This is a genomic window from Campylobacter concisus, from assembly GCF_002914195.1.
In the GTDB taxonomy this organism is placed as follows: domain Bacteria; phylum Campylobacterota; class Campylobacteria; order Campylobacterales; family Campylobacteraceae; genus Campylobacter_A; species Campylobacter_A concisus_M.
The window spans coordinates 1-56,712 of the sequence record NZ_PPAU01000095.1 but is presented as its reverse complement, the minus strand read 5'-3'; the positions used below and the strand labels follow the sequence as shown (position 1 = coordinate 56,712).

The 56,712-nt window shown below is 38.8% G+C and carries 62 protein-coding genes (1 of these 62 only partly in view); 40 read left to right on the top strand and 22 right to left on the bottom strand.

Annotation, left to right across the window (positions count from 1 at the left end; translation table 11 throughout):
* The 3 genes from CYP28_RS05915 to CYP28_RS05905 form a co-directional block, all read left to right on the top strand.
* Positions 1–594, top strand: partial view of a pyridoxal-phosphate dependent enzyme gene (locus tag CYP28_RS05915; protein ID WP_103593478.1) — the 3' portion only. It extends 258 nt beyond the left edge of the window; 594 of the gene's 852 nt are visible here — the last part of the coding sequence; its start codon lies beyond the left edge, outside the window; it ends in the stop codon at positions 592–594.
* Positions 591–1,883, top strand: a complete 1,293-nt coding sequence (hisD, locus tag CYP28_RS05910) for a histidinol dehydrogenase (protein ID WP_103593477.1) — start codon at positions 591–593, stop codon at positions 1,881–1,883. The genes CYP28_RS05915 and hisD overlap by 4 nt, the downstream gene beginning before the upstream one ends.
* Positions 1,884–1,967: 84 nt before the next feature.
* Entirely contained in the window at positions 1,968–2,723 is a 756-nt protein-coding gene (locus tag CYP28_RS05905; protein ID WP_180997946.1) for a flagellin, read from the top strand.
* Between the two features lie 241 nt (positions 2,724–2,964).
* Here CYP28_RS05905 and rpoD read toward each other — a convergent pair whose 3' ends face one another.
* Positions 2,965–4,821 carry an RNA polymerase sigma factor RpoD gene (gene rpoD / locus CYP28_RS05900; RefSeq protein WP_103593476.1) on the bottom strand — a complete coding sequence of 619 codons (1,857 nt, stop codon included), beginning with the start codon at positions 4,819–4,821 and terminating at the stop codon, positions 2,965–2,967.
* Between the two features lie 148 nt (positions 4,822–4,969).
* Between rpoD and CYP28_RS05895 the strand changes: the two genes are divergently transcribed.
* Positions 4,970–5,779, top strand: a complete 810-nt coding sequence (locus CYP28_RS05895) for a flagellar hook-basal body protein (RefSeq protein ID WP_103593475.1) — start codon at positions 4,970–4,972, stop codon at positions 5,777–5,779.
* A 15-nt stretch (positions 5,780–5,794) separates the two neighbouring features.
* On the top strand, positions 5,795–6,583 hold the full coding sequence (gene flgG / locus CYP28_RS05890; protein WP_021091447.1) for a flagellar basal-body rod protein FlgG: 789 nt from the start codon (positions 5,795–5,797) through the stop codon (positions 6,581–6,583).
* A 185-nt stretch (positions 6,584–6,768) separates the two neighbouring features.
* Here the strand turns inward: flgG and CYP28_RS05880 are convergent, their stop codons facing one another.
* Complete coding sequence (locus CYP28_RS05880) at positions 6,769–7,062, bottom strand: tetratricopeptide repeat protein (RefSeq protein ID WP_103593474.1); 294 nt, start codon at positions 7,060–7,062, stop codon at positions 6,769–6,771.
* A 257-nt stretch (positions 7,063–7,319) separates the two neighbouring features.
* Here CYP28_RS05880 and CYP28_RS05875 point away from each other — a divergent pair, with 257 nt between their 5' ends.
* From CYP28_RS05875 to CYP28_RS05845, 7 genes are all read left to right on the top strand, one after another.
* Positions 7,320–7,982 carry an AzlC family ABC transporter permease gene (locus tag CYP28_RS05875; protein WP_103593473.1) on the top strand — a complete coding sequence of 221 codons (663 nt, stop codon included), beginning with the start codon at positions 7,320–7,322 and terminating at the stop codon, positions 7,980–7,982.
* Positions 7,979–8,314 carry a branched-chain amino acid transporter permease gene (locus CYP28_RS05870; RefSeq protein ID WP_103593472.1) on the top strand — a complete coding sequence of 112 codons (336 nt, stop codon included), beginning with the start codon at positions 7,979–7,981 and terminating at the stop codon, positions 8,312–8,314. Before CYP28_RS05875 ends, CYP28_RS05870 begins: the two co-directional genes overlap by 4 nt.
* A gap of 85 nt (positions 8,315–8,399) precedes the next feature.
* Positions 8,400–9,446 (top strand): type II asparaginase, encoded by a 1,047-nt coding sequence (locus CYP28_RS05865; RefSeq protein ID WP_103593471.1) that lies wholly within the window; start codon positions 8,400–8,402, stop codon positions 9,444–9,446.
* Positions 9,447–9,554: 108 nt separating this feature from the next.
* Positions 9,555–10,154, top strand: a complete 600-nt coding sequence (locus CYP28_RS05860; protein ID WP_103593470.1) for a LysE family translocator — start codon at positions 9,555–9,557, stop codon at positions 10,152–10,154.
* A gap of 74 nt (positions 10,155–10,228) precedes the next feature.
* Positions 10,229–10,588: a DsrE/DsrF/TusD sulfur relay family protein gene (locus CYP28_RS05855; RefSeq protein WP_072594648.1), complete on the top strand. Its 360-nt coding sequence runs from the start codon at positions 10,229–10,231 to the stop codon at positions 10,586–10,588.
* Between the two features lie 19 nt (positions 10,589–10,607).
* Positions 10,608–11,504: a DUF4299 family protein gene (locus CYP28_RS05850; RefSeq protein ID WP_103593469.1), complete on the top strand. Its 897-nt coding sequence runs from the start codon at positions 10,608–10,610 to the stop codon at positions 11,502–11,504.
* 154 nt (positions 11,505–11,658) lie between these two features.
* Positions 11,659–12,510, top strand: coding sequence for a hypothetical protein (locus tag CYP28_RS05845; RefSeq protein ID WP_103593468.1), 852 nt, complete (start codon positions 11,659–11,661; stop codon positions 12,508–12,510).
* Positions 12,511–12,530: 20 nt separating this feature from the next.
* Here the strand turns inward: CYP28_RS05845 and CYP28_RS05840 are convergent, their stop codons facing one another.
* Positions 12,531–13,490: an SLAC1 anion channel family protein gene (locus CYP28_RS05840; protein WP_103593467.1), complete on the bottom strand. Its 960-nt coding sequence runs from the start codon at positions 13,488–13,490 to the stop codon at positions 12,531–12,533.
* An 83-nt stretch (positions 13,491–13,573) separates the two neighbouring features.
* Here CYP28_RS05840 and CYP28_RS05835 point away from each other — a divergent pair, with 83 nt between their 5' ends.
* The 12 genes from CYP28_RS05835 to glyS all read left to right on the top strand — a co-directional run bounded on the left by CYP28_RS05835 (position 13,574) and on the right by glyS (position 23,599).
* Positions 13,574–14,218, top strand: a complete 645-nt coding sequence (locus CYP28_RS05835) for a Crp/Fnr family transcriptional regulator (RefSeq protein ID WP_103582985.1) — start codon at positions 13,574–13,576, stop codon at positions 14,216–14,218.
* 84 nt (positions 14,219–14,302) lie between these two features.
* Positions 14,303–15,640, top strand: coding sequence for an NAD(P)/FAD-dependent oxidoreductase (locus tag CYP28_RS05830; protein WP_103593466.1), 1,338 nt, complete (start codon positions 14,303–14,305; stop codon positions 15,638–15,640).
* A 10-nt stretch (positions 15,641–15,650) separates the two neighbouring features.
* Positions 15,651–15,812, top strand: coding sequence for a YgaP family membrane protein (locus tag CYP28_RS05825; RefSeq protein WP_021091464.1), 162 nt, complete (start codon positions 15,651–15,653; stop codon positions 15,810–15,812).
* A 4-nt stretch (positions 15,813–15,816) separates the two neighbouring features.
* A complete protein-coding gene (locus CYP28_RS05820; protein ID WP_103593465.1) occupies positions 15,817–15,999 on the top strand; it encodes a YgaP family membrane protein in 183 nt (60 codons plus the stop codon).
* Between the two features lie 123 nt (positions 16,000–16,122).
* A complete protein-coding gene (locus CYP28_RS05815) occupies positions 16,123–16,602 on the top strand; it encodes a 3-isopropylmalate dehydratase small subunit (RefSeq protein WP_103593490.1) in 480 nt (159 codons plus the stop codon).
* Between the two features lie 3 nt (positions 16,603–16,605).
* Complete coding sequence (gene leuB / locus CYP28_RS05810) at positions 16,606–17,673, top strand: 3-isopropylmalate dehydrogenase (protein ID WP_103593464.1); 1,068 nt, start codon at positions 16,606–16,608, stop codon at positions 17,671–17,673.
* Positions 17,670–17,915 (top strand): hypothetical protein, encoded by a 246-nt coding sequence (locus CYP28_RS05805; RefSeq protein WP_021091490.1) that lies wholly within the window; start codon positions 17,670–17,672, stop codon positions 17,913–17,915. Before leuB ends, CYP28_RS05805 begins: the two co-directional genes overlap by 4 nt.
* Positions 17,912–18,328, top strand: a complete 417-nt coding sequence (locus CYP28_RS05800; protein ID WP_103593463.1) for a CiaD-like domain-containing protein — start codon at positions 17,912–17,914, stop codon at positions 18,326–18,328. The genes CYP28_RS05805 and CYP28_RS05800 overlap by 4 nt, the downstream gene beginning before the upstream one ends.
* The gene (locus CYP28_RS05795) at positions 18,288–19,481 is read left to right on the top strand and encodes a CCA tRNA nucleotidyltransferase (protein ID WP_103593462.1); all 1,194 of its coding nucleotides are present in this window, start codon (positions 18,288–18,290) and stop codon (positions 19,479–19,481) included. Before CYP28_RS05800 ends, CYP28_RS05795 begins: the two co-directional genes overlap by 41 nt.
* A gap of 67 nt (positions 19,482–19,548) precedes the next feature.
* The gene (locus CYP28_RS05790) at positions 19,549–20,028 is read left to right on the top strand and encodes a tRNA (cytidine(34)-2'-O)-methyltransferase (RefSeq protein ID WP_072594657.1); all 480 of its coding nucleotides are present in this window, start codon (positions 19,549–19,551) and stop codon (positions 20,026–20,028) included.
* Positions 20,025–21,428 carry an endonuclease/exonuclease/phosphatase family protein gene (locus CYP28_RS05785; RefSeq protein WP_103593461.1) on the top strand — a complete coding sequence of 468 codons (1,404 nt, stop codon included), beginning with the start codon at positions 20,025–20,027 and terminating at the stop codon, positions 21,426–21,428. Before CYP28_RS05790 ends, CYP28_RS05785 begins: the two co-directional genes overlap by 4 nt.
* Before the next feature lie 152 nt (positions 21,429–21,580).
* On the top strand, positions 21,581–23,599 hold the full coding sequence (gene glyS / locus CYP28_RS05780; RefSeq protein ID WP_103593460.1) for a glycine--tRNA ligase subunit beta: 2,019 nt from the start codon (positions 21,581–21,583) through the stop codon (positions 23,597–23,599).
* Positions 23,600–23,644: 45 nt separating this feature from the next.
* On the opposite strand, the gene CYP28_RS10640 is transcribed toward glyS, so the two are convergent.
* The 7 genes from CYP28_RS10640 to alaS all read right to left on the bottom strand — a co-directional run bounded on the left by CYP28_RS10640 (position 23,645) and on the right by alaS (position 30,599).
* Entirely contained in the window at positions 23,645–24,115 is a 471-nt protein-coding gene (locus tag CYP28_RS10640; RefSeq protein WP_258032490.1) for a sulfatase-like hydrolase/transferase, read from the bottom strand.
* Positions 24,019–24,627, bottom strand: a complete 609-nt coding sequence (locus tag CYP28_RS10635) for a sulfatase-like hydrolase/transferase (protein ID WP_258032491.1) — start codon at positions 24,625–24,627, stop codon at positions 24,019–24,021. Before CYP28_RS10635 ends, CYP28_RS10640 begins: the two co-directional genes overlap by 97 nt.
* A 155-nt stretch (positions 24,628–24,782) precedes the next feature.
* Positions 24,783–25,070 carry a ComEA family DNA-binding protein gene (locus CYP28_RS05770; protein ID WP_103593459.1) on the bottom strand — a complete coding sequence of 96 codons (288 nt, stop codon included), beginning with the start codon at positions 25,068–25,070 and terminating at the stop codon, positions 24,783–24,785.
* Positions 25,071–25,079: 9 nt separating this feature from the next.
* The gene (locus CYP28_RS05765) at positions 25,080–27,008 is read right to left on the bottom strand and encodes a transglycosylase domain-containing protein (RefSeq protein WP_103593458.1); all 1,929 of its coding nucleotides are present in this window, start codon (positions 27,006–27,008) and stop codon (positions 25,080–25,082) included.
* Positions 27,005–27,547 carry a septum formation inhibitor Maf gene (maf, locus tag CYP28_RS05760; protein ID WP_103593457.1) on the bottom strand — a complete coding sequence of 181 codons (543 nt, stop codon included), beginning with the start codon at positions 27,545–27,547 and terminating at the stop codon, positions 27,005–27,007. Before maf ends, CYP28_RS05765 begins: the two co-directional genes overlap by 4 nt.
* On the bottom strand, positions 27,544–28,044 hold the full coding sequence (locus tag CYP28_RS05755; protein WP_103593456.1) for a 3-isopropylmalate dehydratase: 501 nt from the start codon (positions 28,042–28,044) through the stop codon (positions 27,544–27,546). The genes maf and CYP28_RS05755 overlap by 4 nt, the downstream gene beginning before the upstream one ends.
* A complete protein-coding gene (alaS, locus tag CYP28_RS05750; protein ID WP_103593455.1) occupies positions 28,041–30,599 on the bottom strand; it encodes an alanine--tRNA ligase in 2,559 nt (852 codons plus the stop codon). Before alaS ends, CYP28_RS05755 begins: the two co-directional genes overlap by 4 nt.
* Before the next feature lie 167 nt (positions 30,600–30,766).
* Here alaS and CYP28_RS05745 point away from each other — a divergent pair, with 167 nt between their 5' ends.
* The 3 genes from CYP28_RS05745 to CYP28_RS05735 are packed head-to-tail and all read left to right on the top strand — an operon-like array spanning position 30,767 to position 33,100.
* Complete coding sequence (locus tag CYP28_RS05745) at positions 30,767–31,636, top strand: Gfo/Idh/MocA family protein (RefSeq protein WP_103593454.1); 870 nt, start codon at positions 30,767–30,769, stop codon at positions 31,634–31,636.
* Positions 31,636–32,589 (top strand): ferrochelatase, encoded by a 954-nt coding sequence (hemH, locus tag CYP28_RS05740; protein ID WP_103593453.1) that lies wholly within the window; start codon positions 31,636–31,638, stop codon positions 32,587–32,589. Before CYP28_RS05745 ends, hemH begins: the two co-directional genes overlap by 1 nt.
* A 49-nt stretch (positions 32,590–32,638) precedes the next feature.
* Positions 32,639–33,100 carry a response regulator gene (locus CYP28_RS05735; protein WP_084109308.1) on the top strand — a complete coding sequence of 154 codons (462 nt, stop codon included), beginning with the start codon at positions 32,639–32,641 and terminating at the stop codon, positions 33,098–33,100.
* Positions 33,101–33,153: 53 nt separating this feature from the next.
* On the opposite strand, the gene CYP28_RS05730 is transcribed toward CYP28_RS05735, so the two are convergent.
* The 4 genes from CYP28_RS05730 to CYP28_RS05715 are packed head-to-tail and all read right to left on the bottom strand — an operon-like array spanning position 33,154 to position 36,794.
* Positions 33,154–33,621: a phosphatidylglycerophosphatase A family protein gene (locus tag CYP28_RS05730; RefSeq protein ID WP_084042046.1), complete on the bottom strand. Its 468-nt coding sequence runs from the start codon at positions 33,619–33,621 to the stop codon at positions 33,154–33,156.
* Positions 33,622–33,629: 8 nt separating this feature from the next.
* A complete protein-coding gene (locus CYP28_RS05725; protein WP_103593452.1) occupies positions 33,630–34,811 on the bottom strand; it encodes a sulfate adenylyltransferase in 1,182 nt (393 codons plus the stop codon).
* The gene (locus tag CYP28_RS05720; RefSeq protein WP_103593451.1) at positions 34,789–35,679 is read right to left on the bottom strand and encodes a response regulator; all 891 of its coding nucleotides are present in this window, start codon (positions 35,677–35,679) and stop codon (positions 34,789–34,791) included. The genes CYP28_RS05725 and CYP28_RS05720 overlap by 23 nt, the downstream gene beginning before the upstream one ends.
* On the bottom strand, positions 35,676–36,794 hold the full coding sequence (locus tag CYP28_RS05715) for a bifunctional 2-C-methyl-D-erythritol 4-phosphate cytidylyltransferase/2-C-methyl-D-erythritol 2,4-cyclodiphosphate synthase (protein WP_103593450.1): 1,119 nt from the start codon (positions 36,792–36,794) through the stop codon (positions 35,676–35,678). The genes CYP28_RS05720 and CYP28_RS05715 overlap by 4 nt, the downstream gene beginning before the upstream one ends.
* A gap of 149 nt (positions 36,795–36,943) precedes the next feature.
* Between CYP28_RS05715 and thiC the strand changes: the two genes are divergently transcribed.
* The 6 genes from thiC to CYP28_RS05685 all read left to right on the top strand — a co-directional run bounded on the left by thiC (position 36,944) and on the right by CYP28_RS05685 (position 42,490).
* Entirely contained in the window at positions 36,944–38,242 is a 1,299-nt protein-coding gene (thiC, locus tag CYP28_RS05710) for a phosphomethylpyrimidine synthase ThiC (protein WP_103593449.1), read from the top strand.
* Complete coding sequence (locus CYP28_RS05705; RefSeq protein WP_103593448.1) at positions 38,236–39,336, top strand: Mrp/NBP35 family ATP-binding protein; 1,101 nt, start codon at positions 38,236–38,238, stop codon at positions 39,334–39,336. Before thiC ends, CYP28_RS05705 begins: the two co-directional genes overlap by 7 nt.
* A 138-nt stretch (positions 39,337–39,474) precedes the next feature.
* The gene (locus CYP28_RS05700; RefSeq protein ID WP_103593447.1) at positions 39,475–39,741 is read left to right on the top strand and encodes an ACT domain-containing protein; all 267 of its coding nucleotides are present in this window, start codon (positions 39,475–39,477) and stop codon (positions 39,739–39,741) included.
* A 9-nt stretch (positions 39,742–39,750) separates the two neighbouring features.
* On the top strand, positions 39,751–41,088 hold the full coding sequence (locus CYP28_RS05695; protein ID WP_103593446.1) for a PFL family protein: 1,338 nt from the start codon (positions 39,751–39,753) through the stop codon (positions 41,086–41,088).
* 103 nt (positions 41,089–41,191) lie between these two features.
* On the top strand, positions 41,192–41,881 hold the full coding sequence (locus tag CYP28_RS05690) for a cytochrome-c oxidase (RefSeq protein WP_103593445.1): 690 nt from the start codon (positions 41,192–41,194) through the stop codon (positions 41,879–41,881).
* Positions 41,882–42,037: 156 nt separating this feature from the next.
* Complete coding sequence (locus CYP28_RS05685; RefSeq protein WP_103593444.1) at positions 42,038–42,490, top strand: hypothetical protein; 453 nt, start codon at positions 42,038–42,040, stop codon at positions 42,488–42,490.
* A gap of 84 nt (positions 42,491–42,574) precedes the next feature.
* Here the strand turns inward: CYP28_RS05685 and CYP28_RS05680 are convergent, their stop codons facing one another.
* Complete coding sequence (locus tag CYP28_RS05680) at positions 42,575–43,177, bottom strand: YagU family protein (RefSeq protein WP_103593443.1); 603 nt, start codon at positions 43,175–43,177, stop codon at positions 42,575–42,577.
* Between the two features lie 162 nt (positions 43,178–43,339).
* On the opposite strand from CYP28_RS05680, the gene CYP28_RS05675 reads away from it, so the two are divergent.
* The gene (locus CYP28_RS05675) at positions 43,340–44,539 is read left to right on the top strand and encodes a 2,3,4,5-tetrahydropyridine-2,6-carboxylate N-succinyltransferase (RefSeq protein ID WP_103593442.1); all 1,200 of its coding nucleotides are present in this window, start codon (positions 43,340–43,342) and stop codon (positions 44,537–44,539) included.
* Between the two features lie 11 nt (positions 44,540–44,550).
* Positions 44,551–45,045, top strand: coding sequence for a hypothetical protein (locus tag CYP28_RS05670; RefSeq protein ID WP_103593441.1), 495 nt, complete (start codon positions 44,551–44,553; stop codon positions 45,043–45,045).
* A 179-nt stretch (positions 45,046–45,224) separates the two neighbouring features.
* On the opposite strand, the gene CYP28_RS10915 is transcribed toward CYP28_RS05670, so the two are convergent.
* The 7 genes from CYP28_RS10915 to CYP28_RS05640 form a co-directional block, all read right to left on the bottom strand.
* The gene (locus CYP28_RS10915) at positions 45,225–45,329 is read right to left on the bottom strand and encodes a Fic family protein (RefSeq protein ID WP_087584034.1); all 105 of its coding nucleotides are present in this window, start codon (positions 45,327–45,329) and stop codon (positions 45,225–45,227) included.
* A gap of 121 nt (positions 45,330–45,450) precedes the next feature.
* Positions 45,451–45,615 (bottom strand): hypothetical protein, encoded by a 165-nt coding sequence (locus tag CYP28_RS10345; protein WP_180997948.1) that lies wholly within the window; start codon positions 45,613–45,615, stop codon positions 45,451–45,453.
* Positions 45,616–45,696: 81 nt separating this feature from the next.
* Positions 45,697–45,918 carry a DUF4172 domain-containing protein gene (locus tag CYP28_RS10910; RefSeq protein WP_223154482.1) on the bottom strand — a complete coding sequence of 74 codons (222 nt, stop codon included), beginning with the start codon at positions 45,916–45,918 and terminating at the stop codon, positions 45,697–45,699.
* Between the two features lie 142 nt (positions 45,919–46,060).
* Positions 46,061–46,483, bottom strand: a complete 423-nt coding sequence (locus CYP28_RS05655) for a gamma-glutamyl phosphate reductase (protein WP_103593440.1) — start codon at positions 46,481–46,483, stop codon at positions 46,061–46,063.
* Between the two features lies 1 nt (position 46,484).
* Positions 46,485–47,273, bottom strand: a complete 789-nt coding sequence (locus tag CYP28_RS05650) for a peptidoglycan-binding protein (protein ID WP_103593439.1) — start codon at positions 47,271–47,273, stop codon at positions 46,485–46,487.
* A gap of 147 nt (positions 47,274–47,420) precedes the next feature.
* Entirely contained in the window at positions 47,421–49,232 is a 1,812-nt protein-coding gene (gene glmS, locus CYP28_RS05645; protein ID WP_103593438.1) for a glutamine--fructose-6-phosphate transaminase (isomerizing), read from the bottom strand.
* Positions 49,233–49,235: 3 nt separating this feature from the next.
* Positions 49,236–51,731, bottom strand: coding sequence for an HD domain-containing protein (locus tag CYP28_RS05640; protein ID WP_103593437.1), 2,496 nt, complete (start codon positions 51,729–51,731; stop codon positions 49,236–49,238).
* A 110-nt stretch (positions 51,732–51,841) separates the two neighbouring features.
* Here CYP28_RS05640 and mqnE point away from each other — a divergent pair, with 110 nt between their 5' ends.
* From mqnE to CYP28_RS05615, 5 genes are read left to right on the top strand one after another with little or no spacing between them, the layout of a single operon-like run.
* Positions 51,842–52,906, top strand: coding sequence for an aminofutalosine synthase MqnE (gene mqnE, locus CYP28_RS05635; RefSeq protein ID WP_103593436.1), 1,065 nt, complete (start codon positions 51,842–51,844; stop codon positions 52,904–52,906).
* A gap of 11 nt (positions 52,907–52,917) precedes the next feature.
* On the top strand, positions 52,918–54,210 hold the full coding sequence (locus CYP28_RS05630; protein WP_103593435.1) for an NCS2 family permease: 1,293 nt from the start codon (positions 52,918–52,920) through the stop codon (positions 54,208–54,210).
* Positions 54,211–54,222: 12 nt separating this feature from the next.
* A complete protein-coding gene (locus tag CYP28_RS05625) occupies positions 54,223–54,663 on the top strand; it encodes a phosphoribosyltransferase (protein WP_021091484.1) in 441 nt (146 codons plus the stop codon).
* A 9-nt stretch (positions 54,664–54,672) separates the two neighbouring features.
* Positions 54,673–55,890, top strand: coding sequence for a hypothetical protein (locus tag CYP28_RS05620; RefSeq protein ID WP_103593434.1), 1,218 nt, complete (start codon positions 54,673–54,675; stop codon positions 55,888–55,890).
* On the top strand, positions 55,891–56,592 hold the full coding sequence (locus tag CYP28_RS05615) for a pilus assembly FimT family protein (RefSeq protein WP_103593433.1): 702 nt from the start codon (positions 55,891–55,893) through the stop codon (positions 56,590–56,592). It begins immediately after the preceding gene.
* Positions 56,593–56,712 lie beyond the last annotated feature (120 nt).

Genomic DNA, 56,712 nt, shown 5'->3' with positions numbered 1-56,712 from the left:
GGAAATTTCAAATTTGCACTTGAAAATGGTATGGAAATTTTTATAAAAGATGAGCGTGAGAAATTTGCTAAAGATCTAGCTAGAAGCCAAAATGCACTTTTTATAAACGAGGGCGTGGCACAAAGTGAGGCTGAGCTTGGCTTTATCACGCAGGCAAATGAGATAAATGAGTGGAGCAAAAAAAGCGGCATAAGGCCTGATATTTTTTTGCCATCTGGCACAGGTACAAGTGCATGTTATCTGGCAAAGCATACCGATCTTAGGGTTTTTACAACTCCTTGCGTGGGGGACAGCGACTATCTAAAAAAGCAAATTTATGAGCTGGATAAAGATAGCAAAGTTCAAATTTTAAATCCACCAAAGAAGTATCATTTTGGGAATTTATACCCAGAGCTTTACGAAATTTGGCTAGAGGTTTGCAAAAGCGGCGTGGAATTTGACCTAGTGTATGACCCTGTTGGCTTTATCACGCTTTTTGCAAATTTAAATAAGTTTGGGGATCAAATTTTATACATCCATCAGGGTGGAATTTTAGGTAACATTACACAAAGACAAAGATATGATAGAAAAATAAAATTAAAGGAGCATAAATGAAATTTTTTCATAGTAGTGACGCTGATTTTGAGAGTAAATTTTTACAGCTGGTTAAACGAAGTGATAATGACATGAGTGCTGTAATGCCGGTGGTTGCTGGAATAATAGATGAGATAAGAAAAGATGGCGATAGTGCACTTTTTGCGCAGATAGCTAAATTTGATAAATTTAACGTTACAAGTAAAAGCGACATAATAATCGACGTTAAAGAGATGGAGGCTGCCTATAATTCGCTAGATAATGCTTTGAGAGTAGCTTTAAATTTAGCTCACGATAGGATAAAAAGCTATCATGAGCGAACAAAGCCAAATGACTGGACATATAAAGATGAGCATGATATCTTGCTTGGTGCAAAATACACAGCGGTTGACCGCGCTGGCCTTTATATCCCGGGTGGTAAGGCGGCTTATCCTAGCTCGCTTCTTATGAATGCGATCCCAGCGATCGTAGCTGGCGTAAAAGAGATCGTAGTGTGCACTCCAGCGCCAAATGGCAAGGTAAATACCTTGCTTCTTGCTGCAATGCACCTTTGTGGTATAAAGACAGCCTTTAAAATAGGCGGCGCAAGCGCGATCGCAGCGATGGCATACGGAACCGAAACGGTGCCAAAGGTCGATGTCATCACAGGACCTGGCAATATCTACGTAGCGACTGCTAAAAAGCTAGTTTATGGCGACGTAAATATTGACATGATCGCTGGTCCAAGCGAGATAGGTGTGATCGCTGATGATAGCGCTGATCCTCGTCATATAGCGATCGATCTACTCTCACAAGCCGAGCACGACGAGATAGCAAGTGCCTTCTTGATAACACCAGTAGAGGCTTTTGCAAGAGCGGTGCAAAGACACATCGAAGATGAGCTAAAGACACTAAAACGTGAAGCGATCGCAGGTGCAAGTATAAGAAACAAAGCCGCAATAATAGTAGCAAAAGATCTAAAAGAGTGTTTTGCTCTCATGAATGAGCTCGCTGTCGAGCATCTAGAGATCGCTACAAACGATGCTTTGAGCTATATCGATGATGTGACTCATGCTGGCGCTATATTTTTTGGACACTTTACGCCTGAAGCGATGGGAGATTATATCGCTGGACCAAATCACACATTGCCAACTGGCGGAAGTGCGAGATTTTACTCACCTCTTGGAGTTGAAAATTTTATGAAGCGAAGCTCTATCATATCAGTGAGTAGAAAAGGTATCATGCATCTTGGCAAATCATGTATGCAGCTAGCCGAAGCCGAGGGGCTAACTGCTCATAAAAAATCAGTTGCAGTGAGGCTAGAAGAGTAAAGAAAAATGGATTTTATAGAGATTTTGCAACTTTTTATAGAATTTATAGTAGAATCCACAGCGAATTATTAAAAAGGAGTTGTTATGAAGTTAGGAACTTATACTGCAAACCAGGCTTCAGGAAACTATTATTTAGATCAAGCAAAAAATAGCGAGAAGAAAGCGCTAAATGCTATCTCTGCAAACAGCGAGATCAAAGCATCAAGTGCAAATTTGCAAATCGCAGAGAGTTTGCTTTCGCAAACAAATGTCTTGAACGAAGGTTTGGCAAATGCAAACGACATGATCGGTATGCTTCAAATCGCTGATTCAACGCTTTTAAATTTAAGTAAAAGTACAGATAGAATAGGCGAGCTTTCAAGTAAGCTTACAAATCCTACTCTCTCAGCAAATGAACAAAAAGGCATAAAGGGCGAAATCAACGCACTAAGAAATGCTATGAATGATAGCGTAAAAGAGGCTAAATTTAACGGCAAAAACATATTTGATGCTGAGCTTGGATTTTTTACAGGCGAGAGTACAAAAAATATAAATTTGGGCACAAATGCTCTTTTAAATGTAAAAGATGACGGCTCAAATACAGGTGAAATTTTAAAAAATATAAATTCACTTCGCTCAGAGATCGGATCAACACAAAATGCTGTATTTAGAGGTATAAATGCTCTAGCTGCAAGAAGTGTGGCAAATGCTAATAGTGTAGAAAATCTTGATAGCAGCGATATCGCAAAGAGCTTGGAAGAAAATTTACAAGCAAATTTAAAGCTACATGCTGCGAGCTTAGCCAAAGCTCATGATACTACGAGTTTGGCTGCAAAACTAGATAAACTTCTAGCCGAATAAATTTTTACCGGTCTTGTGCCGGTAAATTCTTTTTATCTAACTTTATTCTTTAAAAAATATTAAGTTTTTTGTATTTTTAAGTTGGTCTAATGGCTAAATGAGGGCTGAATCCAGCCTTTCAATAATAAAATCAATGTAGGTTGCTAGTAAAGTTTTTATTGCTAAAAATTATCAAATTTAAATTTTAGAAAGCTAAAGAGAAAAATTTTAAAGAAAACACGCAAAAGAAAAAAAAGGGCTTTTAGCCCTCGATGTAGTTTTTAAGTTTTCTACCAACTTTTGGGTGTTTTAGTTTTTTGATAGCTGAGCTTTCTATTTGGCGGACACGCTCACGAGTGACATTTAGGGCCTTGCCGATCTCTTCAAGTGTGCGGTCGCTCTCATCTTCAAGCAAGCCAAATCTCATCGAAATGACTGCTTTTTCACGCTCATTTAGCTGCGAAAGCACATCGTCTATCTGTTCTCTAAGGTCACTTTTTAAAATTTGCTCTATCGGAGAAAGTGAGCTTTTGTCCTCAACAAAATCTCCAAATTTTCCGTCCTCTTCGTTTGCGATCGGAGCTTCAAGACTGATAGGTTCTTTTGTGATCTTGATGACTTGTTTTACCTTATCAACGCTTAGTCCAACCTCTTTTGCGATGACGCTTACATCAGGCTCTTTTCCCTCTTCTTGGAGGTATTTGCGGTTGATTTTGTTGATACGATTTATCGTCTCTATCATGTGGATAGGTATCCTAATCGTCCTTGCCTGATCGGCGATCGCACGTGATATAGCCTGGCGGATCCACCATGTGGCGTAGGTTGAAAATTTATAGCCTTTTCTATATTCAAATTTATCAACCGCCTTCATAAGGCCTATATTGCCCTCTTGGATGAGATCCAAAAATGGCAAACCCCTGTTTGTATAGCGTTTCGCGATACTTACGACTAGACGGAGGTTTGACTTAGCCATTCTAGCTTTTGCCTCATCAGAAATTTTCTTTCCGCGCTTGATCTGCTCTAAAATCTCTTTTAGTCTTGTTGGTTCAAGATCAAAGCCCTGTTTGCTCGCCTCTTTTGTAGTAAATAGCTTTTTGATCTCGACGTAGGTTGAGACCATCGTAGCCTCTGGCACGCGAGCTGCGATCTCTTCTTTGCTAAGTTTGATGATATCTTTTAGTATGCTTTTGTGATTTTTCTTAAGCTCATCACTAAACATTGGCAAGCGATACTCTAAGCGTTTTAGCTCTCTATCAAATTCATCGTCGCTTTTTAGCGCTGTCTCCATTGATTTTACGATCTCGCTAATTAGCTTGCTTGTTGGACCAAGATCCATTAGCTTCTCTTTTAAAATTTTCTTTTTAAATGCAAGCGTCATCTTTGAAGCTGTGTCGTCGCTCTCAACTTTATCTTGTTTATTTGCAGTCTTTAGCCACTCTTTTTTAGCTTTTTCAAGGGCCTTGAAACTCTCTATGACTTTTTCAGCGCGCTTGTCGTTTTTAGCTGATTTTTTAGGAGCTTCGTTCTCTTCGTTCTCTTCATCTTCGTCGTCTATATCGTCTTCGCTATCTTCATTTTCTTCGTTTTCACTTTCGTCTTCAAAGCTCTTAAAAAGCTCTTTTACACGGCGTTCTCTATTGATGAGCGGCTCTTTATAGTCAAGTATGAAATCGATCAAAAATGGCACCGAACAAAATGCGTCTATAATTATATCTTCGCCAAGCTCGATCCTTTTGCTGATCTCAACTTCCTCATCTTTTGTAAGAAGCGCGATCTGCCCCATCTCTCTTAGATACATCCTCACTGGACTATCAGATCTTGACCACTCTAAAAGATCGCTCTCACCAGAAAGATCGAGATCTTCGTCGATATCTTGATCGCTCTTTTGAGCATTTTCTTGGCGTTTTTTAGCATCAGCTAAATTTCTAAGCTTTGCGGCCTCAGCAGATGTGATGAGCTGGACTTTATTTGTTTTTGCTAGTTGTTCTATCTTTTTTACTATCGTAGCAGTCGGAGCTTTGTCTAATAATTTTACTAATTTTTCGTATGTCAAAAAGCCTTTTGCATTTTCAGCGAAAAGCTCTTCTATCTGAGAAAAAGAGTCTTTTGCGGCGCTCATAAATTTCCTTTCGAATCGTCTAATTGTGATTTAAGTGTTGTTTAAAAGAAAGTGGATTATACCCAAATTTTGTAAATGTGTATAAAAACAAAGTTGGAACGATGATTGCTTAGTAGCTATAAAAATCAAAATTTGATTAGGAAAATTTATGCAAAATGGTTATTATCAAGCCACTGCTGGCATGGTAACGCAGTTTAACAGACTAAATGTGATCTCAAATAATCTTGCAAATGTAAATACAATCGGCTACAAGAGAAATGACGTAGTTATCGGTGACTTTGCGAGAATTTTTAAAGAGACACAAGATGAGCTTCCACTTAAAAATCACACAAAAGACGGAGCTAAATTTCTAAATAGAACGCTTGACCGCGTGCCACAAGTGAGCGAAGAGTACACCGACTTTAGCGCTGGTGGTTTTAAGTACAGCTCAAACACGCTTGACTTTGCGATAAAAAGAGATGATGCATTTTTCTTAGTTGATACCCCAAATGGTGTAAAACTTAGCAAAAATGGCTCTTTTAGTCTTGATGGCGATGGATATATCGTCACAAAAGAGGGCTATAAAGTTTTGCCAAGTGGTTACGAGGCGCAAAACCCTGGTCAAAGAGGCATCCAAGTGCCACAAGGCGAGGTGCTAACCGTTGATAAAAATGGAAATTTATACTCAAATAACAATCAATTTTCTAAATTTTTTATCGCTCAGCCAAGAGAGATAAGAGACCTAAAAAAAGTCGGAGATAATCTCTTTGAGAGTAGAAATTTTGACGACATAAATGAGCTTGACGAAGCTGATAGTGTGATGCAAGGATATGCCCAGATGTCAAACGTAAACCCAGTTTTAGAAATGGTCGGTCTAATAGAAACCCAACGCCTAGTTGATATGTATCAAAAGGTTATGACAAGCCACATGAGCGACCTTAACCAAGATGCTGTTCAAAAACTAGCCCTAAAAGCTTAATAAAAGGATAAAACTATGATGAGATCACTTTACACTGCGGCCACTGGCATGATAGCCCAGCAGACGCAGATAGACGTAACCTCACACAACATCGCAAACGTAAATACTTATGGATACAAGAAAAATAGGGCTGAATTTGCTGATCTTATGTATCAAGTCATGGAGTACGCAGGTACGGCTACAAGCCAGACTACCACAAGCCCAACAGGTATCGAGGTGGGTCTTGGTGTGCGCCCAACGGCGATAAATAAAATTTTCTCTCAGGGCTATTTTAAAGAGACCAGCAATAACCTAGATATGGTAATAGCTGGCAACGGATTTTTTCAGATTCAACTCCCTGATGGCACGACAGCCTATACTAGAAATGGTGCATTTAAGCTTGATGCAAACGGCACTATTGTAAATAGCGATGGCTATCAGCTAATCCCGCAGATCACAGTCCCTGCAAATGCGACGCAAATTTCTATCGGCACAGATGGCACCGTATCAGTACTCCAAGCAGGCGAGAGAGAGATGGCTCAGATAGGTCAGATCGAGCTAGCAAATTTTATAAACCCAGCTGGCCTTCACTCAATGGGTGATAATAACTACCTAGAAACAAGCGCTAGCGGTAACGTGGTGGTAGGCGTGGCAGGACTTGACGGACTTGGTACGATCAGACAAGGGTTTGTTGAGATGAGTAACGTTCAGTTGGTTGAAGAGATGACTGATCTTATCACTGGTCAGCGCGCATACGAGGCAAACTCAAAGGCGATAACTACGAGTGATTCGATGCTTGAAATAGTAAATGGGCTTAAAAGGTAGGTAGTATGAACGCGACTCTAGCTATCGTTGGGCTTATTCTACTTTCTTTTACACTTGAGGTATTTTGCTTTTTAAATAAAACATCAAAAGGCAAGGACTCGATAAAATAGACTCATTAATTTGGGCTAAATTAAAATTTGGCACATCTCGTCTAAAATTTCTGCTTTTAGGAGCAAGAATGAAAGTTACTGAGAAATTTTTAAGCTACTGCATGCTTCTTTTAAATCAAACTCGCAGGCTTTTTTGTAGTAGTTTTTTGCTCTATTTTTATCTTGCAATATACCAGCATCTCCAGTTTCATAGATGAGTGCAAGAGTATAGCAAGCAAATGCATTTTTTAGTTCGCAAGCCTTATTATAAAGCCTAAGCCCTTCTTCTTTCTCTTGTGCTAGAGTGTCTTTTTGTAGATATGTATTTCCTAAAAATAGATAGCTATGTGGATTGCCTAGCTCGCAGGCCTTGTTTACCATAGCTGACATTTTATCGCGCTCATTTTTGTCAAGGTAGATATATATAAGATCGGTGCAGCTTTCTACGTTATTTAAAGCGCATTCATTTTCAAGCTTGGCGTTATCTAAATTTTTACCCCAAGAAAATAGAATACAAAATAAAATTAAAATTACCTTTTTCGTCTTTTAACTCCAAAAATTTCTATTATTTTATAAAATTTAACTCTATTTTTACTATAAATTTTTCAAATCTTTGCTAAGATTTCGGCTTTTATCAAGGCAAAATTTTGACATTTAACTACGTTTTTAAACTATCCATTCCTATCTTTATGGGTTTTTTCCCTCTTGGCATCGCCTTTGGCATTTTGGCTAAAAGCATGGGCATTAGCGCATTTATCGCCATAGCGCTTAGTATGCTTGGATATGGTGGAGCAGCGCAGTTTATGATGCTTTCGCTCTTTAGCGTCGGCACGAGCTATGTTGAGGTATTTATAGTGAGCTACCTTGTAAATTTGCGTCACACTTTTTATGGAATTTCACTTTTAAAAGAGTATAGTGGGATCAAATTTAGGCTTTTAAACATCGCTTTGCTAACAGATGAGACCTTTGCGATATTTAAAAATTTAGGGCTAAAAGAGGCTAGTGATCGAAGCTTTGTCTTTACATGGTTAAATCTCCTTTCGTGGTCATACTGGGCGGCTGGGACGCTGCTTGGAGCACTTCTTGGCGATCTTATAAAGGCCGATACAAAAGGGCTTGAGTTTAGCTTAACGGCACTTTTTATAGTTATTGTGATTGAAATATTTAAAAATGATAAAAACTACCGCGTGCTCTTTGCAGCGGCCTTTTTTGGTGTGCTTGGAGTGAGCCTATTTCAAGCTAAATTTGTGCTTGTTGGCTCAATGGCACTTTGTTTTGTATTTTTGCTTTTGTTTAAGGATAAAATTTGATAAGTGTAAGCTCAAGTGAGATGGTGCTTTTTGTGGCGGTACTCTTAAGCGCCTTGGCTACTTTTATAACTAGGGCAACGCCATTTTATGCATTAAGAAACTATAAGCCAAACCCTTATTTAGACGCCATTGAGAAGCATATGGGCATGATGATAATGGTTGTTTTGGTCTGCTACGGCTTAAAAGATACGAAATTTAGCGAGTATCCATATGGCTTAAGCGAGATAGTGGCGGTTTTTACGGCTGTTTTGGTGCATTTGAAATTCAAAAATACCCTTCTTAGCATAGTTATTTCAACCGGAATTTATATGTTTTTGATAAGAATTTTTTAAATAAATATAAAATTTAGAAGTTAATAATTTTTTTAAATAAATGGCATTATAATGACTTTGCAAATTTTAATGCAAAGGAGCTAAAATGCGTTTAATCTTTAAGGCGGTGTTACTCATGATTTTAGGTGCTACTTTAGCGGTTGCAAAGCCAACCATCTACATACTAGCTACTGGTGGAACGATAGCGGGAAGCGGCTCAGGATCGCTTGATTCGAGCTATACTTCTGGAACTGTTACGGTCGATAAACTAATCGCAGCTGTGCCAGATATCAACAAGATCGCCACCATAAAAGGCGAGCAAATTTCAAATATCGGCTCACAGGATATGAACAACGAAGTTTGGCTAAAGCTTGCTAATAGAATAAATGAGCTTCTAAATAGTGGCAAGGCTGATGGTATCGTCGTTACTCACGGAACGGATACTATGGAAGAGACGGCGTACTTTCTAAATTTGGTCGTTAAAAGCGACAAGCCAGTCGTGCTTGTAGGTGCGATGAGAAATAGCGGCTCACTAAGCGCAGACGGTCCACTAAATTTATTTAACGCTGTAAACGTAGCTATTAGTAAAGATAGCGTAGGCAAGGGTGTTGTGGTCGCTATGAATGATGAAATTCACGCTGCTAGAGAGGTAACAAAAACCAACACAACAGGCGTTGATACATTTAAATCACCAAACAGCGGCAAGATCGGCACAGTCTTTTATGGCAACGTAAAATACTATATGAATCCGATCAGAAAACACACAGCAAAATCAGCATTTGACCTAGAGGGTGTAAAAGAGCTTCCAAGAGTCGATATCATCTACTCTCATGCAAATGACAACCCTGACTTTGTAAACATAGCTGTTAAAAACGGCGCAAAAGGTATCGTTAGTGCTGGTCTTGGCAATGGCAACCCTTACTTTAGCGTACTTGACGCACTTGGTGAGGCTTCAAAAGCTGGCGTAGTGGTAGTTCGTGACTCACGTGTAGGAAGTGGCGAGACAACTATGAACGGCGAAGTTGATGACGCAAAATACGGCTTTTTAACAAGCGATAATCTAAACGCGCAAAAAGCTAGAGTGCTTTTGATGCTTGCGCTTACAAAAACAAGCGACAAAGCCAAAATTCAAGAGTATTTCTTAACTCACTAAAAAAGAGGCGGCTTAGTCCGCCTTTTAAATTTAAGCTATAAATTTGATCGCTGGATCTGATTTATAGCTTAAAATTTTATATTCGTTAGCTAAATTTCAAGGCTTTTTATGGACTTCTTACTCTTTTTCGCCACGCTTGCTCCCATCTCGCTAATGCCAGGCATCAACATGACCTATGCGATGAGTATCGGTATGAGCTTTGGCTACAAGCACTCGCTTATTATGATGACCGGACAGCTTCTTTCGCTTGCTTTCGTGGCATTTTGCTGTATGCTTGGCGTGGGCGCGGTGCTTCATCATTTTGAGTATGCATTTAAGGCGCTAAACATCATCGCAGGGCTTTATATGCTCTATCTTGGCGCGATGCTTCTTTTTGGCAAGGGCGAGCTTAGCGTAACAAACGTCTCAAATTTACCAAGTAAAAAGCAGATGTTTATAAACGGCCTCATCGTTTGCGTCACAAATCCAAAGGCATGGATATTTTTCTCGGCTTTACTGCCTACATTTTTGGACAAAGACGATCCCTTTAGCCTAACTCGTATGTGCGCGATCACGGCAACGCTCGTTTTCATCGAGTTTTGTTCGCTAAATATCTACGCACTCGGCGGAGCTATGCTAAAGAAATTTTTACAAACGCACCTAAGGCTACTTGAAATTTGCACCGCCATTATCGTCTGCACGATCGGCGTACTTTTACTTTTTAGATAAATTTAGCCTCTTTTTATATAGCTTGGCTAAAATTTGTCCGGTTTGCACTACATTTTTGGCAAAAGGAGAAAAAGATGAAAAAATTTCTATTTATACTTACAAATCAACCATACAACGGTACCGACAATGCTTACAACGCATTAAGGCTAGCTAAAACGCTAAAAGAAAAAGGCGAAGAGGTTAGAATTTTTCTAATGAACGACGCGGTCGATCTTGCGCGAAATAGCACCAAAAAGCCGGAAAACTACGACGTAGATCTAGTAGCGATGTTAAAAGAGCTTTACGCTAGCGGCGCTATGTTAAAGGTTTGCGGTAGCTGCCAAACGAGGTGCGGTTTGCATGCGGGAGAGCCTTATTTCGAGGCTGAGGTGAAAGGTAGCATGGATATCTTGTCCGAGTGGGTTAGGCAGTGCGATCAAGCGATGACGTTTTAGAGTAGGCAAAAGAGAATTTATGAGCATAACATTTAAGGTAAAAAATAAAAAGAAGCTTTTGGGTGGATATGAAAAGGCGCTAAGCGAGCGTGAAATTTCAGAGTTTATAGAGGGATTTTGCTTTTTTAATAGCCAAAACGACGAGCCGAGCGAGCTTTCGCTAAACGAAAACGTGATGATTGCTGGCGTATGGCAAAAGAGCGCTCGCGGGTTTGAACTAAACTACGAAGACGGCAAATATATCGTCCGAGTCTGTACTCCAAGCGGCGTTGGCGACTGGCAGATCGTGCTTGAGCTACTCTCAAAGCTCTCAGCCCAAACTGGCTCACCAATAGAGTGCGACAACGAGGAAATTTACGATGAAAAGCAAATTTTAAAATTTGATTATGAAGCCGACATAATGTGTGGACTTGAAGCTCTAAAGGACGCAAAAGAGAAAAATCAAACGCTTTATATTTATGGCGTGGAGCACGATGTGGCGTTTGACGCGGTTATGATAGATGAAATTTTTGCAAGTGCCAGCCCTGCGGCTAAATTTGATGAGATGATGAGGCAGGTGCAGTATCTTGACGCTTATAGTGCAAGAGAAAATTTATACGAAGATAAAGACGGCAACGAAATTTTTGGCGCATATACGCTTAGCGAAAATTTACCGACTATCTTGCCTTACGCCCCTTCTCCGTCGTGGCAGGCGCAAGAAGTTCTAGGAGAGCGCAAGGTCTCTCGCTGGATACTTACGCTAGTAGTCGGCTTAGACGATAGGGACGCGCACGTGCTTGGCGAATGCGAATATGGCGCTTTTATGGCAAATCTGCCAAAAGAAAAATATCGCTTCATAGACGCCGCAAATATACTGGTTGAGCCGCTTAGCGAAGAAGAGATGATGGAAATTTTAAAAAAGGCAAATGAAGCTTAAGTTAATAAACTGCCGAAATGAAAATTCGCCTCTTCAAGCGCGGATTTAAACTCGTAAAAGATAGGATTTTACCGGTATTGCCGCTTTTGGGGCTAAATTAGGCGAAATTCAATCTAAAATAATTTATGATTGCTTGGTTTAAAAAAGGATAAAAATGAAAATTTTAAAAGCTACTTTAGCGGTGGCATCGGCGGTTTGCTATCTAAACTCGGCCGTTTTACCGCAAAGCGATTGGAGCAAAAAGGATCTAAAAGGCGAGGTCAAAAGCATGACGGCTACGGAGTACGAATACTCTACGGACGGCTCCGGCACGCTAGAAAATACGCGCGTAAAGCGAACGGAGTTTAACGAAAACGGCTATATAGTGCAAGAAACCGAGCACATAAACGGCGCGCCGAACAGCTCGGTTTTGTTTGAGTACGGCAAAGACGGGCTAATACGCAAAAAATATCAAGATAGCGCCGTTTATCTCTACGAATACGAATTTGACGGCGAAAATTTAGTCGCGACGGCCAAAGAGCAGCATGTGGAGGATAGATTTTACCCCCGCATGGAGAAAATTACCTACGGCAAGGACGGCAAAATGATCGCTAGGGCGGCGTATTCGGGCGGGACGCTAGTGATGGACGATAGCTACGTCTACGACGAAAAGGGCGTTTTAACGCGGATAGAAAATAATATGGAGCCGCGCAACGCCATAGAGATAAGCTTCGAGCGCAAGCCAAACGGCGAATACGAAAAAATCACGCAAGCCCCAAACTCAAAATGGGTCTATTACTACGCCGCAAACGGCGACGAGATGGAGTATACGTCGGTAAATTACTTCGGCCTTGAGGCAAAAATCTGGCAAATATTGCAGTTTAAAGATATAACGAGGGACGAGCGAGGAAATTTGACGCGTAAAACCTCGGTCAAATTTAAGCCCGCGGACAAATATTACGAAAACGGCGACATAACGGAAATCGGCCTATATAAAAAGCTAGAAATTAGCTACGAATACTACTAAAGTGAATTTTTGAGCTAAGGCTATTTTTCCGAAAAAATTTCGCCGTTTATTATAGATTTAACCGTTAAAAATCCGACTATCAAAATCGAAGCGACTAGGGCTGCAAAAGCGCCGACTCCTAAAACTAAGTAAAAATCGCTTTGCGTAATTTCGTAAGCTTTTAAAAACGCTATGGAGCTAGCGGCCGTCGGGAAGGTAAAAGCCCACCACGATAGGGCGAATTTGAGTTTAATAAATCTTTTATACGAAAAAAGTATAAGCGCGGCGAAAAATACGTTTATATTAAGTAGTATCGCCGCAAAAGCGTCGAATCGCTCGGTTAATTTTACGTATCCTAAAAACGCCATAGCCGGCGGCGCTAGCGTAATGACTAGCGTCGGGACGAATTTGTCGGCTAACTTATCGCAAAAGACTAATCTATAAAATATAACGGCGAATAAAATAATCCAGAAAAATAGCCCCAAACTAAAATAATACCAGATCGCTTGAGATTTTTCGGCTATGATCGGGATTAGCAAGTTGCCCACTACGGGGATAAACCATGCCGGATTTAGTGTCGCGATATCGAATTTTTCGTCGATCCAAAAAGAAATTACGTAAAGCGTAAAAATCGTTTGCAAGCCTAAAGCCGCGTAAAAAAGCGAGTAGTATAGTCGCGGCGCGTCTTTGTAGGCTAGAGCTAAAAGAAAAAGCGAGATGATAAATCCGCCGAAAAAATTTATCCTTATAGGGTGCGAAAATTCGGCCTTTACTTCTTCTTTAAATTTTAAAAGCTTAAAGAGGTAAAATGCCGAAAGTAGGCAAAATACCGTGCAGTCTAGCGCTCTAAGCGCCGAGAATATCTCGCTCGGTAAATCAAATATTTCGCTTAGTTTCTTATAAGCCGCGCAAAGCCCTCCAAGCCCCATAGTACCGGCGAAAAGCATAATCGGCAGCGATTTTATTTTGCTTTGTGGGTCGTTTTTCTTAACGTCGTGCATTGTTTTTCTTTTCGTATTAAATTTTTATGCAATATTACCTATAATAAGGTTAAATTTTTGTAACGAAGTCACGAAAGGGCAAAATGCTAAGCGAAGAGTTAAAAGAAATTTTGCGCGAGAGATTTACGAATAATTTCGATCTAGCAAGCGAGGATCTAAATGCGATCTTTGCTAACGCGTATCTAAAAACCGTAAAAAAGGGCGATATATTTTACTCCGGAAACGATTGCTTTGGATTTATCCTTATACTAAAAGGCGTTTTAAGGGCGTTCGTATCGTCTAACGCAAAGGAAATAACGATATTTAGGCTAACTAAAGACGAGAGTTGCGTGCTGTGCGATACGTGTTCTATAAATTCGCTAGAAAATAAAGTAAGCGTCGAAATCGAGCAAGATAGCGAGATCATCGTTATTCCGGCGCGAATTTACAAACCTCTTAAAGAAAAATATCCGAGCGTTTTAAATTTTACTCTAAAAATCGTAGCCGATCGGTTTGCCAGAACGATAAACGTTATGGAACAGGCTTTGTTTTCGCCGCTTTCGGCGCGGATTATGAATTTTTTATCCCAAAGCATCGAAAATCTAAACGAAAATTTTATAAAAATAACGCACGAAGAGCTGGCGAATCATCTAGGAAGCGCTAGAGAAGCGGTATCTAGGGTGCTAAAAGAGCTTGAGAGAAGCGGGCAAATAACGCAAAGCCGCGGCGAAATAAGGCTTGTTTCTTAAAATTCTCGTTTTAAGGTAACTTTGTTACTGATAGGGCGGCCTTTTTTAGGTAGTATTTCATAAACTCGTTTGAAAGGAGAATTTATGAAAGGACTGCAAAGAAGAGACGCTTTAAAGCTAATGGGGGCCGCGGGACTAGCCGCGAGTATGAGCGGTTGCTCGGCAACGGGCGGCGAAAACGACGATATAAATTCTAAAATCGTCATAATGGGCGCGGGACTTAGCGGTATCGCGTTGGCGGCTAAACTTAGAAGAGATATGCCTAACGCCAAGGTAATTCTCGTGGATAAAGACGAGAAATTTTACTATCAGCCTGGCTTTACGCTAATCGCCGTCGGAATTTACGAAGCTAGCGACGTCGTTTACGAAAAAGCGGATTATATCCCGCAAGGAGCCGAGTGGATACGCAAAAACGTATCGGAGATAAAGCCCGAAGCCAATCTGCTCGTCTTAGACGACGGGAGCGAGCTGGGGTATGATTATCTAATCGTAGCAAGCGGCGTGGAATACGACTTTGAAGCCGTTAAGGGGCTAAGCTTAGAGGATATTAACGATACGAGCGGCAACATATCCTCCGTCTACACTCTACAAGGCGCCGTAAAGAGCAACGAGCTGATGAAAAAATTCTCTCAAAACGGCGGCGCGGCGGTATTTTGCGACCAAAAAACCCCGATGAAATGCAGCGGCGCTAATAAAAAAGTAACATGCATGAGCGAAGATAGGCTGAGGTTGGCCGGCAACCGCGATAAAGGCAGCGTTAATCTTTACGTCGGCGGCGGCAAGCTTTTCGGCGATCCGACTTATGCCGCGGCGATGACTCAAATAATGATAAAAAGAAAGATAAAATTTAATCTTCGCCACCAAATCGTAGCCGTCGATAAAAGCTCAAATACCGCTACTTTCGAGTTTTGGACGGCGTATAGGCAAAACGGCGAAGATAAAATCGCGTCCGAGCTAATCGACGTAAAATACGACTGGCTCCACTTGCCGCCTAAGCAAAAAGGAAGCGAAATTTTAGCTCGCGCCGGCCTAACTAAAGAGGGCGACAAGCTAAATTTCCTAGCCGTCGATAAATACAGTTTGCAAAGCGTTAAATTTAAAAATATATTCGGTATCGGCGATATTTGCGGATTTGCGGCCGGCAAAACGGGGGCTAGCGTTAGGAAAATGTATCCGATTTTAGCTAAAAATTTAGCCGATACGATAAAAGGACGAGAACCTAGCGAGAAATTTACCGGATATACGGCTTGCCCTTTTATCACCAAATACGGCAAGGCTATAATGGTAGAGTTCGACTGGGAGGGAACGGCTCCGACGTTAGAGTGCTTCGGCGCTACCAGGGAGAGCTATATGAGTTGGCTGGTTAAAATTTACGGATTTAAACCTATGGTTATGAACGGAATGCTAAAAGCTTTAGCTTAAAGGAGATAAAATGAGCGTTTTAGATAAAACTATACGTTTGATTATAGCGGCGATTTGGTTTTTTATTTTCGGATTTATTTGTGACTGCTGGTTGTGGACGGTCGGGCTAATTCCGCTTTTAACGGGATATTACGGCTACTGCCCACTTTATAAAATTTTTAAGAAAAGGTAAAAATATGGTAAGCGTGAAAAGTAGAATTATTAGGGTCGTACTAGGGCTAGTTTTTATGGCGGTAGTTTGGTATTTTTACGAGAGCTACTGGGCGTTAATCGGCCTAATCCCAATCATTGTCGGTGTTACAGGTTTTTGCCCGGCGTGTAAATTCTTAGGTAGGTGTTCTTTAAATTTAAAAAGATAAAAGGGGCGTTTAGCACCCTTTGCCTTGCCCTTTAGCCGTTTGGGCCGCAAATTTTATTCGCCGTTTGATGAATTATTTAGCTACTTTTGGCTAAAATCTCGAAAATTCAAAAAAGGCGAAACGATGAATAAAGCTTGGAAATTCGGCGACAATATCGATACCGATATAATTATCGCCGCCAGATACTTAAATACTTCCGACGAAAATATCTTAGCAAAACATATAATGGAGGACGCCGATCCTAATTTTAGCTCCAAGATAGATAAGGGCGACATTATCGTAGCGGGCGAAAATTTCGGCTGCGGTAGTTCTCGCGAGCACGCCCCTATCGCGCTTAAAGCCGCCGGTATAGGCGCGGTGATAGCTAAAAGCTATGCGAGAATTTTTTATAGAAATAGCTTTAATACAGGACTTTTGATACTTGAGATCAAGGAAACGGACGAGATAAACGAGGGTGATGAGCTAAAAATAGACATAGATAACGGCGCGATCGTAAATCTAACTAGCGGCAAAGAGTATAAATTTAGCCCTATACCGCCGTTTATGCAAGAGCTTCTAAACGCTGGCGGACTTATAGAATACGCAAAAGTAAAGTTGGATTAAATAATGAGAGAATATAAAATTTGTGTTATAAAAGGCGATGGTATCGGCCCTGAGATCATAGATGAGGCGATAAAAATTTTAGATGTTGTTAGCGCTGAGTTTGGGATAAAATTTGAGTACGACTACAAGCTTATGGGTGGTGCAGCTTATGATGTATTTGGCGTGCCTTTGCCAGATGAGACGCTTAACTCTGCTCTAAGCTCTGATGCTGTACTTTTTGGAGCGATCGGCGGCGAGAAGTGGGATAGTTTGCCAAGACATCTAAGGCCAGAGAGTGGGCTTTTAAAGATTAGAAAAGAGCTTGAAGCTTATGCAAATTTACGCCCAGCTATTGTTTTTGATGAGCTTGTGGATGCTAGCACACTAAAGCCAGAGGTTTTAAGAGGAGTTGATTTTGTCGTGGTTCGTGAGCTAACGGGCGGACTTTATTTTGGGCAGCCACGTGAAAAAGGCGAAGATAGAGCGTTTAATACGATGGTTTATTCTAAAATGGAGATCGAGCGCATCGCAAAGATCGCCTTTGAAACAGCAATGCTTCGCAAGAAAAAGGTATGCATGGTCGATAAGGCAAATGTGCTTGAGACAAGTCAGCTTTGGCGTGAGGTGACTAGTGAAGTGGCTAAAAATTACCCTGAAGTAGAGCTTAGCTTTATGTATGTAGATAACGCGGCAATGCAGCTAGTAAGAGCTCCAGCAAATTTTGACGTCATACTTACTGAAAATTTATTCGGCGATATTTTAAGTGACGAAGCGAGCATGGTTTGTGGCTCGATAGGGCTTTTGCCAAGCGCTAGCATGGGTGGCAAAGTGGGAATTTATGAGCCAATTCACGGCTCAGCTCCAGACATCGCAGGGCAGGGTATAGCAAATCCAATTGCAACAATTTTAAGTGCAGCGATGATGCTAAGATACGCATTTAGTGAAAATGAAGCCGCAGATGCGATAGAAAATGCTGTGAAAGAGGCACTTGCAAAAGGTTATAGAACAAAAGATATCGCTGCTTTTAATGCGGTTGAAATTTGCTCAACTAGCGAGATAGGCGATGTTATCGCAGGATTTATCAAAAAATGAAAAACACAATCACTGAAGCACTGATCTACGAAGCTCAGGGGCTAAAAGATGATGCACTTGAAATTTATAAAAATATCTTAAAGCAAGATCCGTCAAACAAAGATGCCCTTAGCGCGATAAACCGTCTGAGCGGACTTCGCAAAGAGCGAGCGATAAAAAACGAGCAGATGAAAGAGTTTTTTATAGCGATGAAAAGTGACGAAGAGATAAATGAATTTAAAAGGTGGTTGATAAGATTATGAAGCTTGATGATATCGCTAGAATGGCAATCAGTGAGGTTAGCGCTGAGCTTGAAAAAATAGAAGCATTGCAAAGTAAGAAGCAAGAAGAGCTTGAGCGAGAGAATTTAAAAAAAGAGCTTTTGGCTATAGAATCTAATGAAAATGCACTAAATAACGAGCTAAAAGTTGAGACAAATTTACAAAATGAGCAAGCGTTTGAGGTAAAAGAGGAGCCAGCAAGTCTAACAAAAAGTAGAGAAGTGAGCGAAGAGAAAATTTTCTTAGCAAACCTTGCTGAGCGCATAGAAGTGCTTTTTGAAGGGCTTAAACAAACTAGTGAACAAAATCTTGCTTCAAGGCTTGAGCTAACGACAAAATTTTTAGAATTTACCCTTGCAAATATCGAAAATAGACTCCAAAATCTCTCAAAATAAGCCATTAGATGGCTCAAAAAATGAGATAAAAATCAAAAATGAAATTTATAAAAATAGCGAGCTAGACTTTTTTAGATCGCTATTTGCCCCATTTACTTCACGTGTTTATCTAGTTGGTGGCTGTGTGAGAGATGCGTTCTTGGGGCGAGAAATTTATGATTATGATATCGAAGTTTATGACATTGAGCCTTTAAAATTTAATGAGCTAATGGCTAGCATAGGCGCTAGCGGAGTTGGCAAAAGCTACTTTATCTACAAATACAAAAACTACGACCTTGGGCTTCCAAGAAGCGAGAGCAAAACTGGAAATTCGCACAAAGACTTTGCAGTAAGCTATATTAACGATCCCAAAATGGCGAGCCTTAGGCGAGATTTTACGATAAATGCCATGATGATGAATATCTTTAATGGAGAAATTTTAGACTTTTACGGCGGAAAGCAAGATTTAGCAAACAAGACATTAAGGCACATTGATAGTGAAAAATTTAAAGAAGATCCACTAAGGGTGCTTCGTGGTGTGCAGTTTAGCTCTAGGCTTGATTTTAGCATAGCTGATGAGACGCTAGCTTTTATGAAAAGCCTTAGTTTAGAGCATCTAAGTAGAGATAGGATAAATACTGAGCTTATTAAATTTTTTCGTGCAAAGCATCTTGAAAAGGGAGCTTACTATCTTTTTGAGCTTGGACTTTTTAAAGAAATTTTTGGTATACAAATTTATAAAGATGATGGGTTTTTAAGCGATCTTAAGAGTGCAAGAGAATTTGTGGATGATGAGAGGCTATTTTTGTATCTTTTGTTTGGCAAAATTGAGCTTGACGCAAATGAAATTTTAGAGAAAATGCGTCTGCCAAAAAGCTACTTTTCTATCTTAAAACAGCCTTATTTTAAGGATATACCAAGCGATAAAGAGCTAATGCAAATTGCCCTAAACATGCCTATAAAATCGTGGCTTGGAGCTTACAATAAAGAGCGTATAGAGCGTGCCAAGAAGCTTGGAATTTATGAGGTAAAATTTGACGCGAAAGTTGATGTAGCGGAAATTTTATCAGCTGGTTTTAAAAACGAAGAGATCGCAAAAGAGATAAAACGTAGACAAGAGCTTGAAATTTCAAAATATCTAGGCGAGCTAAGCCCGGAAAAGATTAGTCTTTAAAACTCTTAAAAGCCCATTTTGGCTAAAATAGGCTAGTTTATAACACTTTTTAAGGCAAAGAAAGCTTATGTTTAACATAGTCCTAGTCCATCCTCAGATACCGCAAAATACTGGAGCTATCGGCAGAATGTGCGTTAATGCAAATTTAAAGCTACATATCGTTAAGCCAACGGTCTTTGATCTAAGTGAAAAGGCTGTTAGACGAGCAGGACTTGATTACTGGAAAATTTTAAATCCAAAAATTTGGGATAGTTTGGAAGAATTTTTAGAAGCAAACTTAAGCCACAAGGATAGATTTTTCTTCGCTACCACAAAGACAAATAGGCTTTACTACGAGGCTAGGTTTAAGCCAGGAGATTTTATATTTTTTGGTGGCGAGAGTACTGGGTTGCCAAGAGAATTTATGGATATAAATTTTAAAAATGCCATAACCATACCAATGGGAAAAGAGGGCAGAAGCTTAAATTTAGCTATGAGTGCTGGCATTATCGCGTATGAGGCGATCAGGCAAAATATCACTGAATTTGACTTTAGGAGTGAGATTTGAGAGTAGTTTTTGCTTTGGTTTTTACCATTTTAGTGGCATTTGCGAGTGAAATTAGCATCGCAACTTATAATGTGCAAAATTTATTTGATTGCAAAGATGATGGTAGCGAGTATCTTGATTTTAAAGTAGGCGTATCAAAGTGGGACTGCGAGGCGGCTGATTCAAAACTACAAAGGACAAGACAAGTCATAAATGCACTAAATACCGACATTATCGCACTTCAAGAGATTGAAAATGAGGAGGTTTTAAAAGCTCTAGTAAGTGATAGCGAGTATAAATTTGTAAGCTTTACAAAGAAGAAAAACTCGCCTGTTGGGCTTGGGCTTATTTCAAAGTTGCAGCCAAGTGGTAGTGAAATTTTTAAAGTCCCAAACGTAAAGACGAGAAATATTTTAAAGGTTATTTTTGAGACGGAAGGTAAGAAATTTAGCATATTTGTAAATCACTTTCCAACTTATAAAAATGGCATAAATATGCAAAAAAAGGCTGAAAAAACGTTAAGAACGGCTCTAAGCAAAGAGAAAAATGCGATTATTTTGGGTGATTTTAACTCGCCCTTTGGACAAAAATCCGTCCTAAATGACATCATTGCAACGAGAAATTTTTATGATCTTTATAAAGAGCTTGAGCCAAAAGATAGATACTCTCACGCAGTGCATGGCAAAAAAAGAGCGATCGATCATATTTTGCTTTCGCCTAGTTTTATGGAAAATGGCGATCTAAGCTATGTTAGTGGCAGTTTTGAAGTCTTTAAACCAAGCTTTGCAGTTGATGAAAAAGGCTTTGCAAAGAGCGACTTTTACTCAGATCACTTTGCATTAAAGTTTAAAATTTCAACTGATCCAAGCCCAGTAAAAAAAGGCTTTGTGAGTAAAATTTTTAAAAAAGATGAGAATAAAGCCAATAAAAAAATAAGCGAACAAAGCTATAAGACGGCTGATGTGGATACGCTTTTTGATCATCCAGAAGCAGTTCCAGCAGTGATTGAAAAAGCGGTTGTTATCTTAAAAGATAAGCATGGCTTTATTATCTCGAAAAATCGCCGCGGAATTTATGTCTATGATCCTAAAAATAGCGTTACTGTAGGCGAAGAGCTAGATATTTTAGTAAGGCGAATGAAAATTTATAAAGATGCGCTTGAAGTCAGCTCTTATGAGATCATAAATGAGCACGGCACAAAAGATATTAGCGAAAATTTACTAGATGCATCGCAATTAAGCGAAGCTAGAAGTGGCGATGTCTTTGCTAAAATTTCGGGCAGACTAGAGAGGGGCTATCTGCATACACCATACGGTAAGATCAGGGTTTATAGTAAGAAAAAGCTAAAAGATGGCGAGTATAGTTTTGAAAACGCGAGAGTTAAAATTTATAAGATAGAAAACCAAATCGTTGTGGAGTAGAGAGTGCAAATTTTAGATATTTTTATGATTACGGCGTTTGTTTTATTTCTTATTTTTATGATAAGAGGCGTCATTTTACAGTCGCAGGAGAAGGAGAGAGTAAGAAAAATGGTAAGAGAAAAAAGAGAAAATTTTAATAAAAAGAGTGAAATATGAAAGAGTTATTATTAGAAATTGGAGTTGAGGAGCTTCCAGCGATACCCTTTTTAAGGGAACTGCCAAATATCAATGCTAAATGGCAGGCTGTACTTGAAAAATATAATCTTGTAAGTCCTTTTAAATTTTATTATACGCCGCGTCGTTTGGTCTTTTTTCATGAGAAATTTCCACAATCTCAGCCTGACAGCGTAGCTAGCTTTATCGGTGCGCCAAAGCAAGTGGCACTAAAAGACGGAGCTTTTACAAAGGCAGCACTTAGCTTTGCAAATAAATGCGACATAGATGAAAGTGAGCTTAAATTTAAAGAGATAGACGGCAAAGAGGTGCTTTACTACGAAAAAGAGGTAAAAGGCGAGCCGGTTGCCAAGATAATGGGCGACATGGTTGAAGAGTTTTTAAAGAGTCTTAACTTTGGCAAGTCTATGCGCTGGGGCAACGGCGAGTTTGAGTTTATCCGTCCGATAAGATCGTTTTTGTGTTTGCTTGGTGATGAGGCCATAAAATTTAATAAATTTGGCGTAGAGAGCGGTGATTCAACCTATCCACATAGAAGCATTAGCTATGACAAGATAAAAATTTCAAATATAAAAGAGTATTTTGAAGGCTCAAAGAGCCGTGGTGTCGTGCTTAAAGCTGCCGAGAGAGAAAAAATAATCCTTGATGAGTTTGAAAAAATTAGCCAAAAAAGCGGGCTAAAGATCGAAATCGATAAAGACTTGTTAGCTGAAGTTGTGGCGATCACCGAGTATCCGACAGCACTTCTTGGCTCGTTTGAAGAGGAATTTTTGGAGGTGCCAAGCGAGGTCATCATCACTTCTATGAAAGAAAATCAGCGCTACTTCCCAGTCTTTAAAGGTGGCAAGCTAGCAAACGGCTTTGTAGTCGTAAGTAACGCCATCACAAAAGATTACTCGCTCATCATTAAGGGCAACGAAAAGGTGCTAAGGGCAAGGCTGAGTGATGCGATGTTCTTTTGGCAAAGCGACCTAGCGCACGAATTTGGCCCAGAAAAACTAAAAAATATAACTTATCTAAAAGAGCTTGGAAGTATCTACGAAAAAGAGCTTAGAGAGCTAGAAGTGGCTAAAAAACTAGCTAGCAACTATGACAAGCTACTCAAAAAAGAAGCTGGCGAGTACGCGGCTAAGCTTGAGCGAGCTGTGATGCTAAGCAAGGCTGATCTTACAACGCAGATGGTTTATGAATTTACCGAGCTTCAAGGTATAATGGGTGCTTACTATGCAAAGGCAAAAAATGAGGATGAAGACGTCGTTTTAGCCATAAAAGAGCAGTATCTGCCAGATGGCGAAGAGGCGCAGTGCCCAAGCAAGGTCTTTAGCTCGGTTGTGGCGCTTTCAAATAAGCTTGATACGCTAATGGGGCTCTTTAGCATCGGCAAAATCCCAAGCGGCACGAAAGATCCATACGCTCTAAGACGCGCGGCAAATGGCGTGATAAAGATCGTTTTGGCGCATAATTTGAAATTTAACGTAAAAGAAATTTTAGAAGATATCGCAAAAGAGTATAAGAAATTTGACGTTGAAGTGCTTATAAATTTCATCCTTGATAGGCTCTACACCTTCTTTGACGCAAACGCTTCTATCGTAAAAGCGTGCATAAAAAGCGGTGAAAAGGACATCTTGGAGCTAACTAAGATGATAGAGGCGCTTGCTAAAATTTCTAGCGAGCCAAACTTTAGAGAGAATTTCTCTACGTTTAAGCGCCTTGCAAATATCATCAAAGACGATAAATTTAGCAAGGTCGATGAGAGCCTCTTTGAGATAGATGCTGAAAAGGCCTTAAATGATGCGTTTAAAGCGGTTGATAAGAGCCTAGCATATGAGCCAAGACTAAAGGCACTATTTGCTCTAAAGCCGCAGATAGATGAGTTTTTTGACAAAGTTATGATAAACGTTGAAAACAAAAAAGTGCGAAACAATCGCATCGCAATCATCGGCCAAATTTATAGTGAGATACTAAAAGTAGCTGATATAAAAGAGATCAGCTTTTAAATTTACGCCAGCTTCAGGCTCTTGCCTAGGCTGGCTTTAAATTTACTACCTAAAGATATCAAATTCTAGCTCATAGGCCTTAGTTTTAACACCAAAATATCCAAGAACTGAGCTAAATATAAAATCATGCGAAAGACTTTCATTTTTTCTAATTTTTAGCCTTTTTAAAAGTTCTCTATCGCTTGAAAAGACTATGGCTGGGATGTGTTTTTGCTCATCTGGAGCGATGGAGTAAGGTAGATCATGTAAATATATGTCATTTTCGCCTAAGCTCTCTCCGTGATCTGAGAAAAAGAACATGGTGACTTCAAATTCGTCTTTTCTTGCTTCAAGAGCGTTTATCAGCTCACTTTGTAGATAGTCCTCATATAAAATGGTGTTGTCGTAGGTATTTGCTATCTCATCTGGCGTGCATTTATTTAGCTCGGCAGTATCGCAAGTTGGGGTAAATTTTTTAAATTTGCTTGGGTAACCTTTGTAGTAGATAGGGCCATGCGAGCCTTGAAGATGTAGCACGATAAAGGTGGTGGAATGACCTTTTTTGCTTCATTAAATATCACTTCGTCAAAGCTTTCTGCTCTATGATCTGAAGTATGGTTTTGATCAAGATTGTCACAAACGCCCTTGCAACCGCCGCTATTGTTGCCAAAAAAGTATGTTTTTATGCCAAGTTTATTGATGATATCAACTAAATTTTCACGAGCTTTTGCTTCGCGGTTGCTAAAATCTTCTCGCTTTAAGTCTGAAAATAGGCAAGGTACACTAGTCTCTGTGGCTGTTCCACATGAGTAGAAATTTGTAAAACTTACCACATCATTTTGCTTGGTAAATTTGTTTGTATTGTTTTTAGCATAGCCATTTAGTGAGTAGTTTTTACTTCTTTGCGTCTCGCCAACTATCAAAACTAAAATTTTCTTTTTGTCATCAGCTAGCGCCGCATCATCTGCTACATAGGTAAAAGGTAGTGGTTTTTGTATGAGCGATTTTACTAGCTTTATAGCTGAGTAGATGGGATAGTATGGGAGCAATGCGGTCCTTAAATTCGAATGTTCTCTAAAAATAAGATAAAAATAATTGCAAATATAAGAAAAAGAGTATAGAAAAAAGAGTGAATTATTTTATAAAAAGTCATAATAATAGGACTCAAATGTAAATGGCTAGAAAATTTAAATAAAAAATAAGATTATTTTTTCTTGCCTTTGGAGTTTTTTGCTTCAGTTTTTTTGACTTTTGCATTCTCTTTTATGCTAAGTTTTTCTTTAACTTTTTGCATATCGTTAAAACCAATACCTTGGACTCTTTCAAGCTCATCGATACTTTTAAATTTATGGGCTTTTCTATATTTTATAATGTTTAACGCCTGGCCCTTACTTAGCCCAAGCCCCATTAACTCGTTTTTGCTGGCCGTATTTAGATTAGCGCCATATGCAATACTTGCGACTACTAAACAAAGTAAAATTTTAATCCTCATCTTATCTTCCTAAAACAATAATCCATTATTTTCTTGATCTTGTATGATGTCATTTGCCGGTATATTTTGAGGTAGTGGTGAGTCGTTTGTGTAGTATTCGTCACTGCCACCATAATAGCCTTTATAAACACCATCTGGCTGCTCAAATGCACGTCTTAAAGTAGGATAAAGCTTAATGTAGCCTTCCATAAATTTCTTAAACACAGGTGCGGCTGTTCTACCACCACCCTCAATCTTTTTCATAGGGCTGTTGTCATCATTTCCGTACCAGATTATTGCTTCGATGTCAGGCGAGTAGCCACAAAACCAAGCATCGATGTTATTGTTTGTTGTGCCGGTTTTGCCTGCTATTTGGATACCATTTATTTTTGCGTTACGTCCAGTACCGTTATTTACGACATTTTGAAGCAAGGTAGTCATCAAAAATGCTTGTTCTGGTTTTAGCACTTGCTTTCTTTGCGGTTCATAGTCCATCGAAGCCCCAAAGCTATTTTCTATATGCTTAATAAGTGTTGGCTCAACCATCTCGCCCTCATTTGGGAACATCGAGTAAAATTTCGCAAAGTCAAGTGGCGAAATCCCAAAACTTCCAAGTGCGATAGATAAATTTTCTGGGATATCATTAAAGCCCATATCTGTAAGCTGTTTACGAACCGAGCTAAGACCAAGATCGTTTAGCAAATTTATGGTTGCGAGGTTACGCGACTGGGTTATTGCTGATTTTATAGTGATATAGCCTTGAAAACCGCCGCTATAATTCTTTGGCGTCCACTCTTTGCCATTGCCCATGTCAAATGTCCTGGCGATATCGGCCACTTGAGAAACGACTGAGTAACCGCTATCAAGTGCTATTTGATAGATAAACGGCTTAAAGCTAGATCCTGGCTGGCGCTTGCTTTGAGTGGCACGGTTATAACTGCTTTTTGCGTAGTCAATACCGCCAATTAGAGCTAAAATTTGACCACTTTGTGGATGAGTAACTACTATAGCTCCATTTAGGATTTCTGCATTTGCTTTTTTATCGCGTTTTAAAATTTCATTATAGCCATAGACTAGAGCTTCTTGAGCGATCTTTTGAACATTTAGATCAACTGTGCTTTGTATCTTATAGCCGCCAGTTTTTATATCGTCAAATTTCTTTGAAGCCTCTTTTATTATCTCATCAACTACGTAAGGGGCTTTATTTCTTGTGAGTGTATCGTCAAAGACCGCTGGCTCTTCAAGCACGCCCTTGCGGTACTCGTCCTCATTTATCCAGCCGATGTTATACATTCTCTCAAGCACTCTATTTGCACGGCTAAGTGATAGGTCAAGGTGCTTTGTAGGATCATAAGTGCTTGGAGCTTTTGGCAAGCCAACTAGCATGGCAACTTCTTTTATGCTTAGCTCATTTAGCTCTTTTCTAAAATATCCCTCAGCTGCTGTTTTTATGCCGTAGTAGCCATGTCCAAAATAGACGTGATTTAGGTATCTTTCTATGATATCTTCTTTGCTAAGCTCGCTTTCAAGCTTCATAGCAAGCACGATCTCTTTTATCTTTCTTGTAAATTTCTTCTCACGGCTTAGAGCCAAATTTTTAATGAGCTGTTGTGTTAGTGTTGAAGCTCCCTCGACTAGTTTTCTGGCCTTGATATCTTTTATGGCAGCTCTTGCCATAGCTTCTACGTTTATGCCGCCGTGCTCAAAGTAGCTCGTATCCTCGATAGCCACGAGTGCTTCGATGACACGCGGCGGGATGTCGTTATATTTTACATAAATTCTATTTTCTTCAAAGATATTTGCGATGAGTTCGTTGTTTCTATCAAAAATTTGCGTTGTAAGCTTTGGTTTATAATCAATAATAGCGTAAGCATCAAATCTAACTTGCGAATAAAAATATAAAAATGCTCCGCCAAGTGAAATGGCAACTATAAAGATAAATGCCAGGATATATTTCATAAAAATGCCTTTAATATTTTTAAATTTAGCCCCATGGCTGTGCTGGTCTCACCGTGCTGGGAGATGATATATTTTTTATTAAAATTTTCTATCGTCATGGCTCCAGCCTTGCCTTGCCACTCATTATTTTTTATGTATTCATTAAGGTCATGCTCGTCAAATTTTTTAAATTTATACGTAGTTCTACTTACGTTTATAAGTTCAAATTCTCCCACAAATATCATCGCTGTATAGACGCTGCACTCGTTACCGCTTTGTAAATTTAGCATAGCAAGCGCTTCATTCTCGTCTTTTGCTTTGCCTAAAATTTGATCCCCACATGCCACGCAGCTATCTGCAAAGAGTAAATTTTTAAGACCCATGTTTTCTTTTAAAAATTGCTCTTTTTTAGCTTTTACGACATTTTGGACATAAATTTCAGGCTTTACGTTCTTTTCTATCTTACTCTCATCAAACTGGAAAGAAATTTGAGTGAAATTTATGCCAGCATCTTTTAATAAATTTGCCCTTGTTGGCGAGCTTGAAGCGAGCGTTATCATAAAAATACCTTATAGCTTATACCAAGATAAATAGCTGCTAAAGAAGCTAATAAATTTAGCGGTGTGAAGTAATAAATTATAACGATCAAACTCTCGTTTAGCTCGATCATTTCATGCGATCTTAGTGCTTTTAAGGCCTTTTTGTATCTATAAAATATATAACTTAAATTTAATAGCAAAAATAGTTCTATTGCGCATTTTGTTGCCACCATCGCACTTGCCATAGGATTTGTCAAATTTGCATCATAAAATCCAAAAATTATAACTATGCTTGTCGCTATCACGCAAAGGATTAGTATGAAAATCGCAATGCCAAAGCGTCTTATAATGTGAAGTAAGATTTGATAGCGTTCCTTGTCTTCAAATTTATTTTTTATAAAGTAGCTTCCAACAAGCACAAGACCGGCTTGTAGCCCCACAAAAAGAGATACAAAGCATACATGCAAAAATAGTACTAATTGGTCAAATTTTATAAAAGCTATATCGTAATGACTCATTTTTCTAAGGCTTGCCTTGCGTACTCAAGTGAGTCTTTTATCGCATCTTCTATCATTGATGCATCTTTGCCACCGGCTGTTGCAAAGTCATCTTTACCACCGCCATTGCCGCCTAGAATTTGTGCTGCAAATTTTACCCAAGCACCAGCTTTTAAAGGAGCATTTTTGACTCCAGCTGCAAGAGAAATTTTGCCACTCTCATCGGCTTGGATTAGCAAAATAGCAGCACTTTCATGCTCGTTTTTAAACTCATCTATCAAAGTTTTTATATCTCCACCATCTACGCTTGTGACGCAAAGTTTGGTTTTATTTATATCTAAATATACTAGCTCATGAGAATTTTTAGCATTTTTTAGTTTGTCTTTTAAAACCCTTAGTTCATTTTTTAGTTTTTTGACCGCATTTAGTGGCTCAGTGCTTTTTAGCTCATCTTTTAGCTCGTCAAGCTCGGCTCTAAATGACTTTGCTAAATTTAGCGCAGCTCTTGAGCAAACAGCCTCGATGCGCCTAACGCCAGCACTTACGCCACTCTCTTTTGTGATGAAAAACGATCCGATCTCATCTATATTTTTTACGTGTGTGCCACCGCAAAGCTCTTTGCTGACGTCGCCAAAGCTAACGACTCTTACATTATCAGCGTATTTTTCATTAAATAGTGCGATAGCTCCGCTATTTTTAGCATCTTCAAGTTTCATAAGTTCTGTTTTTGAGTTAGCACCATTTAGTATCCACTCATTTACTAAATTTTCAATCTTTGAAATTTCTTCGCTAGTAAGCGCCTTTGGATGAGAGAAGTCAAACCTTAACTTATCCGCTTCCACACTTGAGCCAGCTTGAGCAATATGCGTGCCAAGCACGTTTCTAAGGGCTGCGTGAAGTAAGTGTGTGGCGCTGTGGTGACGGGCGATCTCTACTCTGTCGCTGCCAACTTCAAGCTCTACTTCATCGCCAACTTTTAGCGCCGCATTAGTTTTTACTAAAGATAAATTTAGTCCGTGGAATTTTTGCGTATCAAGCACATTTGCTTTGCCTACTATCTTACCGCTATCGCCGCACTGACCACCACTTTGAGCGTAAAATGGAGTGACATTAAACATCACCCAACCCTCTTTGCCAGCGTCCAGACTATCTACATTTTTAAATTCTTCATCAAGCAGGGCTAGAATTTTACTTTTGCTCTTAAGCTCTTCGTAGCCTATAAATTTATTCTCGCCAAATTTTTCAAGTAGCTCTTTAAAGTCGCCCTTCGCGCTCTTGTCGCCACTACCTTTCCAGGCAGCTTTTGCACGTGCTTTTTGCTCACTCATAAGCTCATCAAACCTTGCCTCATCGACTTTTAAGCCTTTTTCTCTAAGCATATCAGCTGTTAGGTCAAGTGGGAAGCCAAATGTGTCATAAAGCTTAAACGCAGCCTCTCCACTAAAAATTTCTTTTGTATTTTTAAGCTCACTCTCAAATAGCTCCAAGCCACTAGCGATTGTCGCTAAAAATCTCTCTTCTTCAAGCTTTATCTGCTCTTTTACGGCCGCTTTTTTCTCATTTAAATAGGTGTAGTGCTCTCCCATTAGCTCGCAAACTTTATCGACAAGCTTATACATAAATGGCTCTTTTATGCCTAGCAAGTATCCATGGCGGATCGCACGGCGCAAGATGCGGCGAAGCACGTAGCCACGGCCTTCTTTATCAAATGTCGTACCTTGAGCTAGCAAAAATGTGACTGAGCGGATGTGATCGCTTATGACGCGGTAGCTAGCGCCACTTTCATAGACGTATGGCTTGCCACAAAGCTTTGCTACTTCGTTTATGAGCGGCATAAAAAGGGTGCTATCGTAGTTGCTAAATTTGCCTTGCAAGATAGCAGTAACGCGCTCAAGTCCCATGCCAGTATCAATGCTTGGCTTTGGAAGTGGGCTTAGCTTGCCGTCCGCACTTCTTTCATACTGCATGAAAACAAGGTTCCAGATCTCTAAAAATCTATCGCCATCGCCGCCCATGTAATCTTCAGGCGTATTAAAGTGCTCAGCACCTTGATCGTAAAAAATTTCACTGCAAGGGCCACATGGTCCAGTATCTCCCATTTGCCAGAAGTTATCGTGATCGCCAAAGCGGTAAATTCTCTCTTTTGCGATGTGAGTGCTCCAAATTTCAAACGCCTCATCGTCGCTTTCGTGAACGGTCACATAAAGCTTATCTTTTGGCAGTTTTAGTACTTCTGTTACAAATTCCCAAGCGTAAGCGATCGCCTCTTTTTTGAAGTATTCGCCAAAGCTAAAATTTCCTAGCATCTCAAAAAATGTGTGGTGGCGCGCTGTATAGCCGACATTATCTAGGTCGTTGTGCTTTCCGCCAGCTCTTATGCAGGTCTGACAGCTAGTGCGAATAGGTGGTGTTGGGCGTGGTACTTCGCCTGTGAAAATGCTCTTAAATGGAACCATGCCAGCATTTGTGAAAAGTAGCGTTGCATCATTTGGCACGAGTGGTGCAGAAGCTACGACTTCATGACCTTTTGATTTAAAAAAATCAAGATATGCCTTTCTTATATCTAAATTTTGCATTTTTATCCTCGTTAGTTTTAAAATTTGCTCGATTTTAGCTAAAAATCGTTTGTAAATTTATAAAAAAATACAAAATTAATTTTTGCTTAATATATTTTATAAATTTATTTGTTTAAAAGCGATTCGCAATTAAAATAGCCTAAAAATTTATAATTAAAAGGTCTTTAGTGAAACTCAGAATTGGCATTGTTGGATACAATCTAGTTGGCAAGCGGCACTATATGGAGCTGAGGCGTTCTGACAAATTTGAAGTTTGTGGAGTTTTTGATAAAGAAAATAGAGATGATGCTTGCAGAGCTCCGTTTTTTGATGAGTTTAAGAAATTTATAGAAGTTGCCCAACCGCAAGCTGTCGTACTTTGTTTGCCTCAACATGAGATCGTAGAGGCCTTTTGTCAGTGTGCAAAATATTGCCAAAATATCTTGATTTCAAGGCCAATATTTAAAAGTGTAAGCGAGCTAAAAGAGATAAAATATGCTTCAGTGGTAAACAAAGTAAGAGTTTGCACCGGCGTTGATGAGCGCTTTAATCCGACCATCATTTCATTAAAAAAGGCACTTTTGAAAGAAGAAGAAATTTATAGCATTTCAATTGCGCATTTTAAACCACTTTGTGAGGGAAATATTATAAATGAGCTTTCGCTTTGCGATATAGACCTTGCGAAAAATTTAGTAGATAGTGAAGTCTGTAATTTCTTTTATACTCAGGCAAATAAAACCAATACCAAAATATGCGATAATGTTGGAATTAACATTAAAATGAAAAATCAAATTTTGGTGAGCATTACCGATTCGTTTTGTGGTTCATTAGAACGTTTTAAAATAGAAGTAAATGCCAAAGAAGGTGTTTATTTTGGCGATCTTATTGACTACAAACTTCACAGAGTAAATGAAAATGGTCAGATGAATTTAAAAACCGATCCTTTAAACAATGAAATAAAAGCCCAATATGATGCCTTTTATGATCTTTGTCAAAGCGGCGAAAGTAGCGAGCTTTCAAGCATTGATGATGCGATAAAAATTAAGGAGTTGTTTTGATGAAAAAGGCACTTTTGCTTTTGAATATGGGTGGGGCAAATAGCCTTGCTGATGTAGAAATTTTTCTAAAAAATATGTTTAATGACCCTTATATTTTGGGCATAAAGAATAAATTTTTAAGAAAATTTGTAGCTTTTATGATCACAAAAGGTAGGCTAAAAATAGCTAAGCATAACTACGAACAAATAGGTGGCAAATCGCCTATTTGCGAGCTTACAGCTAGGCTTTGCGATAAAATTTCAAGCTTACAAAATGAGTTTGATGCAGTTGATTTTGCGATGAACTATACTTCACCATTTGCAAAAGATGTGCTTAAAAAATACGAAAATTTTGATGAGATAGTGCTTTTGCCACTTTATCCTCATCATTCACAAACTACGATAACTTCAAGTTTAGATGATTTTAAAAAAGCAAAAGATGAGCTAGAGATAAAGGCTAAAATTTTGCTTTGTGGGCCATTTTATGATGATGAAATTTATAATAAAATCATAATCTCGCACATAAATGAAGCCATAAATAATATAGATATAAGCGATGTGGAACTTATCTTTTCGGCTCATTCGTTGCCTCAAAAGATTATCGATAAAGGTGATGTCTACGAAAAACATATAAATGAGCATGTGCAAATTTTAAGCAAAATGATAAAAGATAGTGGACTAAACTTTAAAGAGATAAATTTAGCCTACCAGTCGCGTCTTGGGCCTGTAAAATGGCTAGAGCCTTCACTAAATGAAATTTTGGTAAAGTGCAAGAGTAAAAAGGCTCTTATCTATCCACTCTCTTTTTGTATAGATAACTCTGAGACCATTTTTGAGCTAGTTATTGAATATGCAAAGATTGCAAAAGAGCTAAATTTTAGCTTCTACAAGGTTGTTTGGTGCCCAAATTTTAGTGATGAGTTTGCTAGTTTTATCTTACAAAAAGTAAAAACAGCTAAAGAGATTAACTTTTAGGAATAAATCTTGCTTATAAAATATATCTCAATACAGTAAAAGGAGATATATGAAGGTACAAAATAACGACATAATCGATTATTTATTGCAATCAGGCTCAAGCAAGACTAAGGATAAAAAAAATAGTTTTGATGAAATTTTAAGCCTTGCTATGGATAAGATCGCAAGCGATGCAAAAATTTCAGATAAGATTGAACAGTTTAAAAAAAGGCTTACTGAAATCGGTGCAGTTGGTTTTATAAGTGAGCTAAATTCTAATAAGATAGAAGAGAAAATAGCCCAAAAGAAAAAGGAGCTAACAGAACTTCTAGGCATAGATGATCCTGCAAAAACACAGGATCAAAAAAATGAGCTGCTTAAGATAATGGATAAAATTTTAAGTGATTACCGCAAAGAGCTAAATGTAGCACTTGCTAATCAAGCTCTGCTAGAGAAGCAAAAAAATCTTAATAGTAAGAATAGTAGCTCGGTTAATCTAAGTTCTGTTTTAAATGAGCTAGGACTTGCTTAAAATTTATATAAAAGATATTTAAGCCTATATAACTTTGCCAAAAATCTATATTTTTACGGCAAAGTTATGCCAAATTTTATAGCAGCCCCGTATATTATTGCGCTAATTAATCCAGCAAAAAAACCGGCCACCATATCATCGCCCATTACGCCAAGGCCACCTTTTACATTGCGGTCGATCCTACCTATTATCGAAGGCTTTTTAATATCAAGCACTCTAAAAAGCACAAGTGAGAGTATTAGCTGAGAGATCGTAGCTCCACTAATGGCAATAGCAAGCCAAACTCCAGCAACTTCGTCTATAACGATAAAACTTTCATCGTGAGAATTTACCTTTTTTTCAAAATCATCTATAACGCTAATGCTTACCAAAAATAGCAAAATACTAGCTAGAAAAAGCGTGGTTGATGATAAAAAATAAAGCACAAAATAAGCTACCACAGCGCCAGCGATAGAGCCCCAAGTGCCAGGCGCTTTTGGCAAAAGTCCAAATCCAAAAAAAGTTAAAAATAGTTTTTGCATAAATTTCCTTAAGTCATCGATGATGTTTGATAAAGCTTCATAAGCTCTTCGTAAAAGTCGCGGTCAGTTTTGTTTTCAAGTAGCCCTGAATTTACAAAAAGATCATCGCAAAGCTTTTGCACGTCTTTAAAGCGATTTGTAAAGAGTTTGCTTAAAACTAGTGCAGAAATTTCTGGCCTTACAAGAATGGCTGGTGGCATAATGCCGTTAAATAGCAGCTCTTTGATGACATCTGGGTGATATTTGATCTGATGATGTTGTCCGTGCGGGCAACTTTTAGTGCTAACTAGCGTCTTGCATTTGTTGCAATAAACTAGTTCTGGCAGTACGATTACCTCTAAATTTAGGTCGTTTTTATAAATATCAAGAATCGTATGAGCTTCATTATGATCAAAAAACATTCCGATTCCTGAGTGGTTTTGTCCGATGACTAGCTTATTTGCCCCAAATCTTGAAGCAGCGATGCACTCAAGTGTTGGGTTTGCATGTGAGCTAAAAAGAGTTGTATTTTTTAGAGCAAAGACAAAGACCTTTTTTGTCGGCAAATAATTTTGTATAAAATAATCCAGCACTTGCTTTCTAATCTCGTAATCAACGTGCTTTTCTTCGCGTGTCCTTATTAAAAAAATGATTACTAAATCAGCCTTATCAATAGTCATTCTAACAAGGCGCTCGTGAGCTCTATTAAATGGATCAGCCGTTAAAAAGACCGCCGTTATCTTTTTAGCGCCATCTTCTTTTATTAGATCATTTAGTGTATTTTTGCTTATTTGCATACTTTCATCATAAAGCTCAAATTCGCCACTAATGCCGTATTTGCCCAAATTTAGCTCTTTATCATTACTAGCTTCGTTTGCTAAAAATATATTTTTAGCTCTCATGCTCTCGTCAAATTTAAAGACCTTGACAACATTGATATGTCCAACGATCTTACCATCAAGACTTAGATTTACCTTTTGTCCAGGAGTAAGCTTGCTAGTAATATTTTGATTTAGCTCGCCAAATGGAGCAAATCCAAAAGAATACGGCATTGGCTCGCCATTAAAATAGCCTTTCTTACTCACCTCTTTTATCTGTTCATCGTCCATCAGCGAGTCGTAATCTGAGAGAATTTTATTTTTTATTAACTCCAAAGCACCAAAAACTTCGGTATTGATTGAAATTTCGCTATTTTTTCTTGCTGACGTCATATTTCTTTCTCTTTTCCCAAAGTGATTTTCTAGAAATTCCAAGCTTCTTGCTAAGTTCTGTATCAGGGAATTTATCTTGATAATTAACGATTATGTATTTTATATATTCATCAATAGTGACGATCTCATCGATATTGAAATTTTTATCGCGTCCTGAAAGCTCAAGCTCGTCAAATGGTGCTTTTTGTACAAAATCGCTAGTTGAGATCGCGACCTTTTTCTTTTTGCAAATTTCTAAAATTTTCTCTTTTTCTTCTTGTTTTAGCTCCTCTAAATTTGTCATATAGATTAGCTCGTCACCATTTTTAGCCAATGCCTTTTCAAGCTCAGAGAAACAGGCTTTGCCTAAAAATAAAAATGGTAATTTACAAGCTTTTACGTAGCTAAATATAAATTTATCGCTGTATCCGCTTTTGCTTGATTTTAAAAGCAGTGGAAATTTTATCTTTTTTGCCTCAAAGCTAGAAATTTCGTACTCTTTTAAAGCGTAATTTACGTAGCTTTCATAGTTCTTGATCTCGTTTTTGAAATTTCTAAATTCCTCAAAATGCTTTATCTTTCTAACTAACTCTTCTATCATAAATGGCTTTTGGATGTAATCAACCGCACCTGCCTGAATCGGTTTTAGCACAGTGTCACTGTTGATATAAGCGATTAGTAAGATGATGATAGAGCTTTTAAATTTTTCGATAACAGGGTAAAAATCCTGCCCTGGAAGTGTGGTAGAAAGTAACACTACATCAAAATTTTCAAACTTTAACGCCTCTTTTACACTCTTGGCGATCTCGCAGTCATAGCCAAAATCAGCTAGTTTACTAGCCATCGAGCCAGCTAAATAAATTTCATTTTCTACTATTAAAATTTTCATATTTGCTTCCAGTTGTAAAATTTAAGGCTTGCACTTGCCATTACGGCGATCCCTTCGCATCTGCCAACAAAGCCAAGCCCTTCAGTAGTCGTTGCCTTTACATTTATGCGGCTTTGGCTTAAATTTAGAGCCTGAGCGATGTTTGCCTCCATTTTTGACTTTAGTTTTGAAATTTTTGGCTTTTGCGCCATTATCGTTATATCAGCATTTGTTAGCACAAAGCCCACGCTTTGCACCATTTTATAAGCTTCCTCAAGCAAGTAAATAGAGCTAATATCTTTAAATTTAGCATCAGTATCAGGAAAAAGCTCGCCTATATCGCCAAGTCCAGCAGCTCCCAAAATAGCGTCAGTTAGCGCATGAAGTGCCACGTCGCCATCGCTGTGAGCTTTTAGCCCAAACTCATAGTCGATCTTCTCGCCGCAAAGAATCAAAGGACGACCTTTTTCAAACTCATGCACATCAAAGCCGTTTCCCACAAAGACTTCATTTTCGGGCTCTTTTAAAGCATAAATTTTGGCAAGATCCTCTTTGTAAGTGATCTTTCTTGCCATCTCATCACCTAAAATTTGCCATACGCTTGCGCCAATGGCTCTCATAGCTGAGCTATCATCTGTGTAAATTTCGCCACTACTAAGAGCTTTTTTAAGAAGTGCTGTGCGAGAAAGCTGTGGTGTTTGGATAAGTTTCACCTTATCTCTATCAACCACATTTTCGCCAAGATAAGCAGTGTCTGCGATCTTTAGTGCTGGAACTACACAATCGGCCTGATTTGCTGCCTCTATAATCTTGTGAAAAAGCTCGCTTGAAATACAAGGGCGAGCGATGTCGCTAACTAGGACAAATTCGCTACTTACTAGCTCAAGTGCGTTTTTTAGGCTATCTTGTCTGGTTTCGCCGCCATCAACAAATTTATAATTTGGAGCAAATTTTGACATATATTTGCACTCTTTGCTAACGACAATGATCTCTTTAAATGTGTAAAAGTTACTCAAATTTTTAGTAGCAAATAGCCAAAGTGGATCGCTTCCTATTCGAAGCCATTGCTTCTTTACTGGTAGCTCAAAACGGCTAGAATTTCCTGCTCCAAGCATTATAAGTGATATATCAAGCAAGATAACTCCTTTGAAAATTGTTACAGAATTATACATCTCAAAACTTCAAAATTTCTTTTTAAAAAAGTAAATTTTTTAAAAGCTTATTTAGTTAGTTTAAATCAAAAAAGGACTAAAATGAGGTTTTTAAAAATCAAAAAAGGCCTTATATGAGAGATAAGACGCAGATGTATTATGCTAGGCGCGGCGAGATAACGCAAGAGATGAGCTATGTGGCAAGGATCGAAGGGCTTAGTGAAAATTTAGTGATGGATGGGGTTGCAAAAGGTAGCATCATCATTCCAGCAAATATAAATCATAAAAATTTAAAGCCGATGGGTATAGGCAGAAAGCTAAAGACAAAGGTCAATGCAAATATCGGCAATTCAAGCTTAAGTAGCGACATTTGCACGGAGCTTAGAAAGCTTGAAATTTGCCTAGAATTTGGCGCTGATACGGTTATGGATCTAAGTACAGACGGCGATTTGGACTCTATTAGAAGTGCGATCATCGAGCATTCAAGCGTGCCAATTGGCACAGTGCCTATGTATGAAATTTTAAAAGAGGCAAAAGAGGTTACCAATATCACAAATGAGCTCATTTTAGAGATACTTGAAAAGCAAGCAAAGCAAGGGGTTAGTTACTTTACGATACACGCTGGCTTTTTGCGTGAGTTTTTGCCACTTGTTAAAAAGCGTAAAATGGGCATAGTAAGCCGCGGTGGCAGTTTAAGTGCAAGCTATATGTCAAAGCTAAATAAGCAAAATCCATTTTATGAAATTTTTGATGAAATTTTAGAAATTTGTGCAAAATACGATGTCTCGCTCTCGCTTGGCGATGGACTTCGCCCAGGATGCCTTTTTGATGCGACAGACGAGGCACAGCTTAGTGAACTAAAGGTGCTTGGAGAGCTAACGCTTCGTGCATGGGAAAAAGATGTGCAAGTGATGATTGAGGGTCCTGGTCATGTGCCATTAAATCAAATTGAGTATAATATGAAAATCGAACAAGAGCTCTGCCATGACGCCCCATTTTACGTGCTTGGACCGCTTGTCTCAGACATAGGTGCAGGATACGATCACATCACCTCGGCGATCGGTGGCACGATGGCGGCATATCACGGCGCTAGCATGCTTTGCTACGTGACGCAAAAAGAGCACCTTGGCTTGCCAAATGAAAATGACGTAAGGGAGGGCATCGTAGCTCATAAGATAGCAGCTCATGCCGCTGACGTCGCACTTGGAAAGGTGGGAGCTATAGAAAAGGATCACGAGATGAGTGATGCTAGATATGCATTTGATTGGAACAAGCAGTTTGAGCTTAGCTTTGATCCAAAGAAAGCTAGAGAGCTTCACGATGAGAGCTTGCCAGAAGATGCGTTTAAGAGTGCTCATTTTTGTTCGATGTGCGGACCAAAATTTTGTGCATATAAAATTTCAAAAGATCTAGAAAAAGGAGAAAAATGTTAAATAAAGAAGAGGTCTTAAATAGACTAAAAGGTGTTATATATCCTGGTTTTGAAAAAGATATAGTTAGCTTTGGCTTTGTAAAAAATGTAGAAATAGGCGATAAAATTTTAATCGAAGTCGAGATCGTCAGCTCAAGCCCAGAAGTGGCAAATGAGCTAAAAACGGACATCAAACGTGTTATGGGCTCAAATGAGTATGTGTTAAATTTGATCCAGCCAAGGATAGCTGAGGAGAAAAGTAACACTCAAAGTGGTAAAAATATCGCGCCACAAGTTAAAAATTTCGTAATGGTAAGCTCTGGAAAAGGCGGCGTTGGTAAATCAACCACAACGCTAAATTTAGCCATCTCAATGGCAAAACTAGGCAAAAAAGTGGGAATTTTAGACGCTGACATCTACGGACCAAATATCCCAAGAATGCTTGGCGAAGTAAATACTCAGCCACAAGTCGTTGGTAACAAGCTAAAACCGATACTTAGTCACGGAGTTGAGATGATGAGTATGGGCGTTTTGATGGAAGAGGGCATGAGCCTCATCTGGCGTGGCTCGATGATAATGAAAGCGATCGAGCAGCTGCTAAAAGACGTACTTTGGAGCGAGCTTGATGTCTTGTTTCTCGACATGCCTCCAGGAACGGGCGATGCGCAGCTAACTCTAGCTCAAAGCGTGCCAGTAACGGCAGGTGTCTGCGTCACAACGCCACAAGTGGTAGCGCTTGACGATAGCAAGCGTGCGCTTGATATGTTTGAGAAGCTTCACATCCCAATCGCTGGTGTCATCGAAAATATGAGTGGTTTCATCTGCCCAGATAACGGCAAAGAGTACGACATCTTTGGCAAAGGTACGACTGAAGAGGTGGCAAAAGCTTACAACACACAAATTTTAGCTGAAATCCCTATCGAGCCAGCTGTTCGCGTGGGCGGGGATAATGGTAAGCCAGTTAGCTTTTACGAGCCAAACTCAGTCACTGCAAAACGTTACGAGAGTGCGGCTGCTAGACTTTGGGAAGTGATAGAAAATATAAATAGTGATGGCGGAGCTGATAACTCAGCGATCCAGCCAGTAAATGACGGCAAGAGTGCTTGCTCGAAGTAAAATTTATAAAAGATAAAATTTAGAGCAAATTTTAAAATTTGCCAGTTTGAAGTTGGCTACCAAAATTTGGCTTTGCTTGATGCAGGGTTTAAATTTTGTAGCCAAAATGCAATCATTTAAAATTTAATAGGAGAAAACATGAAAGCGATCGTAACTGTAGTCGGAAAAGATAGAGTCGGCATCGTTGCTGGCGTCTCAGCAAAGCTTAGCGAGCTAGGGCTAAACATAGATGATATCTCACAGACTATTTTAGATGAGTTTTTTACGATGATGGCGGTGGTTTCAAGCGATGAAAATAAAGACTTTACAGCCTTAAGAGCGGAGCTAGATAAGCTTGGAGAGAGCCTAAAAGTAAAGATAAATATCCAAAGTTCTGCTATCTTTGATGCGATGCATACAATCTAAGGAAAAACAATGGACATCAAAAACGTAACCGAAACGATCTCGATGATCGAAGAGCAAAATTTTGACATCAGAACGATCACGATGGGTATCTCTTTACTTGACTGCATCGATCCTGACATCAACAAAGCTTGTGACAAAATTTACGCAAAAATCACCACTAAAGCCAAAGACCTAGTCAAAGTGGGCAATGAAATTTCTGCTGAGCTAGGCATACCAATCGTCAATAAAAGAGTGAGCGTGACGCCTATCTCGATAATCGGCGCTGCAACGGACGCAAAAGACTACGTAATGATCGCAAAGACGCTTGATAGGGCGGCGATTGAGGTTGGTATTGATTTTATAGGTGGTTTTTCAGCTTTAGTTCAAAAGGGCTATCAAAAGGGCGATGAAATTTTGATAAATTCTATCCCGCAAGCACTTTCTCAGACTTCAAAAGTATGTGCAAGTGTCAATGTCGGCTCAACGAAAACTGGCATAAATATGAGCGCAGTGCGTGATATGGGGCGCATTATAAAAGAGACGGCGGCAGCATCTGAGATGGGTTGTGCTAAGCTTGTTGTCTTTGCAAATGCAGTCGAGGACAATCCTTTCATGGCTGGTGCATTTCACGGTGTGGGCGAGGCTGATGTGGTGATAAATGTTGGCGTTTCAGGCCCTGGCGTGGTAAAAAGAGCCCTTGAAAAGGTACGTTGCGAGAGCTTTGACGTAGTGGCTGAGACTGTGAAAAAGACGGCGTTTAAGATTACTCGTATCGGCCAGCTTGTGGGCCAAATGGCGAGCGAACGTCTTGGGGTTAAATTTGGTATCGTCGATCTCTCTCTTGCTCCAACGCCAGCTGTGGGCGACTCGGTAGCTCGTGTGCTTGAGGAGATGGGGCTTGAGGCTGTTGGTACGCATGGCACGACAGCGGCACTTGCTTTGCTAAACGACGCTGTCAAAAAAGGTGGTGTCATGGCGTGCAATCAAGTGGGCGGCTTAAGCGGTGCATTTATCCCGGTCTCAGAAGATGAGGGCATGATAGCGGCCGTTCAAGCTGGATCGTTAAACTTAGAAAAATTAGAGGCTATGACTGCGATTTGCTCGGTGGGGCTTGACATGATAGCTATACCTGCGGACACGCCAAGTGAGAGCATAGCTGCGATGATCGCTGATGAGGCGGCTATTGGCGTAATAAATCAAAAAACAACGGCCGTTCGTATCATACCTCTTGGCCGTGAGGGCGATATGATCGAGTTTGGCGGCCTTTTAGGAAGAGCGCCTGTGATGAAGATAAATAAGGCCTCAAGTGCCGACTTCATCGCTCGTGGCGGACAAATTCCAGCACCTATTCATAGTTTTAAAAATTAATCTTCAAAGTCCGCTTTAAATTTGTGGACTTTCTTTCAAATTTACTCCAACCTTTCAACTGCTTTTAGTTAAAATAATAAAAATTTTAAACCAAGGAACTAAAATGAAAATTTTATCACTGCTTACGGCGCTACTTTTTGGAGCGGTATGTGGCTTTGCAAATGATGGCAAAGTAAGAAGTATCGACATCTACGTCACGCCATACTACTCAGCAAATGCTGGCAAGGTGGAGTACGTCAAGGTCTATGACAAGATAGATGAGCTTTTAAAAAGTGGCAAAGAAGAGGACTTTAAAAAGGCTGAAAAGATCGTGCAAGACGCCCCACAAATGGTCTCTCCGATAACTCTTTTTGTCCTTTCAGCTCGCGCATATGATCTTGGACTTCGCGATGATGCGGTATTTTGGTTTTATGCGGCAAAAAATCGCGCGATCTTGCTAAGAGGCGTTATAGACATGGAGGGCGAGAAATTTACTGACGTGGTGGCCGCGATAGGGGCGTTTATGAAGCTTGTTGGCGACGTGGTCAATCCTTATGCATTTTGCGATATCAAAAAGCAACAAGATATCGCTGATAAAGCGCTTGAATGGACTAAGAAAAATGCCTATGAAGCGATGTTCTCGCCAGAATTTAGCTCGCCTCACGAAGATAGAAAAGCAGCCCTTGCAAAAGGCATAGAAAAACTAGAAGCCCGCAATAAAAAAGAGAAAGATTACTTTTTAGATAAAGATAATCTTGCTAACTTTAAAGCTATGCGCAAGCAAAATGGCACTGATGAGAAATTTTGCTTCTAAATAGCGAGAAAAACTGAAAATTTGCTTGTAAATTTAGCTTTTGCTTTATGCTAAAAAGGCAAATTTACAAGCTATATCTATTTTATATCACGACAGATTTGCTTAAATTTCGCTCTTTTAGAAGAGTAGCAAAATCACAAAAAATGAGAATAAAAAATGACTTTAAAATTTAGCAAGCTTGAAAAAGTAGCAACGGATGAAGGTTTTATTTGGTACGCGGAGACAGAGCTAAAAAGCGAAATTTTTGGCCAAGTGCTCTTTTGCCTTATCTCGGCAAATGGGGCAGATGTGGATGATGAGACGATTTTACTTGTGCAGCGTATCGCTCAGGATATCGACCGGCACATAAAAGATGCGCTTACATTTTTACAAGATGAGCTTAAGCAAAAATGCCTTTTGAGCAAGGACGAGCTTAGAGCGCTTGATGTGCCAGTTTGCGATTTGCCGTTTGAGTCCCCACAGTGTACTTTTTATGCGCAAGATAAGCAGTGGCTGATGAGATTTGCTGAGGGTGCGCTTGATATTTGCGAACCTTTTGGTATAGGGGTGATTTTTGAAGGCAAAAAGCCACTTCGTTTAGAAAATTTAGAGCTTAGCCAGGAGTGCTAATCGCGGATAAATTTTGCTTTTAAACGGTGAGATAAATTTGGTTGCTGTTTTAGGTTTTTAGCCCAAAACAGCAGAAACTTGCACTTATGCGTTGCAGCAGCAATAATCACTTGGATCTTTTTCTTTTGTGATCCTAGCTCTTAAGTCGTGACGGATGATCTCTATCGACCAAAACCATATCATGTGGCCGACAAATTCAGATACATGCTCGTACCAAGGGAGTGTCCAAATTGGTGGAGTAAGCCCCAAAATAGGTAATGTGATCACGTGAACAGCGATATTTACGATAACGCCAACTAGTAAGCCTTGCCATATTGTAATCTTTGGAAATTTCTCAGCCAAAACACAATAAGCAACCGCAAAAACGATCGAAAATAATATATGCGTCATCATTACGTAGTTAAACGCATGCCCTGCAAACTCGTAAATGGCGGCATTTGGATCGGCCACTCCCAAATAATCCCTTAAAAATACATAAGGCGGATTTAAGAAATTCCTAGAGCAATCGATCGTATCGGCTGCTCTAATGGCACTCTCTGGTCCGCAAGCAGCGTTAAACATATCCATCGGACTTCTTGGAGGAAGTGGGAATTCTGCTCCCCATTTGACAAAAGCTGAAACAACGCCAGCGATAAGGCCGATTAACGCAGCCAGAGCAAATCTAGGTTTTGTTACTAAATTTGACATTTAAACTCCTTCTTTAAATTTGCAAAATCTTATTGCAATTTGCTTTATGATAAGATTAATCATTATTAAAAATATAAAAATATTTAAAATTTTAATGGACTTAAAATCATAAAATTTTTAGCCATTTTTGGCTAGACTAAGAAAAAATTTAAAGGAGAATAGATGTCTAAAGAGTTTAAAGATGCAAATGAATTTAAGGAATTTTTTGAAGAATTTAGAAAAAAAGATGGCTACAAAGATCCGCTTGCTTTTGGTATCGCGAGGGTCGATCGTGGACAAAAAAATACAGACAAAATTTTGCAAGCGACATTCGCTGTTGTAAATTACAAAGAGAGCTTTTTAAGCGCTGCTGCTTATATTTATGCTTTGCAAAAGTGTGATGTTAAGGTTGATTTTAACGGCTCTGAATTTGTAGCTGATCTTACGCCAAAAGTGGTAAAAAAAGCTAGCAAGCTCTTTAGCGTCTTTGAAAAAGAGATAAGCTCTCATAAAAATGTACAAAATTTACATGCCGTAAAAATGGCATTTGATGACGATCTTGAACTAAATGAGAATAAATTTAAGCTTGTATTTTTGTTTGACGATGCTAAACCACTTAGCGTAGAGGCCGTATATCTCAAGCTTTACTTGATCTCACTTGGCAAGGTCGCACCTAGGACGATCGTGCTTGATGGAGCTTTTGGTGTGTTACCAAATGTTGCATGGACTACCCAAAATACGCCAATCGAGCTTGAATGGCTAAGAGAAAATGAAATTTCTCTAAAGATGTTTGGCGAATATCCAGCGATCGTTAGTGTCGATAAATTCCCAAGATTTTTAAGCCATATCATTCCGGCTGATAACACGAGAATTTTAGACTCAGCTAAGGTTCGTATGGGCGCTGCCGTGTATCCTGGCACAGTCGTTATGCCTGGTGCTGCCTACATCAACTTTAACGCAGGTACAACTGGTGGCGTGATGGTTGAAGGCAGAGTCAGCAGCTCTGTCGTAGTAGGCGAGGGCAGTGACGTAGGCGGAGGGGCAAGCATACTTGGCGTGCTAAGTGGCACAAACGGCAATCCTGTAAGCATTGGCAAACACTGCTTGCTTGGCGCAAACTCAGTTACAGGCGTACCTCTTGGTGATAACTGCATCGTGGATGCTGGCATAGCGGTGCTTGAAGGCACAAAGGTCTATATATCAGCTAGCGAGCGCGAAAAGTTAGCTAAGCTAAATCCAGAGTTTAAATTTGAAGCTGAAATTTACAAAGCGCTTGAGCTTGGTGGGCTAAATGGACTTCATTTTAGACAAAATAGCCAAACAGGCCAGATCACTGCAAGTGCGAGCAAAAGGGCGATCAAGCTAAATGAGGCACTTCATTAAAAGGAGCTAGCATGAAAGTTGGCATTTTGATGTTTGATAAGCTAAATCTACTAAGCTTTGCTAAAATTTATGATTTTTTACATAAATTTGAGGATTTTAATATCAAGACTTACGCACTAAAGCCTGAAATAGTCGATGAATTTGGTATTAGGCTTCATCCTGAAATTTATGCCGAGAGCCTTTATGGTGTTGATATGTTGGTCGTGCCAGATGGCGTTGGAGCACTTGGATTAAGATACGATGAGATATTTTTAAGCTGGGTTAAAAGCTCAGCGAGTGCAAAATTTAAGATAGGTTTTGATCTTGGCGTGCTTATCCTTGGTGGGGCTGGATTTTTGGAAGACAGAGAGGCTTGCATAAGGGGCGGATACAAAAATGCACTTAGTGACTACTGCGATGTTAATGATGCCAAGATGTGCGAAAGTAGGGGTGTCATAAGCGTTAGTGAATTTGATGATAGAATCAAAGAACAGCTGACAACGATACTAGGTAAAGATAAATTTTAATGGCTTTGACTCTTAAATTACGATAGAAATTTTATATTTTTAGTAAGCTTATAGCTTGTTTATAGCGCTATTTACCGCTTGTAGGTGTGCTACATTATCCACCCTGTGAAATTAAAATTTAAATTATTTCCAAGCTTTGTTATCTGCTTTAAAATTTCATAATAATTTTTTCTATTTGCTTAAATAATGCTAGAGATAGAAAATGGCTTAACACTATCTTCTCTTAAAAAGTAGTGTGCCAAAGCCCTTGTCATGCGTCCATTACCGTCATCATAAGGATGGATAAAAAACTAAAGATGTGCAATAAAACTTTTTAGATATGCGTTTTCAAGGCTTTTGTTGATAAAATTTTAAAAGTTCTCATCTCATCTTCTATACCTCTGCTGGCAAGGCTTCATAGTGGATTTACCCATTTTCTGGAGGGCCTGAGACGACGCTCATCTCATCATCTCTAAACTTGGCTCGTTTTATCTTGTAAGTTTTGCTTTGGATATATTCAAACAAGGTATTGTGCCAGCCATGTAGCCGCTCGAGGTTCATATAGTCTTTGTTTAAATTTACTTCAAACATTAGCGAGACTAGATTAACACTGTGTCTAGTCGCATGAGTGTCAGCTAGCCAGTCAAAATTTTCATATAGCCTCTTTTTTATCTACGAGCGAATGCTTGATCTTTTAAGCCTTTCGCCCCCTATGAGAGATGAACTTATTATTTCATCTTCAAGTGCACTAATTTGCACCTTTAAAAGATCGTCTCTGCTGATATTGCTTGTTAGCTCTTTTAAATTTTTATGGTCTTGCTCTAGCTTATTTGTAAGGGTGTCTATTACTCTTTTGTCGAAAGAAAAATTTGGGTAGTTGGGATGTTGTCGTATCCACAGGTTTTGTAATTTTTAATCAATGCACTGAACTTATTTATAGCAGTAAAATTTGGTATATGCATTGTTTTTGATTTGCTATTTGTAGAAGTCGTTTTTTTGTTAGAAAAGAGCCAGTTAAAGTTAAGGCTAGATAAGATTATCTACCTAGCCTATAGTCTCTTCTAGCATCCTTATAACCACGCCTATAGCCACGATCAAAACCATCATCATAGTCGTCATCGTTATAGTAGCCTCCGCGGTAACCACGCTGAAATCTATCATATCTTTCGTACTCATTTCGATAGTATGGGCGGTAGTTAGGCGGATATGGCGCATAGTTTGGATCAACAGGATAGTAGCCATTTGTACGGCAACTATCCTCATCGAATTTTTCTATTCCATTACGAAATTTATAGCTTTCTATTTTTTTATCAAAGCTATCAATACTTCTTATGTCGCCATAAAATTTAGCCATTTCTCTTTGATTTATAAGATTGCAAAGCCTAGCTTCAACTTTTTTTTCATAACTCATAGCAAGCAAAAAAGTCAATGAACAAAATAAAATGGCTAAAAATTTCATATTAATCTCCTACTTTTAAACTTCCGCCTTTGCCAAGACCGCCTTTTACATTTTGCGCTTTGTAGTCTTTTAGGGCAATAACTAATTGATTCATCGAATCAAGGAAAGCATTTACAAGTGTTTTTCCTTCAGGTGTTCTTGAATACGCGCCAAGTCCAGCACCAAGAGAAGCGCCAGCACCGCCGCCCATGCCAAAGAAGTCAGTGCTAGAAGCCGAGCCAATAGCTGCTGCTAATTGAACACCTGAACGATTTTCTATAAGAACCAATGTGGTTTGTGTCTCTTTTGTTGAAAAACCACCAGCTATAGCACCTGCTACACTACCAAAAAGTGCTTCAACAAGAGCACCTGCTCCGCCTGTATCTTCGTTGCTAAAGAAAATTTCAGGGCGAATAGTATAATCAGCTGCTACCATTTTACCTTTACCAAAGCCGGAACCACCACGTAGTTCGCCTGATCTATCAAGCGCACGCTCTTGCATCATATTATCCATCATAGCACCACGCTCAACTATAACAAAGCAACCAGTTTGTTGTGCAAGAAGACGCAAAACAGGAATAGTTGATGTGAGCTTGTAGTTGTGTGTTAAATATGAATACCAATCAGAATTTTGGTCTTCATAAAACGCAAGTGTTCCAAGAGTGCTACTGCATTTTTCTATTTTTGTGTTAGCATTATTGTTATTGCTTCCAGCAGCACTGCCAGTTACACCGTTGCTATTGCCAGTTGCACAACCGCTTAAAAGTAAAACTCCAAGGCCTACGCTTAGTAAAGATGAACTTAACTTCATTTTTATCCTTAATATTTAAGTTGGTTTTTTAACATTATATATAAGCAAATATTATAAAAATATTAATATAAGATTTATGTTTAGTAGCATAATGCAAAACTACTTTTATAAAAATTTAAGTAGCCAGCAAGATGCCAGCCACACGAGTTATTCGACAGTTACGCTTTTTGCGAGATTTCTTGGCATATCGACGTTGTTGCCAAGTCTAACAGAAATTTCAAGCGCAAGTAGCTGAAGCACAAGCATCATCTCGAAAAATTCGCTCATATAGTGATCTTGAACGCTTGTTTTTACGTAGTCATCGCTTAGCTCAAACTCAAGTGGGCTTATCGCCAGGATGTAGGCATCTCTTGCGGCAAGCTCTTCTACATTGCTCTTTGTCTTTTCATAAAGTAAATTTTGAGGCATTAAAGCGATCGTAAATAGCTTCTCGTCTGCAAGTGCGATAGGGCCGTGTTTCATCTCGCCTGATGGATAGCCCTCGGCGTGAAGATATGAGATTTCTTTAAGCTTTAACGCACCTTCTAGTGCTAGCGGATAGAAGATGTCTCTGCCTATAAAGAAGAAGCCATGACCATGTAAATAATGCTTGCTTAGGCGGTGAAGCTTCTCTTGAAGAGAGTTATTGATATTTAAAATTTGTGGAATGTGAAGAAGCGTTTTGATTTCGTGATCAAGCTCTTTTTTGCCAATAGAATTTTTAGCTGCCGCCATTTGAAGCACAAGCATCCAAAGCACGATGATCTGCGTTGCAAAAGCCTTTGTACTTGCCACACCTTTTTCGATGCCAGCACGAGTTAGAAGCGTGTTATCAGCTAGTCTAACAATAGATGAGTTATCGACGTTACAAATCGCAAGCGTTTTTAGCCCAGCCTCTTTTGCGATCCTAAGTGCCTCAAGAGTGTCGGCTGTCTCGCCACTTTGTGAGATGACGATGAAGAGCGAGTCTTTGTTTAGATAAGGCTTTCTGTATCTAAATTCACTTGCTACTTCGACCTTTGTTCTAACTTTAGCAAGTCTTTCAAAAAGATAGCTTGCAACAAGTGCCGCATGGTAGCTCGTACCGCACGCACAAAGCACGACATCATCGATACTTTTTAGATATTCATCGTCTAAATTTTCAAGGGTGACTTTGTGGTTTTTAACCCTGCCCATGATGGTTTCAGATACGACTGCACCTTGCTCGTAAATTTCTTTCTCCATGAAAAATGTATATCCCTCTTTTTGGGCATAGCTCTTATCTTTTGGTAAAGCATTAAACGTTATGCTCGCCTTTTTGCCGTGTTTAAAAACAGCAATCTCGTCTAAGCTCACGTAGCCGTAATTGTTGTCATCAAGATATGCCACCTCTGTTGCATTGCCGATAAGTGGAGCATCTGATGAAGCAAAATATAGCTCTTTTTCATTACTCTTTCCTATCGCCATAGGAGCGGCATCTTTTGCGAAAAATATCTTATCAGGTGCAGTTTTGGTGATAAGCAGCGTCGCGTATGCACCTCTTAGCTTTGCAATAGTCGCCTCATAAGCTTTAAATGGATCTTTTTTCTCTTTTAAAATTTCTTCAAAAAGGTGCACGATCACCTCAGTATCGGTTTGGCTGACAAATTTCACGCCCTTTGCCTCAAGCTCATCTTTAAGCTCTTTGTAGTTTTCGATGATGCCGTTGTGAACGACAAATGAGTGCTCGCCAAGGTGTGGGTGAGCATTGATCTCAGTTGGTTTGCCGTGAGTTGCCCAGCGTGTGTGACCTATCGCCACGCCAAAACCCTCTGATGTAAAGTCTTTTGTCTTTAGGGCTAAATTTTCAAGCTTGCCAACTGCCTTAAAAAAATCGATCTTGCCATCACTCATCACAGCCATGCCAGCGCTGTCATATCCTCGGTACTCAAGCTCTTTTAGACCGCTTAAAATGACCTCTTTTTTCTCTTTATCTCCGATGTATCCTACTATTCCACACATGTTTTACTCACTTATTAATAAATTTAATATCTCTTCGCCTTTACTCTCAAGTCGTTCGTTTTTCTCGATCAAAAAGAGATTTCTTGTTCTATTTTTAACCGTTTGAATTCTAGCACTCGTGACTTGAAAATGAAGCCTATCAAAAACACTCATCACATAAGCCATTAGCCCGCGCTGATCTTTTGCGTTGATGCTAAGTTTGGCATAATCTTTTGAGTGATTTAGCTCGAAGTTTATCTCATCTTTGTTAATGTTTGGTTTCAAAGGCTCTTTTAAAACCTCGCTATTTAAGGATTTTAGAGCTAAATTTTTAGTAGTTTCAAGCTCCTCTTTTTTAACATTTTGGTTAAAATCAAGCCTGATATAAAATTTCTTCTCAAATAGCTCAAAAATTTCCATGTATGCTAGGTCAAATTTGGCAAATTCATAGAGCAGGGCGCTTAAGTTTAGGCTCTTTTTTGTATAGATTTGAATGCTTAGATTTTTAGAGTTATTTATAAAAATTTCTGTCACATCTAAGCTATCTGCAACCTTGCTTAAATTTATGATCTCACTCGCACTATATTTTATAAAGACAAGATTTGATGTGATTTTAAAAATTTTCTCTTGCAAGCTTGATTCAAGCGCCAAAAACTCGCTATTTCGTTTTATAGACTGCTCTTTTTTTACGCGTCTTGTCGCTTCATCAAGTAAATTTTCATCGCTAAATGCACTAAGAGAAATTTCATAAAGCTCTCTTAAAAGCTTTGCTGTGTAGGCGTTATAGAGCCTCTCGTTTGTCGCATTTATCACGCAGTAGCTAAGGATGTAAAGCAGCTTTAAAACCTGCTTGTCGCCAAGCTTTGAGATAAAAGCAAATATAACGCGTTGGGAATAAATGTCCTCTCTGTTTGAGACATTGCTCATTAGCGTGTGGTATTTTACAAGTGTAACACCGATATTTACGGCTTTTTGGCTTAAATTTAGCTTGTTTGCGTAGGCTCTAAAGATATTTGCTCCGATATTTGCGTGGTCTTTGCCAAGCCCCTTGCCAACGTCGTGCATTAAAGTCACGATCTTTAGCATTGTTTTGCCCTCCAAGCAAAGCTCGGTATAGAGATTTTTTATGAATTTATCTTTTATATTTTCAAGAAATTTTACACTTAAAATACTATGCTCATCGACCGTAAATTCGTGATAGCCGTCGTACTGAGCTAGCTGACTGATATGCTCCATTGGCTTTATTAAAATTTGTATCATTTGCGCATCGAGCAATGACTTTAAAATTGCGTAGGAATTTTTTCTTAAAAATATCTTTTTAAACTCACTTATAGCGTGCTCCAAGCCGCTTTTTGTGATAATGGCTCGCTTGATGTAAAAGATTGTACTTATATCAAATTTATAATCCACATCTTTTAGTTCTAAAAGCTCGGTTATTAGATTTTCAATGAGAGCTGGCTTTTTATGGAGTGGCACGTAGATAACGCCATTTATTTCGTAAAAGCCATTTTTTAGCCTTGCAAATTTTCTCTGATCAAAATTTAGCTCGCTTTTAAAAAATGGCCTACAAAGAGAAGCGACGATAAACCTTGAATAAATAGCAACATTATTCATCGAGCTTAGCATCTTTTGGCTGATAACGCTTTCATTGTCTTGAAGCTTTTTAGACTTTGTTTGCATGAAATTTGTCGTGATCTCAACGCTTGAAGCGCTAAAAGTATCAGAATTTTGCGTCAAATTTAAGGTGGTTAGTAGGCTTAGTAAAAAGTCCACATTTAGGTTAAAGCTAGCGATCTCTTTTTCATTCATCACTTTTAGGGCTTGTGATCTAACTGAAATGTCGCTATCTAGGTAGTTTAATATGCAGTTTAGGTGATAAATTTCATCTATCCCACCAAAGCCACTTTTTAGATTTGGCTCTTGGGCTAAGTAGCTGATGCTAGAAAATGGCAAAAACGCCTTTAAATGGTAGTTCAAAAAGGCTTTTTTATCAAATTCTTTTAATTTTACGATCTCGCTTTTTACTAAGCGGTAGAGACTTTTTGAACCACAGATATATCGGACTTGCGATGTCTCGCTTTTAAATTTGAGATCGTCTTTGTAATTTGTAAAAATTTCATCTATTTCGACGCTTTTTATATAAAAATTTATTCCAGAGCTGCTTAAAATTTCGCTAAATTCTTTTAAGAAATTCTTTATGTTGTAGCCTTTTAAATTTTTATAAACTAGTAAAATTTCAAGCTCGCTATTTGCGCTAAGTAAGGTCTGGGCGTATTTTCCAGTAGCTAAAACACTAAAGGCAAAGCTGTCATTTTGTGGTACAAAATCATCAAAAAAATCTCGCATAGTTTCATTTAAATAAGATTTTATAAAATCATCATATTCTTTGGCTAAAAAATTTGCAAAATTTCTACCCTGATTTTTTTGAAAATGTTTTGGTAAATTTGCCTTAAAATCAAGAAATTTATCTTTGATTTTTAAATAATTATCGCTATTTTTGGTACTTTTATCGGCCAGCATTTAATGTTTCCATTGTTAAAAATATCTTGGCAAATGTTACATAATTTTTGCAAAAACAAAGCTTTATTTGCCTATAATAAAGCCTTAAGTTCAGCTTTAGGACGATAAAGATAATGAATCTATTACAAAAACTAGAAAGTGGCGAGAGATTAAGCAAGCAAGAGGCTTTTTCGCTTTATGAGCTTGATCTTTTTACATTGGCTAAATTTGCCGATAAAAAGCGCAGAAAACTGCACGGCAATAAGGTCTTTTTTAATGTAAATCGCCATATCAATCCAACAAATATCTGCGCTGATATCTGTAAATTTTGTGCATTTTCGGCTCACAGAAAAAATCCAAATCCATACTTAATGAGCCACGAAGAAATTTTAAAGATCGTTGATGAAAGCGTGAGCCACGGCGTAAAGGAGATACACATCGTATCAGCTCACAACGCAAAAAGTGGCTGGCAGTGGTATTTAGAGATTTTTAAAAAGATAAAGGCAGCTCATCCAGAGCTTCACGTAAAGGCGATGACGGCAGCTGAGATTGACTTTTTATCAAGACATTACGGCTTAAGCTATGATGAGGTGATAGAGAAGATGCTCGAATACGGCGTCGATAGCATGCCAGGCGGCGGGGCTGAAATTTTTGATGAAGAGGTCAGGGCTAAAATTTGCAAAGGCAAAGTAAGTAGCGAGAACTGGCTCAAAATCCACAAAATGTGGCATGATAAAGGCAGACAAAGCAATGCAACGATGCTTTTTGGTCATATAGAAAGCCGTGATAATAGGATCGATCATATGCTAAGGATTAGAGACTTGCAAGATGAAACTGGCGGATTTAACGCGTTTATCCCGCTTGTCTATCAAAGAGAAAACAACTACTTAAAAGATGTTAAATTTTTAGGATCAGCTGAAATTTTAAAGACTCTGGCGATCTCACGTCTTGTGCTTGATAATGTCTCACATATCAAAGCTTACTGGGCTACTTCGACGCTAAATTTAGCGATGATAGCTCAGGAATTTGGCGCTGATGATCTTGATGGCACGATAGAAAAAGAGAGCATCCAAAGTGCAGCTGGCGCAAATAGCGCAAATGGCGTTACGCTAAAGACATTTTGCGATCTCATAAAAACATCTGGTTTTACGCCGGTTGAGCGTGATAGCTTATATAACGAACTTAAAATTTACTAAAGGAGCTTGGGGTGAAATTTTTTGACTTAGCACAAAACAAAACGAGTGTGAAGCAGGAATTTGGAGCGGGACTTACGACGTTTTTAGCGATGATGTATATCGTGCCGGTAAATGCGATCATTATGAGCAAAACTGGTATGCCTTATGAGGCACTAATCACTGCAACTGCGCTAATTACCATATTTTCTACTATATTAAATGGTCTTTGGGCGAACACACCAGTTGCGATGAGCGTTGGCATGGGGCTTAATGCTTATTTTACATTTGGTCTTTGCATCGGTATGAAAGTACCTTGGCAAACGGCTCTTGGCGTTGTTTTTCTAAGCGGCGTGATATTTGTCGTCTTGTCTTTTACAAATTTTAGAATGTGGATAATTAGATCCATCCCACTTGACCTAAGAAGAGCGATAAGTGCTGGCATAGGCACCTTTATCAGCTTTGTGGCGTTTCAACAAATGGGCTTTATCGTAAATAGCGACGCAGTTTTGGTTGGTATAGGAAATTTCAAAGATCCAAACGTACTTCTTGGCGTTTTAGGACTATTTTTAGTTATTTGCTTTTGGGCGTGGAAGATAAAGGGCGCGTTTATCCTAGCTGTGCTTGCTACTTCAGTGATAGCTTGGGTGCTTGGTATCGCTCCTCATCCAACAGAAATTTTCTCAACTCCAGCCTCTATCTCTCCGATATTTTTAGAGCTTGATATAAAAGGTGCGCTTAGCCTAGCCTTGCTGCCAGTTGTTATCACATTTTTTGTGACCGATCTTTTTGACTCGATAGGCACACTAGCTGGCGTTGGCACAAGGGCTGGGATATTTGACGAAAACAAAAAAGATGGCGTCGTAAAACTTGAAAAAACTCTTGAAGCTGATGCTGTTGCTACCGCAGCTGGCTCGCTTGTAGGTGTAAGTACGACCACATCATTTGTAGAGAGCGCAAGCGGTGTAGAAGAGGGCGGTAGGACTGGTCTAACAGCTGTATTTTGCGGACTTTTGTTTATACTTACATTATTTATGTTACCACTTTTTAAAGCGATCCCTGGCAATGCCATCTATCCGATCCTTGTAATGGTCGGCGTGCTTATGTTTGCAGAGCTTGCTAGTATAAATTTCAAAGATCCAGCCATAGCTGTAGCGACATTTTTCATAGTTGTGCTCATCCCGCTTACTTACTCGATCACAAACGGCCTTGCATTTGGCTTTATGTCATACGTCATAGTTAAGCTCATAAAGAGAGAATTTAGCGATATAAATTTAGGTGTAGTCGTGCTAGCGCTTATTAGTTTTATCGTATTTTTAGTGCATTGATAAGGATGAAAGATGATATTTTATAGCTATGATGAATTTGCCGTTGATGCCAAAAAGATGGCAAAACAGATAAAAGATGAGTTTGATCCAGAGGTGATACTAGCTGTGGCAAGAGGTGGTCTAACGCTTGGCCACTCGCTAGCTGTTGCGCTTAATAATAGAAATTTATTTACATTAAATTCTATCCACTATGAAGATACAAACAAACTTGATACGATTAATATCTTTAACGTGCCAGATCTTAGCAAATACACTAAGATTTTACTCGTAGATGACATCATTGATAGTGGCGAGAGCATGGTCGAGATAAAAAGAGAGCTGCTTAAGCGTTATCCAAATTTAGATATCAAAATAGCGACCGTCTTTTATAAAGAGAAGGCTCTGCTTTTGCCAGAATTTAAGGTAAAAGAGGCTCACGATTGGATCGAGTTTTTTTGGGATATACATATTTAAGGAAAATTTTTGCTAGATAAATTTAGAGAATTTGTTGGACATCACGTCGCTTTTAGCGTATTTTTGATATGTTTGATTGATTGTATATTTTTACTTTATACGGCAAATTCTCTTAGCATAAGTTACAGTGAAGCTGAAATTTTTTTTAACAAACAAAATTCTCTTAGCCATGTTTTAAACTTAAGCATTCAAATTTTTGGTCAAACAGATCTTGCTTTAAGGTCCGTGATGATCGCTTTTCATTTAATAAGTGTCGTTTTAATGTATAAGATAAGCAAATTTTACATTAAATTAGAGTTTGACAGACTTATTGCGGTATTGCTTTTTATCTTACTTCCTGGCACGCTAGCTTCAGCTCTTATCGTCAATAATGCTGGGCTTTGCGTTATGCTGGCACTCCTATGTATATACTTTTTTCATATTAAAAATAAAATTTTATTTGTAGCATTTTTTTGCCTTTCTTTTTTTATAGATGGTGATTTTTTGATATTTTACGCAGGATTTTTTATATTTTCACTTTATAAAAGGAAGCCGCCGCTTGCTTGGCTAAGTGCTATTTTGTTTTTACTCACGCTTTACTTTTTTGGTTTTGATACAAATGGTAGGCCAAGTGGGCACTTTATCGATACTTTTGGTATCTTTGCCGCTGTTTTCTCGCCATTTATTTTTATCTTTTTTGTCTACACGATTTATAGAATTTGGGTAAAAGAAAAAAAAGATCTTTTATGGTTTATTGCGATTTGCTCATTTTGCTTTTGTATGATAGTCTCAGTGCGCCAAAGGCTAGAGCTTGAACAGTTTTTACCATTTTGTGTGATTGCGACACCACTTGTGGTAAGAGTATTTTTTAATTCGTATCGTGTAAGATTGCCAAAATTTAGAAAAGGCTATAAAATTTGCACGACCTTAGTGATGCTTTTTTTAGCTTTAAACTGGTCGATGATCGTATTTAATCAAATTTTTTACCTATTTTTAGATAACCCAACAAAGCATTTTGTCTATAAATTTGATGTTGTAAAAGAGCTTGCTGCTAAATTAAAAGAAGCGGAAATTAAGGATTTATACACTGATAATAAAAAGCTTGCATTAAGACTTAAATTTTATGGTATAGATGTAAGAGATGAGTCTAAAAATTTATTAGTAAGCGCCGATCTAGATGGAAAATCAAAATTTTGCATAGAAAAAATGGGAAAAGTAATTGCAAATTTTGACATAAGAGGTAAGTAGATGCATAAAAACAAGGGTTTTACTGTTATAGAGCTTATCTTTGTGATTATTGCCGTAGGTATACTTGCAGCAATGATCATACCAAGGCTAGAAATAAATGGAGCTAGAGAGGCAGCTACACAGATGCTAACGCATATAAGGTACGCCCAGCACCTTGCCATGCAAGATGATAAATTTGTACATTCAGAAAATGAAAAATTTTGGTTTAAAATGAGATGGGGGATAGCTATTAATGACACTAGTTTGCAAGAGTGCTCTGTAGATGAGCCTGGGGTTAAATCTTGGAAATATAGTATTTTTTATGATAAAAGAGGTAGTGGTAATAAATTTAGTGGTAACTTAAATTCCAAAGAAGAGGTTGCCATCGATACACAAAAATCAAATAAATTCTTAAGTGCGGGCTGGAGAGGCATTCCTCAATCCTATTGCAATAAAATTAATACAGATTTAAATATCGAGAAAAAATATGGCATAAAATCGGTTAAATTCGTCGGTAGTTGCGGAAAAGGCAAAACACAAACCATTGATTTTGACGAATTAGGTAGGCCCATGAGAGTGGTGAGTGTTACTAACAATAAAGGAGCAAAAAGACCTTATTCAAGACTATTGAAAGGTGATTGCAAGATAGTTTTAACAGATAAAAATAACAATGTAGCCTCTATAAATATAGAAAAAAGAAGTGGATACGCGTATATAAACTAAACCCTATAAACCTATAATAAAAATACATACTTTAAAATTTTCAAGCGCCTAATAAAATTTTCTCAAATTCCCTAAATATTTCAACTATCTTTAAGTATTGCTCATATATAATTCCAGCTC

Excerpts from the sequence above, each read along its gene's own strand:
- hisD (WP_103593477.1), top strand. The coding sequence starts at position 591 with ATGAAATTTTTTCATAGTAGTGACGCTGATTTTGAGAGTAAATTTTTA.
- CYP28_RS05905 (WP_180997946.1), top strand. The coding sequence starts at position 1,968 with ATGAAGTTAGGAACTTATACTGCAAACCAGGCTTCAGGAAACTATTAT.
- rpoD (WP_103593476.1), bottom strand. The coding sequence starts at position 4,821 with ATGAGCGCCGCAAAAGACTCTTTTTCTCAGATAGAAGAGCTTTTCGCT.
- CYP28_RS05895 (WP_103593475.1), top strand. The coding sequence starts at position 4,970 with ATGCAAAATGGTTATTATCAAGCCACTGCTGGCATGGTAACGCAGTTT.
- flgG (WP_021091447.1), top strand. The coding sequence starts at position 5,795 with ATGATGAGATCACTTTACACTGCGGCCACTGGCATGATAGCCCAGCAG.
- CYP28_RS05880 (WP_103593474.1), bottom strand. The coding sequence starts at position 7,062 with ATGTCAGCTATGGTAAACAAGGCCTGCGAGCTAGGCAATCCACATAGC.
- CYP28_RS05865 (WP_103593471.1), top strand. The coding sequence starts at position 8,400 with ATGCGTTTAATCTTTAAGGCGGTGTTACTCATGATTTTAGGTGCTACT.
- CYP28_RS05860 (WP_103593470.1), top strand. The coding sequence starts at position 9,555 with ATGGACTTCTTACTCTTTTTCGCCACGCTTGCTCCCATCTCGCTAATG.
- CYP28_RS05855 (WP_072594648.1), top strand. The coding sequence starts at position 10,229 with ATGAAAAAATTTCTATTTATACTTACAAATCAACCATACAACGGTACC.
- CYP28_RS05850 (WP_103593469.1), top strand. The coding sequence starts at position 10,608 with ATGAGCATAACATTTAAGGTAAAAAATAAAAAGAAGCTTTTGGGTGGA.
- CYP28_RS05845 (WP_103593468.1), top strand. The coding sequence starts at position 11,659 with ATGAAAATTTTAAAAGCTACTTTAGCGGTGGCATCGGCGGTTTGCTAT.
- CYP28_RS05840 (WP_103593467.1), bottom strand. The coding sequence starts at position 13,490 with ATGCACGACGTTAAGAAAAACGACCCACAAAGCAAAATAAAATCGCTG.
- CYP28_RS05835 (WP_103582985.1), top strand. The coding sequence starts at position 13,574 with ATGCTAAGCGAAGAGTTAAAAGAAATTTTGCGCGAGAGATTTACGAAT.
- CYP28_RS05830 (WP_103593466.1), top strand. The coding sequence starts at position 14,303 with ATGAAAGGACTGCAAAGAAGAGACGCTTTAAAGCTAATGGGGGCCGCG.
- CYP28_RS05825 (WP_021091464.1), top strand. The coding sequence starts at position 15,651 with ATGAGCGTTTTAGATAAAACTATACGTTTGATTATAGCGGCGATTTGG.
- CYP28_RS05820 (WP_103593465.1), top strand. The coding sequence starts at position 15,817 with ATGGTAAGCGTGAAAAGTAGAATTATTAGGGTCGTACTAGGGCTAGTT.
- CYP28_RS05815 (WP_103593490.1), top strand. The coding sequence starts at position 16,123 with ATGAATAAAGCTTGGAAATTCGGCGACAATATCGATACCGATATAATT.
- leuB (WP_103593464.1), top strand. The coding sequence starts at position 16,606 with ATGAGAGAATATAAAATTTGTGTTATAAAAGGCGATGGTATCGGCCCT.
- CYP28_RS05805 (WP_021091490.1), top strand. The coding sequence starts at position 17,670 with ATGAAAAACACAATCACTGAAGCACTGATCTACGAAGCTCAGGGGCTA.
- CYP28_RS05800 (WP_103593463.1), top strand. The coding sequence starts at position 17,912 with ATGAAGCTTGATGATATCGCTAGAATGGCAATCAGTGAGGTTAGCGCT.
- CYP28_RS05790 (WP_072594657.1), top strand. The coding sequence starts at position 19,549 with ATGTTTAACATAGTCCTAGTCCATCCTCAGATACCGCAAAATACTGGA.
- glyS (WP_103593460.1), top strand. The coding sequence starts at position 21,581 with ATGAAAGAGTTATTATTAGAAATTGGAGTTGAGGAGCTTCCAGCGATA.
- CYP28_RS05770 (WP_103593459.1), bottom strand. The coding sequence starts at position 25,070 with ATGAGGATTAAAATTTTACTTTGTTTAGTAGTCGCAAGTATTGCATAT.
- CYP28_RS05765 (WP_103593458.1), bottom strand. The coding sequence starts at position 27,008 with ATGAAATATATCCTGGCATTTATCTTTATAGTTGCCATTTCACTTGGC.
- maf (WP_103593457.1), bottom strand. The coding sequence starts at position 27,547 with ATGATAACGCTCGCTTCAAGCTCGCCAACAAGGGCAAATTTATTAAAA.
- CYP28_RS05755 (WP_103593456.1), bottom strand. The coding sequence starts at position 28,044 with ATGAGTCATTACGATATAGCTTTTATAAAATTTGACCAATTAGTACTA.
- alaS (WP_103593455.1), bottom strand. The coding sequence starts at position 30,599 with ATGCAAAATTTAGATATAAGAAAGGCATATCTTGATTTTTTTAAATCA.
- hemH (WP_103593453.1), top strand. The coding sequence starts at position 31,636 with ATGAAAAAGGCACTTTTGCTTTTGAATATGGGTGGGGCAAATAGCCTT.
- CYP28_RS05735 (WP_084109308.1), top strand. The coding sequence starts at position 32,639 with ATGAAGGTACAAAATAACGACATAATCGATTATTTATTGCAATCAGGC.
- CYP28_RS05730 (WP_084042046.1), bottom strand. The coding sequence starts at position 33,621 with ATGCAAAAACTATTTTTAACTTTTTTTGGATTTGGACTTTTGCCAAAA.
- CYP28_RS05725 (WP_103593452.1), bottom strand. The coding sequence starts at position 34,811 with ATGACGTCAGCAAGAAAAAATAGCGAAATTTCAATCAATACCGAAGTT.
- CYP28_RS05720 (WP_103593451.1), bottom strand. The coding sequence starts at position 35,679 with ATGAAAATTTTAATAGTAGAAAATGAAATTTATTTAGCTGGCTCGATG.
- thiC (WP_103593449.1), top strand. The coding sequence starts at position 36,944 with ATGAGAGATAAGACGCAGATGTATTATGCTAGGCGCGGCGAGATAACG.
- CYP28_RS05705 (WP_103593448.1), top strand. The coding sequence starts at position 38,236 with ATGTTAAATAAAGAAGAGGTCTTAAATAGACTAAAAGGTGTTATATAT.
- CYP28_RS05700 (WP_103593447.1), top strand. The coding sequence starts at position 39,475 with ATGAAAGCGATCGTAACTGTAGTCGGAAAAGATAGAGTCGGCATCGTT.
- CYP28_RS05695 (WP_103593446.1), top strand. The coding sequence starts at position 39,751 with ATGGACATCAAAAACGTAACCGAAACGATCTCGATGATCGAAGAGCAA.
- CYP28_RS05690 (WP_103593445.1), top strand. The coding sequence starts at position 41,192 with ATGAAAATTTTATCACTGCTTACGGCGCTACTTTTTGGAGCGGTATGT.
- CYP28_RS05685 (WP_103593444.1), top strand. The coding sequence starts at position 42,038 with ATGACTTTAAAATTTAGCAAGCTTGAAAAAGTAGCAACGGATGAAGGT.
- CYP28_RS05680 (WP_103593443.1), bottom strand. The coding sequence starts at position 43,177 with ATGTCAAATTTAGTAACAAAACCTAGATTTGCTCTGGCTGCGTTAATC.
- CYP28_RS05675 (WP_103593442.1), top strand. The coding sequence starts at position 43,340 with ATGTCTAAAGAGTTTAAAGATGCAAATGAATTTAAGGAATTTTTTGAA.
- CYP28_RS05670 (WP_103593441.1), top strand. The coding sequence starts at position 44,551 with ATGAAAGTTGGCATTTTGATGTTTGATAAGCTAAATCTACTAAGCTTT.
- CYP28_RS10345 (WP_180997948.1), bottom strand. The coding sequence starts at position 45,615 with ATGTTTGAAGTAAATTTAAACAAAGACTATATGAACCTCGAGCGGCTA.
- CYP28_RS05655 (WP_103593440.1), bottom strand. The coding sequence starts at position 46,483 with ATGAAATTTTTAGCCATTTTATTTTGTTCATTGACTTTTTTGCTTGCT.
- CYP28_RS05650 (WP_103593439.1), bottom strand. The coding sequence starts at position 47,273 with ATGAAGTTAAGTTCATCTTTACTAAGCGTAGGCCTTGGAGTTTTACTT.
- glmS (WP_103593438.1), bottom strand. The coding sequence starts at position 49,232 with ATGTGTGGAATAGTAGGATACATCGGAGATAAAGAGAAAAAAGAGGTC.
- CYP28_RS05640 (WP_103593437.1), bottom strand. The coding sequence starts at position 51,731 with ATGCTGGCCGATAAAAGTACCAAAAATAGCGATAATTATTTAAAAATC.
- CYP28_RS05625 (WP_021091484.1), top strand. The coding sequence starts at position 54,223 with ATGATATTTTATAGCTATGATGAATTTGCCGTTGATGCCAAAAAGATG.
- CYP28_RS05615 (WP_103593433.1), top strand. The coding sequence starts at position 55,891 with ATGCATAAAAACAAGGGTTTTACTGTTATAGAGCTTATCTTTGTGATT.